We start from the raw sequence: 57177 nt of genomic DNA, 5'->3' as shown, positions 1-57177 counted from the left end.
GTCGAGGTAGTCGCGCAGGACCTGCGAGCGCGACGGGTGACGGAGCTTCGACATGGTCTTCGACTCGATCTGGCGGATCCGCTCCCGCGTCACGCCGTAGACCTTGCCGATCTCGTCCAGCGTCTTCGGCTGGCCGTCGGTGAGGCCGAAGCGCATGGAGACGACGCCCGCCTCACGCTCGGAGAGCGTGTCGAGAACGGAGTGCAGCTGCTCCTGGAGCAGCGTGAAGCTGACCGCGTCGGCCGGGACGACCGCCTCGGAGTCCTCGATGAGGTCGCCGAACTCGCTGTCGCCGTCCTCACCCAGCGGGGTGTGGAGGGAGATCGGCTCGCGGCCGTACTTCTGGACCTCGATGACCTTCTCGGGGGTCATGTCGAGCTCCTTGGCCAGCTCCTCCGGGGTGGGCTCACGGCCCAGGTCCTGGAGCATCTGGCGCTGCACGCGCGCGAGCTTGTTGATGACCTCGACCATGTGCACCGGGATACGGATGGTGCGGGCCTGGTCGGCCATGGCGCGGGTGATCGCCTGACGGATCCACCAGGTGGCGTACGTGGAGAACTTGTAGCCCTTGGTGTAGTCGAACTTCTCGACGGCGCGGATCAGACCCAGGTTGCCCTCCTGGATCAGGTCCAGGAAGAGCATGCCGCGGCCGGTGTAGCGCTTGGCCAGCGAGACCACCAGACGGAGGTTGGCCTCCAGGAGGTGGTTCTTGGCCCGGCGGCCGTCCTCGGCGATGATCTCCAGCTCACGCTTGAGCTTCGGGGCGAGCTTGTCGGAGTTCGCGAGCTTGTCCTCGGCGAACAGACCGGCCTCGATGCGCTTGGCGAGCTCGACCTCCTGCTCGGCGTTGAGCAGCGGGACCTTGCCGATCTGCTTGAGGTAGTCCTTGACCGGGTCGGCGGTGGCGCCGGCGACGGCGACCTGCTGCGCCGGAGCGTCGTCCTCGTCCTCGTCGGACAGGACGAAGCCCTTGCTCTCGCCCTCGGTCTCCTCTTCCTCGCCCTTGCCGGGCGCGACGTCCTCGAGGAGGTCCTCACCCTCGAGGAGCTCGTCGGCGTCCTTCTTGGACGTGGTCTTCTTGGCCGCCGTCTTCTTGGCGACGGTCTTCTTGGCGACCGTCTTCTTGGCGACGGCCTTCTTCGCGGCCGCCTTCCGGGCGGACGATCCGGCCTCGTCGTCCGGATCGGTGCCCTCGGCCGCGGCGGCCGTGGAGGCCGAGACGGTGGTCTTCGTCACGGTCGTCCTGGCAGTGACGGTCTTGGTGGCGGTGCGCTTGGCCGGGCTCTTCGCTGCGACGCTCTTGCGGGCGCGCTTCGGCGACTCCGCTGCACTGACCATCAGCGTCACACCCTCTTCCTCGAGGATCTGATTGAGGCTGCGCAGAACATTCTTCCACTGGGTTGGCGGAATCTGGTCGGCTTCGAAGGCCCGACGCACGTCATCGCCGGCGATCTGCCCATCAGCCTTTCCCCGCTCGATGAGCGCCATCACAGACTCGGACTCGGCGATCTCCGGCGGGAGCGTACGGGATGTGCTGGCCGACACGAACAACCTCTCGGAACGATGGAAACGGCTTCCGGCCCCACCCTGGATCGGGCTGGAGCCGACGACCGTCGACGGGGAATGTGCCGACGGCGCGGGCTGGACCGGGGAACTGCACAGCGCCTCCATCGGCTGCTGTATTCCTTCCTCGGCTGTCACCTCTTAGGTCATCGCACGGCTCGGAGGAGTGTTACGCCCAATCTTCGTGGCCCGAGTCACACCTCATTTGCGACGAAACGGCCAGAGCGGTCGATCACGCACATTCGCGCCGCCGGAACCCGGGCGTCACCCGGGGAGACCTTGCCGGTCCCCCGGATGGTGCTCGGCCCCGGCGGCACTCGGTGCGTGCGCCTCCGCGCTCCCGGCCACGGCCCGCGGGTCAGTGTTCGCGGGGGGCGGGGACGACGCGCTCCACCTCGGGGTGGACCGTGAGCAGCTGCCGCATGGCGTTCTCGGCGCCGTGGGCGTCCCCGGCGGCGAGCGCGTCCACGATGCGGGCGTGGTGCGCCAGGCAGGCCTCGCTCGGCCGGTCACAGCCGGTGGCGGGGCCGCCGGAGACCTGGAGCGCCGCGGCGACGATGCCGGAGAGGTGCTCCAGCATGCGGTTCCCGGCCAGCTGGATGAGGAGGGAGTGGAACTCCGTGTCGGCGCGGGAGAAGGTGATGCCGTCACCCTGGGCGAACGCGTGCCCCATGATCTCGACCATGTCGGCGAGGCGCTGCTGCACGTCCTCGCGGCCGTGCCCGGCGGCGAGGCGGGCGGCGAGGGGCTCGATCGTCCAGCGCAGCTCGTTGAGCTCGCGGCGCTGGTCGTCGCGCTGCGGGCCGAAGGCGCGCCACTCGATGATGTCGGGGTCGAGGAGGTTCCAGTCGCTGACGGGCCTGACCCGCGTACCGACGTTCGGGCGAGCGCTGACGAGCCCCTTCGCCTCCAGGACGCGCAGCGACTCGCGCACGACGGTGCGCGAGACCTCGAACCGCTGGCCGATCTCCTCGGGAACGAGCGGCCGGTCGGCGCCGAGGTCGCCGGAGACGATCATCTGGCCGAGCTGCTGGACGAGCTGCCCGTGCAGCCCGCGCCCCCGGTTGCCAGCGGTCCTGCGGCCGACGCGGCCCAGGTCGGTGTCCACCCCCTCCCAGGAGGGCGGGCCCACGCGGCCGGCGGCGGGCGCCTCCGCGTAGGGGTAGCGGTCGAGATCGCCCGGGGCGCCGAGGCCGGAGTCGACGGGGCGGGCGGCGGTCATCATGGTGTGCGCAAGGGTACTCACGCATCCTTTGTCGGCGTTGCCTCCGTGACCCTTGAGGTCTTTGGTGAAAAGCACACGAAAGGGTGATCGGCACCCCCTACACAATTGACGATTAATCGGGCATTTTCGGCGGTTTTCAAGGGAGTTGACGCGGATCCGGAACCTTTGAGTCCGTAAGTGGTCACCAACGAGCCTTGCGGCGAAGGCCGGTGAACACATAGGCGCAGAGCAGTCCGGTCAACGTCAGCGAGAGCGCCACCCCCGCGGGCTGGCCGACCACCCGCAGCGCCCCCGCGAGCCACCGGTCCACGGCCGGGGACCACTGCGGTCCCGCGAACTCGCGCAGTCTCGCCGGAAGTCCGGCCGCCGACCGCACCGACGGCCCGGTCAGCACCTTCTGCAGCAGCGGTACGAAGGCGACCGGCACCGCGAGCACCGCCGCCACTCCGGCCGCGGCGGCACGGAACACCCCGGCGCCCAGCACCCCCGCCCACCCGCAGCCGACACACAGACCGAGCCAACTCGCGCAGAGAGTCGGCCAGTTCCTCGGTACGGGGACCAACTCGCCGCCGTGGACGAACCGCAGGGCCGTCAGATCGACCGCCACGACGAGCGCTCCGATCACGAGGGCGACGACCGCGGCCACGGTGAGCTTCGCGAACAGCAGGCCCGGCCTGCGGGGCACGGCTCCGCGTCCCGTGGTGAGCGCCGGATAGCGGTACTCCTCGCCGAAGGAGAAGGCTCCGAGCAGCCCGGCGCCGAGGGCCGCCGGCGGCAGCGGGGAGATCGCCGGCCATCCGGCCAGGACGGCGGGCAGCTCGGCCCGGCCGCCGCGCCCGAGGAGCAGGGCGAGCGTCACGGAGACGAGCAGGACGCCGGCCACGACGAGCGGGGTGGAGGGGACGCCCAGGAGCCGGTGGATCTCGTACCGCAGCGGACGCAAGGGCGAGCGGTGGGGTCTCCGGGCGGCGCCCCTCTGCCCGGCCGGGGCCTCCCGCCCCGTGCCCCCGGAGGGCTGCCCGGTACCCGTCGGCGCGGCGGCAGGGCTCTCCGCCTTTCCGGCGTCCGCCGCTCCCGGAGCCCGCCCCGTCCGCCGGGTACCGGCTCCGTCGTCGCCTCCCCTCTCCTCGGCGAGCCGGTGGATCGGTACGCCGTGCCGGAAGGCGGTGTCCCCGACGGCCGCGCAGTCGCTGCCGTAGACGGACAGACGGCCGCCGTCCTCGGCGACCACCTCGACGGGACGGCGGGCGGCCCTGGCCTCCTGGGTCACGACCGCGGCCAGCCGAGCGGCGTGCGGGGTCCGGACGACGACCCGGGGACGCAGGCGCGTACGGGCGAACTCGACGGCCTCCTGGTCCGCGACGAGCCGGCCTCCGTCGAGGGTGACGACGCGGTCGGCGTTGCGGGCCGCGTCCCTGGGGTCCTCCGTGGTGTACAGCACGGTTCCCCCCTCGGCTGCGTGCGCACGCAGCAGCTCGTACAGCCGGCCGCTCTCGGGTACGGAGAGACCCGCGGTCGGCTCGTCGAGGAGCAGGGTGTGGGGGGCGCCCAACAAGGCGGAGGCGAGCCCGAGTCGACGGTCCGCGCCGATCGGAAGGGTGCCGATCCGGCGGCGCTCCAGGCCGGAGAGCCCCACGGCCCGCACCAGTTCGTCGGCCCGCGCGGCGGGGACCCCGGTGGCGGCGCAGAGCATCCGGAGCTGCCCCCGGAGGGTGCGGGAAGGGTGTCCGGGGACGTCGCCGAGGAGCACGCCGACCTCGCGCGGGGGGTGGGCGATGCGGTGCAGCGGTCTACCGCGGAAGTAGGTGATCCCACGGCCCGGCTCGAGTTCGAGCATGAGCCGGAGAGTGGTGGTCTTGCCGGATCCCCGGGGGCCGAGGAGCGCGGTCACGGTCCCCGGCCGGGCCTCGAAGGTCAGATCGTCCACGGCGGGCGGGCGATCGCGGCGGGGAGTGCTGGTCAGTCCGATTGCCTGGAGCATCGCTTCTCTCGCGGTAGGTGACACCGCTCCGCGGCAGGGCGGCGCTACCGCAGCAAGATAACGCTACATTTCGGACTTTCAGCGCATGTTTGACGCTCAGGGGTGCCGCACGCGCACGGCTCTCAGACCTCGGGACGCAGCATCGGCGGGTTGAGGAGAGTGGCCCCACCTGCCCGGAAGAGCTGTGCGGGGCGCCCTCCCTGACGGGTCGTGGTGCCTCCGGCCGGGACCAGGAAGCCGGGCGTGCCGGTCACCTTGCGATGGAAGTTGCGCGGGTCGAGGGACACGCCCCAGACCGCCTCGTAGACGCGCCGCAGCTCTCCGACCGTGAACTCCGGCGGACAGAAGGCCGTGGCCAGTGAGGAGTACTCGATCTTGGAGCGGGCGCGCTCCACCCCGTCCGCGAGGATCCGGGAGTGGTCGAAGGCGAGCGCCCCCGGCCCGCCGTCCTCGGCCACGGAGGTCTCGTCCTTGCCGAGGAGCTCCTCGACCGGGGCCCAGCGGGCGCTGTTCGCGTCGCCGCCGGCGCGCGGCGCGGGAAGGTCCGGCGCCAGCGCCAGGTGCGCGACGCTCACCACCCGCATGCGCGGGTCCCGCTCGGGGGCGCCGTACGTCGCCAGCTGCTCCAGGTGCGCGCCGTTGCTCGGCACGGGCGGCGGGGCGGCCGGGTCGTGCGCGCAGAGGCCGGTCTCCTCGACCAGCTCACGGGCCGCCGCGGCGCCGAGGTCCTCCTCGGCCCGTACGAAACCGCCGGGCAGCGCCCAACGCCCCTGGTACGGCTCCTCTCCTCGCCGTACGACCAGGGTGCACAGTGCATGGCGCCGCACGGTGAGCACGACCAGATCGACGGTCACGGCGAAGGGAGGGAAGGCCGAGGGGTCGTAGGGAGACATGCCGCGATCATAGTCGTCTTCCTGACGATAAACACGCCTCGCGGAAGCATCGGCCACGACTTCCTCACCGCGCCGCGAGGCTTCCCTCGTCTCCGTGCCCGGCATCCCGTCACACCCCCAGCTGAAGGCCCTCTGCGGCCTCCTCGACCATACCGAGGCCCAGCCTGCCGACCCGCACGGCGAAGGGTTCGCCGGCGACCACGAGCCCCGACAGCCGGATCGCGCCGAGCGGGGCCGAGGCCAGCGGGTGCACCGACACGGACCGGCCCGGCGCGTCGGGCCTGATGCCTGCGAGGGCGAGAAGCGCGTGGACCGCCCCGGCAGCCGCGACGGCCGCCGGCCGGCACGCCGCCGGGTGAGGCACCGGGCGCCCACCCGTCGTCCGCTGCTCTCCCGCGTACATCTCGGGGAGCCGGTGGGTGAAGGACTCCGCCGCGTCGAGCAGCCCCCGCAGCAGGGAGGCGGCCTCCTTCTCGTGACCGGAGGCGGCGAGACCCGCCACGGCGACCGCCGTCTCGTGCACGCGGACCGCGCCGGCACGGTGGCCGAAGGTGTTGTGGCCCGGCTCCTTGGTGCCCAGGCTGCGCAGTCCCCAGCCGCTGTCGAGCGCCGGGGTGCCGAGCAGCCTGGCCACCTGTTCGGTCTCCGTACGGTCCAGGAGGCCCGGTGCGTACCGGCCGCCGCCCAGCAGCCCGGTGTCGAGCAGGTGCGCGGCCCAGCCGCCCAGCTGGGGCCAGGTCCGGCCGTCGGAGGCGCGGGCGACGGCGGGGCGGCCCCCCGCCGGGTCGTCGAGCCAGAACTCGCGCCGGAACCGCTCGCGCAGAGACCGGGCCCCGTCCCGCAGGGCGTCTCCCCCGGGCCGTCCGCACTCGTCGAGGAGGTCGGCACCGAGCAGGGCCGCGCGGTGGGCGTGCGCCTGGGTCTCGGCCCGCCAGGGCCCGGCGGGCCCCGGGTCCGGCACGAACCCGTCGCGGCCGGCCGTACGCCGGAGCCAGTCGAGGCAGCGCTCCGCCACGGGAAGCAGCTCTTCCAGGTCCGCGGAGGGGAGGCCCCAGCGGCGGGCCTCGGCAAGCACGGCCGGAAAGGCGAGGGTGGCCTCGATGCCCGTGCAGCGGGGCGGGAGGTGCGGGCCCGCGTCCCTGAGCGGCCCCTGGAGGCGCCCGGACTCGGGTCCGCTGCCGGATAGTTGGGTGCGCCCGAGGGCGCGCAGGGTGGTGGTGGCGAGCCGGGTCCCGAGGGGCAGGGCCATGCGGGCCGCCCAGAGCGCCTCGGCGGTGACCGGTCCGCAGCGCCAGGGGACGCCGGCCGCGAAGTACACGTCCACGGGGTGGGCCGGGTCGCGCTGGAGCAGGGCCCGCAGGTCCTCGACTGAGGTGCGGAGCAGCTTGCCCGGTCGCGGGTCGTCCCCCTCGGCGCGGGCCTCGGCGAGGAGGTGGCCGCCGGGCCGTCCGGAGCCCGCACCCGAGGAGGCGGTGGGGCGGGCGGGCGACTCCCCGCGTACCCGCAGCCGGAGTGTGAACGCCGCTCCGGGCGCCAGCTCGGCTTCCCAGCGCAGTACTCCTGCCGCCGCCAGGGAGTCCATGGGCGGCGGGTCCGCCGTGACGGTGACGGACCGGCCGTCGCCGCCGGTCCATCGCAGTCCGGTGCCGTGGACGCTCGCGGTGAGTTCGGGACCGGTTCTCCCGGACGCCACCGAGCCCAGGTCCGCGAGATCCGTGCCCAGAGCGACTTCCACGGGGAGCCGGAGGGTCCGGGCCGCGGCGCTGCGCAGGGTGATCCGCTCGGTTCCGTCGGCGCCCCGCGTGCGTTCGACGGTGAGTGCCGGGTCGGGCCCGGCGTCGCCGGGGACGCGCAGGGCGGCGCGGAAGACCGCCCGGTCGGCTGCTGCCATGCGTCCCTGGAGCGCGACGGGTTCACGGCCCGCCACCCGCAGGACGCAGCGGGACAGGAGCCTCCTCCCCGCGTCGTACACCCCCTCGGGTCCTTCTCCCGTGAGCTGGCCGTGCTCGGCGCAGACGGTGAGGGCGGGCAGGGCCACGCAGAGGAGCGCACCGTGCACCGAGGGAAGTTCCGCGGGACGCGTCGCGCGCGGGAAGGCGACGCCGGCGCCGGACGTGTGCCCGGAGGCGTGGCCGGACGACTGGGTGCCCGGGTGTCCGGCGGGGCGGCCGGGGGCCGGGACGGGGCTGGGAGCCATGGCGGGTACGGGGTGCTCTCTGTGCGAACCGGGCGGCCGGCAGGGTGTCGGCGGGACGGTTCGTACGACTCCGCCAGAGAGCTGAACGCGCTTGCGGGCGGCCGGGTCACGGTCGTCATCGGTCGCTCCTGGAACCGCGGTGCCCGCCGTGCCGCGGAGTGCCGCCTCCCGGCCTCGTGGTGGCGGGTCCGCCGGGGCGGACTCCGGCGGTCGCCCGGCGCTCGATCCCACCGACCTGCCGGCCCGGCTTCCGGAGGGCCCGCGTGGTGCCCGGCCTGCGGGTGGACCGCGTCCGGACCCGGCGGGAGGCGGAGAGCGCCTCCTGCTCCGAGGCCGCCCGGGCGTCCCGCTCGCTCCTCAGGCAGGAGCGGAGCGACTCGGGGTCGAGACCTTCGTTGCATGCCTGGTGCAGCAGCCGGGCGAACACGTACTCGGGGTCGGCGTCGAGTGCGAGTCCGAGGGCGACCCGGGCGGTCGGCTCGTCGCCCAAGGACCAGGCCGTCCAGCCCGCGAGGGTGAGGGGTGCGGCGGCATGCTCCTGGTAGGGCGGGACACAGCGCCGGGCCAGGACGCGCCAGAGCCGTAGGGCGGCGGTCCCCTCCCAGCCCTCCATCCACTCGGCGACGCGGTCACGGGTGACCCGGTCCTGCAGGCCGAGGACCAGGGCGGCCGCCTCGTCGGTCGTGATCAGGGCGTCGTCGGCCGCGTCGTCCGCGGCCGCGGCGCCGGTCCGCAGGCCCGGTGCGGCCGGCCGTACCGGGCTCGCCGTGCTCAGCGCGCCCGCCGCACCGGCCCGGCCGTCGTGACTCCCCGGACTCTTCGCGCGGAGGGGGCTCCGGGGGCTCTTCGGGTCGACGAAGCGGCGAAGGATCTCGCGGGCGAGACGCAGCGTCGCTCCGCGCACCTCCTCCCGCCCCTGTCCTTCGGCGCCTTCGAGGATCCGGGGGACGATCGAGGCCGCCGCCGCGTCGAGGGCGGCTCGCTGTGCCTCGTCCCCCGGCCCGCCACTCGGCTTCAGTCGGGCCTGCATGTCCCGCAGGGAGCCCCGTACCTGCACTCCGGCGTACGCCGCGGCCGCCGCCATCACCGAGGTGCCGCTGAGCGCGAGCGGGGTGCCGTCCGGCGGGCAGCAGCGCTGGTCGGGGCAGCAGTACGAGAAGTACAGCCCGTCGGTGATGCAGAGGGCCTCGTAGACGGGGATGTCGAGGGCGCCGCAAGCGGTCCTGAGCCGCTGCGCGAAGGGCTTCAGCCGCTCCATGACCCTGCGGCCCGTCTCGCCGGGCGCGGGGTCCTGGCACAGGAAGACGACGATGCCGTCCGGCCGTGTGCCGGATCGGGCCCCGCCCTCCACGAGGCATTCGGCGAGGTGATCGGCGGTGGACGCCCACTCCTGGGGCGAGCGCGGGATTCCGAGCCTGACCCTGCCGCCGAAGCGGCCGTGCTCGCCGTGGAGGGCGACCAGGACGACGGAGTCGGTGGGGTGGAAGCCCAGCACGAACGGCAGGGCGTCGGCCAGCTCCGCCGGGCCGCGCAGGGTGATCTGCTGGGGACGGGAGGGTGCACTGGTTTCGTGGTGATTCGCGTTCATGGTCAGGACGGTCTCGCGATCTCCCGAAATCCGAAACCCCTGTGGATAACTCCTGGAACAGGGCATTCGCCGCTCAGGCGAGTTATCCACAGGTTCGCCGTCTCATTCGCGCGATGTCCGAGGCATCGGGTTGCATGGGGGCATGACCCAAGCAGCCCCGCTGGAAGACCGCGCCGCCCTCCGAGCCGCCGCCGACGCCGTGCTCGCCCGTCTCGTCTCCGACCCGACCGGCAGGGCCAGACTGCGCGAGGACCAGTGGCGGGCCATCGAGGCCCTGGTCGCCGATCGGCGCCGGGCCCTGGTGGTGCAGCGGACCGGCTGGGGCAAGTCGGCCGTGTACTTCGTGGCGACCTCGCTGCTCCGCGAGCGCGGCAGCGGCCCGACCGTGATCGTCTCCCCGCTGCTCGCGCTGATGCGCAACCAGGTGGAGGCCGCGGCCCGGGCGGGCATCCGCGCCCGGACGATCAACTCCTCGAACACCGAGGAGTGGGAGACGGTCCAGGAGGAGGTGGCCGCCGGCGAGGTGGACGTGCTCCTGGTGAGTCCGGAGCGGCTCAACAATCCCGACTTCCGCGACCAGGTACTGCCACGGCTGGCCGCCGCCACCGGGCTGCTCGTGGTCGACGAGGCGCACTGCATCTCGGACTGGGGCCACGACTTCCGGCCCGACTACCGCCGGCTGCGGACGATGCTGGCCGACCTGCCCTCCGGTGTTCCGGTGCTGGCCACCACGGCGACGGCGAACGCACGGGTGACGGCCGACGTGGCCGAGCAGCTCGGCACGGGGGCGGGCACGGACGCCCTCGTCCTGCGCGGCCCCCTCGACCGGGAGAGCCTGAGTCTGGGCGTGGTCAGACTGCCGGACGCCGCGCACCGGCTGGCCTGGCTCGCCGACCATCTCGGCGAGCTTCCCGGCTCCGGGATCATCTACACGCTGACGGTCGCCGCGGCCGACGAGGTCACCGCCTATCTGCGCCAGTGCGGGCACACCGTGTCCTCCTACACGGGCCGGACGGAGAACGCCGACCGGCAGCAGGCGGAGGACGACCTCCAGGCCAACCGGGTCAAGGCGCTCGTGGCGACTTCGGCGCTCGGCATGGGCTTCGACAAGCCGGACCTGGGTTTCGTGGTGCATCTCGGGTCGCCCTCCTCCCCCATCGCGTACTACCAGCAGGTCGGCCGGGCCGGGCGAGGGGTGGAGCACGCGGAGGTGCTTCTTCTGCCGGGCCAGGAGGACGAGGCGATCTGGCGCTACTTCGCCTCGGTGGCCTTCCCGCCGGAGGAGCAGGTGCGCCGCACGCTCGACGTGCTCGCGCAGGCGGGCCGGCCTTTGTCCCTGCCCGCCCTGGAGCCCTTGGTCGAACTGCGCAGGACCCGGCTGGAGACCATGCTCAAGGTCCTGGACGTGGACGGCGCGGTGCACCGGGTCAAGGGCGGCTGGGAGAGCACCGGTCGGCCCTGGGTGTACGACACCGAGCGGTACGCGTGGGTGGCGCGTCAGCGGTCGGCCGAGCAGCAGGCGATGCGCGACTACGCGGCGGCGACCGAGTGTCGGATGGAGTTCCTGCGGCGCCAGTTGGACGACGAGGAGGCCGCTCCGTGCGGTCGCTGCGACAACTGCGCGGGCGCCCGTTTCGACCCGAAGGTGTCGGTGGCGGCGCTGGACGCGGCCAAGGGCGAACTCGGGCGGCCCGGTGTGGAGGTCGAGCCCCGGAAGATGTGGCCCACCGGGCTCGCCGCGGTCGGGGTCGATCTGAAGGGTCGTATTCCGCCCGGGGAGCAGGCGTTCGGCGGCCGGGCCCTGGGGCGGCTCTCGGACATCGGCTGGGGCAACCGGCTGCGTCCGCTGCTTGCCGACGGCACGCCGGACGGACCTGTGCCGGACGATGTGGTGCAGGCGGTGGTGCACGTGCTGGCCGACTGGGCCAAGGGGCCCGGGGGATGGGCCTCCGGGGCGCCGGACGCGCCGGCCCGGCCCGCTGGTGTGGTCACGGTCGCCTCCCACCGCAAGCCGCGTCTGGTGGGCTCGCTCGGACAGCGGATCGCCGAGATCGGCAGGATGCCTTTCCTCGGCGTGGTGGAGTACGCGCCGGAGGCGGAAGAGCTGCGGCTCTCGCGGACCAACAGCGCCCAGCGGGTCGTCGGTCTGCAGCGGACTCTGACGGTCCCTCCGGACCTGGCCGGGCGGCTGGCGGGTGCCGGCGGGCCGGTTCTCCTCGTGGACGATTCCTCCGACACCGGTTGGACGTTGGCGGTGGCGGCGCGGCTGCTGCGGCGCGCCGGAGCGGAAGGGGTGTTCCCACTGGTACTCGCCGTCCAGGGGTGAAACAGGTGGGGAAACGGGGAGTGAACAATGGGCAACTGGGCAGGGATATGAGAGGCATACCGACTCATTCCCGTCAGCGGCCTCAATTGCTCGTTGCCGCTCGCGCACGGGCCAGCAAGAATTGGGAAACCGCCCCGCACGGCCCGTCAGCGGTCCGGAAGGACTGTGCCGTGGTGCGCCCTCACCCGACCTTGCCCGCACCCAGCGGGCGCGTATCCGAAGGGAGGACCGTGACCCTCGGATTCGCTCCGCCCACAGCCGCCTCGCTCAGATCGTCGTCCGAGTCCGCCAGCCGCCTCGCCCGGATACTCGAGCCCTCGGAGTGGGCCGCGGCTGGAATTCCCCTGCTGCGCAATCCTCGTGAGGTCGTCAGCGGACTGCACTCGCGCCATGCGCCCACGCCCTCGACGGCGGTCCTCGCCGTCCTGGACCACGAGGAGCGGCTGGCCGCCAGTGCCTCGTTCGTCCGCCGCCCCGTCGCGGCGGACGGCTGGGAGTTCCGCAATGCGCTCCTGGCGCATCTGCGGCGGGTCATACCGCACGACCTCCGCAGACGCGCGCCCGTGAGAACCGCGGTCCTGCTGTACTGCCGCGAGGGCGACGAGCGCTGGACGGAGGAGGACGGAGCCTGGATGTGGGGGCTCCGGGACGCCTGCACTCTGCACGGGCTCCGCTGCGGCGCGTACATCACGCTGACCGGCGGGGGCTGGCAGGTGCTCGGTGAGGGCCGCGGTGGACGTCGGCCGAGCTCCGACTCGCTTCCCCTGCCGCTGGGCGAGGGAACGGCCGAGTTCGACCGGCTCACGCCGAGGACCGCGAGCGGCGCGACCGAACCCCTGCGCCGGGCCGCCGCACGCTGACCGCTCGGGCGGCGCCAGACCTCCGCCGGGCCCTCCGCCGGTCCCCGGTCGGGGCCGGCGGAGGAACGGCCGGTCAGACGCCGGCGCCCGCTCCGAGGAGCGCCGTGACGCGCTGCGGGTCACCGCAGACGACGAGCAGGGCGCCCGCGCGGGTCATCGCCGCCGGAAGGGCCCGGGCGGCCGTCTCCTCGTCGCCGCCGTTGACGGCGACGATCACCACGGGGCGGGCGGCGGCCCGCTCCACGGCGGAGGCGCCGACGAAGAACACGTCGTCGCCGGTGTCCTGTTGGGCCCAGTAGGCGGCCTCACCGAAGGACAGCTCGTGAGCCGCCCACGGGTGCGGGTCGCCGGTGGTGAGCACCAGGATCTCGCCGGGCGCCCGCCCGCTCTCCAGGAGCAGGTCCAGGGCCTCCTCGGCGGCGTCGAGCGCGCCGTCGAGCGGAGCCGGAATCAGCTGGAGCTGCGGGGTGGCGCGCTGGTCGGAACGATTCTCCGGGCTCTTGGCCGGAGACTGCCCGGCACCGGGCTTCGACGCCGGTGCGGCGGGCTTGGGCGGACCGGGGTGTCCGGGACGCGGAGAGGCCGCGGAACGCGGGCCGGGTACGGGACGGGGGGTCGACGCGGGGCGGCCGGCGGCCGCGGTGGCGCGGGGACCCTGGGCGCTCTCGTGAATCTGAGGCTCCTCGGGGATGAGAGGCATGAATGGATGTCTATCAAACGCCGCTGCGCGGAGCACCGGCGGGTGGGCACACATGTGCACCCCGGCCATGCGGACGGCCCTTCGGCAGGGCTCCGTGACCGGAAGTTCAGAAGTCGAAGCCGAGTTGGCCCCCGCTTTCCAGCGCGGCCGCCTCGGCGGAGAGGCGGACCTTCTTGAGGTGGCGCCACTGGGGCAGCGCGTCCAGGTACGACCAGGAGAGTCGGTGGTACGGGGTGGGCCCCAGCTCTTCGAGCGCCGCCTTGTGGACCGGCGAAGGGTAGCCCGCGTTGGCTCCGAAGGCGTACGCCGCATACCGGCCGCCCTCGCCCTCCAGCTCCGCCATGAGAGTGTCACGCCGGACCTTCGCGATGACGGAGGCTGCCGCGACGGCAATGCAGGACTGGTCGCCCTTGATCACCGTACGGACGTGCCAGGGACTGCCGAGGTAGTCGTGCTTGCCGTCCAGGATCACCGCGTCGGGGCGCACGGGAAGGCCTTCGAGGGCCCGGACGGCCGCGAGCCGCAGCGCCGCGGTCATCCCGAGTTCGTCGATCTCCTGCGGGGAGGCGTCGCCGAGCGCGTACGCGGTGACCCATCCCTCCAGCTCCGCCGCCAGCGTGTTCCGGCGCTTGGGAGTGAGCAGCTTCGAGTCGGTGAGCCCTTCGGGGGGCCTGCGAAGGCCGGTGACGGCCGCGCACACCGTGACGGGGCCGGCCCACGCCCCGCGTCCGACCTCGTCGACCCCGGCGACGATCTTGGCGCCGGTGGTGGCTCGGAGCGACCGCTCGACGGTGTGGGTGGGAGGTTCGTACGGCATGGCGCCAGACAGGTTACGCCGCCTGGTGCCGCCCGCGATACCCGGATTCGCCTCGGGCGGCGCCGGAGGGCCGTCCCACGACACCCGTGGCCGCGTCTCGGACGCTCCCGTCCCTGCTCAGGGGCGCAGCAGCGACGCCACGGCCAGCCGATCAATCCGGCGATCCCGCCGTCCGGCCATTCGCGTCCGCATACCTTGGAGCGGTACATCATCACGGCGGGGATGGCATCCGGCACAAGATCCTCGACGGCGTCGGGCCGCCCCCCCCATCCCTGCGAGATTCCTCGCTGCGGCACGTCTCGGAAGAGGTGCTTCGAGGAGTTCCCGACCACACCCGCCTCGATCAGTCCGTGAAAGCGCGCGGCGGACTCGGCATCGCATTCGTGAAGCACGACCCGCAGGGCGGAGCTGTGGCAACTGCTCGCCGCACGGGCCTTGCGGAGCGTGGGCGGCGCGATCCGCCTCGCCCACCTCGCTCGCGCCGATCACCACGACGTTCCCGAAGGACCGGAGCGCAACCGGGCGTTCGGCGTGTTCGCCGTGGTCTCCACCGGCGGTGGCACGTTCGGCCTCCCCATCGGCCTGACCACGCGCGCGTACCTGGAACCGCCCCGGGCCCGTACACGCCGGTGTCCCCCGGATCCCTGAGCGGGATCCCGGGGGACGCCGTGCCGTCTCAGGCCGCCTCGTCCGGAACCCATCCCGGAAGGGCCTCGGTCTGCCGGAGCCAGTCCGCCGGGGGTGTACCGGTCGTGGCGGAGGCGACCACTCCGCCGGCGATGGCGCAGGTCGTGTCGACGTCGCCGCCGACCTGCGCGGTCGTCCAGAACACCCGCTCGAAGTCGCCGAGCCCGCGCGCGGCCGACCAGAGCGCGAAGGGGACCGTGTCGTGGGCGCTCGTCCGACGACCGCTGCCGAGGACCGCGGCGACCGTGTTCGCGTCGCCGTAGTCGAGCATGTCGCGGGCCCTGCGCAGGCCCGCCCCGACCGCGCTGCGCGGCACGAGGGCGATGACCCCGTCGAGCAGCGCCTCGGGCGTGGGAGGCCCGGCCGGGTCGGCGGCGATCGCGGCCGCGGCGGCGACGGCCATGGCACCCACCACGGCCTCCCGGTGCTGGTGGGTGGTGTACGCGGAGATCTCGGCCTGGTGGGTCGCCTGCTCCGGGTCGTCGGCGTACCAGGCTCCCAGCGGGGCGATCCGCATCGCGGCGCCGTTGCCCCAGGATCCCTGCCCGTTGAAGAGCGCGGCGGCCAGCTCCCGCCAGTCGCCACCCTCCCGGATGAGCCGGAGCATCCGGTTGACCGCCGGGCCGTAGCCCCGGTCGAAGTCGTGGTGCTCCGCGAAGGACAGGGCCAGGGCGTCCTGGTCGATCCGGCCGTGGTGGACGAGGACGGCCAGGACAGAGCAGGCCATCTCGGTGTCGTCGGTCCACTGCCAGGGGCCGGCGGGCAGCTCGCGCCGCTTCAGCAGGGGGTAGTGGGCGGGTACGAAGAACTGGGAGCCCAGGGCGTCTCCCACGGCCAGCCCGCGCAGGCTGGCCAGGGCGCGGTCGAAGCGCCGGTCGGGTGAGGAGTCAGCGGTCATCGGTCTGCCACTCTATCCGGTGGGGCCGTACGGTTCCGGGGTACGCCAGCGTTCGAACGGCCTGTCCAGGCGGTATCTGCCGTCCTCGCCGAGGAGGAGCGTGCGGGTCTCGGCGTTGCCGGGGTTGGACAGCGACTCGAAGTCGGCGACCGTCCAGTGGAACCAGCGCATGCAGAACAGCCGCATGGTCAGCCCGTGGGTGACCAGCAGGACGTTGGGCGGATGGTCGGGCGCCTCGAAGCTGCGGTACAGGCTCTCCAGGAAGGCGCCGACGCGGTCGTAGACATCGGCGCCGGACTCGCCCTGGGCGAAGCGGTAAAAGAAGTGCCCGTACGCGTCCCGGTAGGCCTTCTGCAGGCGTACGTCCTCCCGCTCCTGCCAGTTGCCCCAGTCCTGCTCCCGCAGCCTCGGCTCCTCCCGCACCCGGACTTGCTCCGCGGGGAGCCGGAAGGCCCGGAGGGTCTCGTGGGTGCGGCGGTACGGCGAGACGTACACGCTGACCGGTTCCTCCCCGAAGAGCTCCCGCAGCCGTTCCCCCGTCTCCTCCGCCTGCCGCCACCCGGTTTCGGTCAGCCTCAGGGCGTGGTCGGGCTCCCGTTCGTACACCGTGTCATCGACATTGCCCTCGGACTCTCCGTGCCGTACGAGAACGATGCGCCGCGGTCTTGCCATACCTCGACCCTAGATCGCCGCTCTCCGGCAGGCTCAGCCGAGGTGGTGCCCGAAGTCCATCCGGGGGAGATCGGCGGGCTCAGACGGTCCAGGACGGTTCGAGCTGCACCACGTCCCCGTTCAGGGCCGCCACGTCGGCAGCGGTACGGGCCCGCAGCCCGAGCCGTTCCACGCGTTCGACCCGGTACTTTCCGTGCTCGGCGGCGGACTGCCACATCGAGAGCACCAGGAACTCGCTGCCGGGCGCCTCGCCGAACAGGCCCCGCAGCATTCCGGGAGACCCGGCCATGGCCGGGTTCCACACCTTCTCCTGCATGAGCGCGAAGTGCTCGGCCCGGTCCTCGTGGACCCGGCAGTGCGCCACCCGTGCCACGTCGGCGTCGGCGAACCGCGGCTCGAAGCCGGTCTTCACGTCGAAGCGGTGGTCGAAGAGCTTGACCTGGATGTCCTTGAACGTGCCCACCTGCGCGGCCGCGAGACGGTCGTGCGACCGCGCCATGAACGAGTCGTAGAAGGCCCGGCTCTCCCAGAACGCGAAGATGTGGGCGACGTCCGGGCGACCCCGGCTCCACCCGCCGCCCTGTCCCCGGAATCCCGGCTCACCGAGCAGCCCCGCCCATTTCCGCTGTCCCCGCTCGAACCCTCGACGGTCGACCACGGTGCAGCGAATCCACTTGACCAGCACCGCGCCATCGTACGGGGCCGGAGGGCGCCCCGGCAGACCCCGTCAGGCTCCCGCCGCCTGCAGTCGCTCCAGACCCGCGCGCTCCTCTGCGTCCAGTTCGATGCCGAACTCGGCCTCCAGAGTCGCGGTCAACCCGTCGGCCGTCACGATCCGTTCCTCGACGGATCCGTCCGCGCTCACGAGTGAGAGGGTCTCGCGCAGCAGCGATCTCCGCACGTCCGCGCCCGGTCTCTGGGCCACGACCTGGCCGAGGAAACGTGACTGCGGATGGCTGGAGCTGTAGTGGTTCAGGACGGTGAAGTCACCGGGCTGGTACTCCTGCGGCGAGAACGCGTACACGTCCATCCAGCCCGTCGACCGCAACGAGCGCAGCACATGGGTGCCGTCGTCCTCGATACCGATGCCGAACGTCCAGCCGTCCTGCTCCACGCGCACGCCGTCCCGGAGCGGCACGGGCTCCAGCGGCCCCTGCCAGCCGAACCCGACGTCGGCGAGCCACTGTTCGCCCTCGACCGTCACCGCGAGGAGCGCGTGGGTGACCGGCGGCAGCGTCGCGCCCCGCGAACGGTTGCGCGCGCCGCGGCCCTCCACGTGGAAGCCGATCTGTTCGAGGGCCGCCGCCAGGAGGGAGTTCTGCTCGTAGCAGTAACCTCCCCGACGCCGCTCGACGAGCTTGACCTGAAGGCTCTTCAGGTCCAGGGGTATCTGCCGCCCCAGGGCGACGTCGAGATTCTCGAAGGGGATGGCCGAGGCATGGGCCCGATGAAGGGCCGTCAAGGTCCGCAGATCAGGGGCAAGTTCCCCGTCCCGCCCGGTGTCGTATCCGATTCTGGCCAGATATGCGTCGAGATCCAGCTCGTCACCGCTCCACAAACCGCTCTCCCCCTCAAGCGTCGGGTCCTCTGTCGTAGGCACATGACACCATGAGTAATCGGCCCACGACCACGGGCTTTTGAGCGGTCGACGGTACGAGGCTAGGCGTGCGCGGGGGCCCGCGCGGAGAGGGGAAGCATCATGAGCGGACTCAACAAAGGGGTGGGGCGCGTCGAGGTCACGCTCAAGTGGGACCCCGCCCCGGCCGGTGCGCCGGCCCACGACCTGGATCTCGTCGCCGGGGTCTTCACCGCCGGCGACCCGCACGGCGCGCCGGCCCATCTGGTGCACTTCGGGAGCCGCTCCCCCGACGGCACGATCACGCTTCACCGCGACAGCCGCACGGGCCAGGGCTTCGGCTACGACGAGGCCATGACGCTGGAGCTGGACCGGCTGGACCCGCGGTACACGCGCGTGGTGGTGGGCGTGGCCATACAGCAGGGCGGTGGGCCGCTGACCTTCGGCGACATAACGAACACGGGCATACGGGTCCGCGAGGGCTACACCGACCTGCTGACCCACGACTTCGCGGACGTCCCCGGGGCCCGCTCGGCGACGGTCGTCGAGTTCACCCGCGACGGAGCGGACGGCTGGTCCTACCGCGCGATCAGCCGCGGCTTCGACGCCGACCCGCAGGCCTTCGGCACGCTCCTGGGCTCGGCCGCGTCCTGAGGTCCCCGGCGCACGTGGTTGCCCGGAAGCCCCCGGCGTACGCGGAAGGGGCGCCGACCTGTGGTCGACGCCCCTCACGGGCGATCGGAGAGCCGATCCGGTGCGCTCAGCGGCTCCCGCCGTTCAGCGCACCGGCCGCCGTCAGCTGCAGCCGCTGGTCGAGCCGCAGCCCTCGCAGATGTAGCAGGAGCCGGCCCGCTGCATCTTCGTGCCGCAGGAGAAGCAGAGCGGGGCGTCGGCGCTGATGCCGAGCTGCATCTCGACGAGCTCCGCGGAGGTGTGGGCCTGCTTCGGGGCCGGGACCTCGGCCTTCGGGGCCGGGACCGGGGCCGCGACGGCCTTCAGCTCCTGGGTGCGGGGCGCGGACTGGGCCAGGGCCTCGACGTCGACGTCCTCGTCCTCGGGCTGCTCGTACGAGCCGGTGTCCAGGTGACGCTGGCGCTCCTCGGCCGAGTGGATGCCGAGGGCGGAGCGGGTCTCGAAGGGCAGGAAGTCCAGCGCCAGGCGGCGGAAGATGTAGTCGACGATCGACTGCGCCATCCGCACGTCCGGGTCGTCCGTCATGCCGGCCGGCTCGAAGCGCATGTTGGTGAACTTCGAGACGTAGGTCTCGAGCGGGACGCCGTACTGCAGGCCGACGGAGACGGCGATGGAGAAGGCGTCCATCATGCCGGCGAGGGTGGAGCCCTGCTTGGACATCTTCAGGAAGACCTCGCCGAGACCGTCGTCCGGGTAGGAGTTGGCGGTCATGTAGCCCTCGGCGCCACCGACGGTGAAGGAGGTGGTGATCCCCGGACGGCCCTTGGGGAGGCGCTTGCGGACCGGGCGGTACTCGACGACCTTCTCGACGGCCTCGCGGATCGTCGCCTCGGACTTCGCGGTGACCTCGGCCTTCTCGTCCTCCTTCTTCTTGGCGGAGAGCGGCTGGCCGACCTTGCAGTTGTCGCGGTAGATCGCGAGCGCCTTGACACCCATCTTCCAGGCCTCGAAGTAGACCTCCTCGACGTCCTCGACCGTGGCCGTCTCCGGCAGGTTCACGGTCTTGGAAAGGGCGCCCGAGATCCACGGCTGGATGGCGGCCATCATGCGGACGTGGCCCATCGCGGAGATGGAGCGCTCGCCCATGGCGCAGTCGAAGACCTCGTAGTGCTCGGTCTTCAGGGCCGGGGCGTCGACCACGTTGCCGTGCTCAGCGATGTGGGCGACGATCGCCTCGATCTGCTCCTCCTGGTAACCCAGGCGGCGCAGGGCCTGCGGGACGGTGCCGTTGACGATCTGCATCGAGCCGCCGCCGACGAGCTTCTTGAACTTGACCAGGGCGAGGTCGGGCTCGAGGCCGGTGGTGTCGCAGGACATCGCGAGACCGATGGTGCCGGTGGGGGCGATGACCGAGGCCTGGGCGTTGCGGAAGCCGTTCTTGGCGCCGAGGCGGACGACGTCCTGCCAGGCCTCCGTGGCGGCGGCCCAGATCGGCGAGTCGAGGTCGTCGAAGCGGACGGCCTTGGTGTTCTCGTCGGCGTGCTGCTGCATGACGCGCTGGTGCGGCTCGGCGTTGAGGGCGTAGCCGTCGTACGCGCCGACGACCGCGGCGAGTTCGGCGGAGCGTTTGTACGAGGTGCCGGTCATCAGGGAGGTGATGGCGCCGGCCAGGGCGCGGCCGCCGTCGGAGTCGTACGCGTGGCCGGTCGCCATCAGGAGGGCGCCGAGGTTGGCGTAGCCGATGCCGAGCTGGCGGAAGGCGCGGGTGTTCTCGCCGATCTTCTGGGTGGGGAAGTCGGCGAAGCAGATGGAGATGTCCATCGCGGTGATGACGAGCTCGACGACCTTGGCGAAGCGCTCGACGTCGAAGGACTGGTTGCCCTTGCCATCGTCCTTGAGGAACTTCATCAGGTTCAGCGAGGCGAGGTTGCAGGACGTGTTGTCCAGGTGCATGTACTCGCTGCACGGGTTCGAGCCGTTGATGCGGCCGGACTCGGGGCAGGTGTGCCAGTGGTTGATCGTGTCGTCGTACTGGATGCCCGGGTCGGCACAGGCCCACGCCGCCTCGGCCATCTTGCGGAAGAGCGCCTTGGCGTCGACCTCCTCGATGACCTCGCCGGTCATGCGGGCGCGCAGGCCGAACTTGCCGCCGGACTCGACGGCCTTCATGAACTCGTCGTTCACGCGGACGGAGTTGTTGGCGTTCTGGTACTGGACGGACGTGATGTCGTCGCCGCCCAGGTCCATGTCGAAGCCCGCGTCACGGAGGGCGCGGATCTTCTCCTCCTCCTTGACCTTGGTCTCGATGAAGTCCTCGATGTCGGGGTGGTCGACGTCGAGGATGACCATCTTGGCCGCGCGGCGGGTGGCGCCGCCCGACTTGATCGTTCCCGCGGAGGCGTCGGCGCCGCGCATGAAGGAGACCGGGCCGGAGGCGTTGCCGCCGGAGGAGAGCAGCTCCTTGGAGGAGCGGATGCGGGAGAGGTTCAGGCCGGCGCCGGAGCCGCCCTTGAAGATCATGCCCTCTTCCTTGTACCAGTCGAGGATCGACTCCATGGAGTCGTCGACGGACAGGATGAAGCAGGCGGAGACCTGCTGGGGCTGCGGCGTGCCGACGTTGAACCAGACCGGCGAGTTGAAGCTGAAGATCTGGTGCAGGAGGGCGTAGGCCAGCTCGTGCTCGAAGATCTCGGCGTCGGCGGGCGAGGCGAAGTAGCCGTAGTCCTCGCCGGCCTTCGTGTACGTCTTCACGATCCGGTCGATGAGCTGCTTCAGACCGGTCTCGCGCTGCGGGGTGCCGACCGCACCGCGGAAGTACTTGCTGGTGACGATGTTGACCGCGTTCACCGACCAGAAGTCGGGGAACTCGACGCCACGCTGCTCGAAGTTGATCGAGCCGTCGCGCCAGTTGGTCATGACGACGTCACGGCGCTCCCAGGCCACCTCGTCGTACGGATGCACGCCGGGGGTGGTGTGGATGCGCTCGATGCGCAGGCCCTTGCTCGCCGACTTGGCTCCCTTGGTACGGGAACCACGTGCCGGGCCGCTCGCCGTCTCTGTCATGCCGCCTCCCATATACGGGCAAAACACACTTTGGCGCCCAGAAAGTCCCAGGGCACCGTCTTCTGTACGTCTTTCTGTACTGCTGCCACAGGGACCGCAGGGGTCACCCGGGGCACGTCTACCAGGCCGCACGGCGGCCGGTCGCCGGGCCGACGGACGGCCCGGACCGCCGATCAGTCGGCGGCGGTGGCGGGAACGGGGACCTCAGGGGTCGCACCGGTCCCGCGGTTCTCAGCGGGAGGCCGCACGCGGAGCTCCGCGATGGCGGCCTCGAAGTCTTCGAGGCTGTCGAAAGCCTTGTACACGGACGCGAAGCGCAGGTACGCGACGAGGTCGAGCTCCTGCAAGGGGCCGAGAATGGCCAGACCCACGTCATGGGTGGTCAGCTCGGCGCTTCCGGTGGCGCGCACCGCCTCCTCGACCCGCTGGCCGAGCTTGGCGAGGGCGTCCTCGGTGACCGGTCGCCCCTGGCACGCCTTGCGAACGCCGGAGATGACCTTGGTACGGCTGAAGGGCTCGGTGACGCCGGAGCGCTTCACCACCATGAGCGAGCACGTCTCCACCGTCGTGAAACGACGGGAGCAGTCGGGGCACTGGCGGCGGCGGCGGATCGACGTCCCGTCGTCGGTGGTGCGACTGTCGACGACGCGGCTGTCGGGGTGCCTGCAGAAGGGGCAGTGCATGGTTTCCGACCCTCCTCAAGGCACGACTGACGAGCCTCACGCGGCCCGTCAAGGCCCTGCGAGGCGACCACCAGCATAGGCGATCCGAGCACCCCCGGCAGACCGGGACCACTACCCCTGGGCGGTTGATGCCATCCAACCACTAGATCTAGGGTTGAGGCGGTTTCGGGCCCCCGCGTGTCGCGGCGCGGGCGCTACCGCGGATCCGGGCCTCCGGGTGCGACACTGGGACTGCGCGCCGACTGCGCGCGGCCCAGCGGCGAAGGCTACCTTAACGACCGATTTGGGACGGCGCCGTGAGCGCGCTCATACACCCCCGCACATACACGCGTAAGGCAATCCGCGAATTTTCACTCGAACGTGTGTTTGGCGCAACCTTTCGAAAGCTACTACCGTTGTGCCAGCCAGGGAGACCATTCGAGAGGGGCCGACGACGTGACCACCACCGCAGACAGTGCCACCATCACCGCCCAGGACCGCTCCCAGGGCCGACTCGAGCCGGTGCATGCCATGAATGACGCAAGCATGAACGGTGAGGAGCCCGGGCGGCCCGCCCGCGCCCTCCCCGGGCGACCTCCAGGCATCCGCGCCGACAGCTCCGGACTCACCGACCGGCAGCGCAGGGTCATCGAGGTCATCCGCGACTCGGTCCAGCGGCGCGGCTACCCGCCGTCGATGCGGGAGATCGGCCAGGCCGTCGGCCTCTCCAGCACCTCCTCCGTGGCCCACCAGCTCATGGCGCTGGAGCGCAAGGGCTTCCTCCGTCGTGACCCGCACCGGCCCCGTGCGTACGAGGTCCGCGGCTCCGACCAGCCGAGCACCCAGCCGACGGACACCACCGGCAAGCCGGCCGCGTCGTACGTCCCGCTGGTCGGCCGGATCGCGGCAGGTGGTCCGATCCTGGCCGAGGAGTCCGTCGAGGACGTCTTCCCCCTCCCCCGCCAGCTGGTCGGCGACGGCGAACTGTTCGTCCTGAAGGTCGTCGGCGACTCGATGATCGAGGCCGCCATCTGTGACGGCGACTGGGTCACCGTCCGCCGCCAGCCCGTCGCGGAAAACGGCGACATCGTCGCCGCGATGCTCGACGGCGAGGCCACCGTCAAGCGCTTCAAGCGCGAGGACGGCCACGTCTGGCTGCTCCCGCACAACGCGGCGTACCAGCCCATCCCCGGCGACGAGGCCACCATCCTCGGCAAGGTCGTGGCGGTGCTGCGGCGGGTGTGACATCCCGCCGGCTCTGACCGGGCCCCGGGACCCCTGCGCCGGTCCCGGGGCCCTGCCGTGTCCTGGCACGACGGATCTCCGTCGTGCCAGGCCCCTTCCAGGCGTCCGCCGTCTAGGCGTCCGTCGTCTTCGAGGCGGTGTCGATGGCCGCGAGCGACTTCCGTACCTGGTTGCGGTCCGTGGTGTACCAGAAGTCGGGCAGCGAGGCCTTCAGGTAGCTGCCGTAGCGGGCCGTGGCCAGCCGGGGATCGAGGATCGCCACGACCCCCCGGTCACCGGTGGCCCGCACCAGCCGGCCGGCGCCCTGGGCCATCAGCAGGGCCGCGTGGGTCGCCGCGACCGCCATGAAGCCGTTGCCGCCGGCCTCCTCGACGGCCTTCTGCCGGGCACTCATCAGCGGGTCGTCCGGACGCGGGAACGGGATCTTGTCCATGACGACCAGCTGGCAGCTGGGCCCCGGGACGTCCACGCCCTGCCAGAGCGAGAGCGTGCCGAAGAGGCAGGTCTTCGGATCGGCCGCGAAGTTCTTGATCAGCTCGCCCAGCGTGTCCTCGCCCTGGAGCAGGATCGGCAGCTCCGGGATCCGGGTCCGCAGCTCCTCCGCCGCCTGCTGCGCGGCGCGCATGGAGGAGAAGAGACCGAGGGTCCGCCCGCCGGCGGCCTGCATCAGTTCGGTGAGCTCGTCGAGCATGTCGCCCCGCTGCCCGTCGCGCGCGGGCTTCGAGAGGTGCTTGGCGACGTACAGGATGCCCTGCTTCGGGTAGTCGAACGGGGAGCCGACGTCGATGCCCTTCCAGACGGGCAGGTCGTCGCCCGTGGTGCCCTCGGGGGCCAGCCCGAGGGAGGCCCCGACCCCGTTGAAGTCGCCGCCGAGCTTGAGCGTGGCCGAGGCGAGCACCACGGACCGCTCCGTGAACAGCTTCTCCCGCAGCAGCCCCGAGACGGTCAGCGGCGCGACCCGCAGCGAGGCCCCGAACCGGTCGTGACGCTCGTACCAGACGACGTCGTACTCGGAACCGTGGGTGATCCGCTCCGCGACACCGTGCACGGTCTCCACGGACGCCATGGCCTGCTTACGGACCGCGTCCTCGTCCTGCACGGCCCGGTCCCGGGTGTTGCCCAGGGCCGTGATCACGGCGCGGGCCGCGTCCCGCAGAGCCATCAACGCGTACGCGAGGTCCTCCGGGATCTCCTCCAGACGGCCCGGCAGCGCCAGCTCCATGACGCGCTCGAAGCCCTCCGCCGCCGTCTGCAGCTGATCGGCCGTCTTCTCGTCCACGAGCTTCGCGGCCCGGCGCACGGCGCGGTTGACCTGGCCCGGCGTGAGCTCGCCGGTGGCGACGCCCGTGACGCGGGAGACCAGCTCGTGGGCCTCGTCGACGATCAGCACCTCGTGCTGCGGGAGCACCGGGGCGCCCTCGATGGCGTCGATGGCGAGCAGGGCGTGGTTGGTCACGACGACGTCCGCGAGCTTGGCGCGCTCGCGGGCCGCCTCGGCGAAGCACTCCGGCCCGTACGCGCACTTGCTCGCGCCGAGGCACTCCCGGGAGGAGACCGAGACCTGGGCCCAGGCCTTGTCGGAGACGCCCGGCGTCAGGTCGTCCCGGTCGCCGGTCTCCGTCTCGTCCGACCAGTCCCGCAGCCGCAGCAGGTCCTGGCCCAGCTTGCTCGTGGGCGCGGCCGCCTCGAAGGGATCGAAGAGGCCGTCCTCCTCGTCCTGCGGGACGCCTTCGTGGAGCCGGTGCAGGCAGAGGTAGTTCGACCGGCCCTTGAGCATGGCGAACTGCGGCCGGCGGCGCAGCTGCGGATGCAGCGCGTCGACCGTCCGGGGAAGATCACGCTCGACGAGCTGGCGCTGGAGCGCCAGGGTGGCCGTGGCCACCACCACCCGCTCGCCCTGGGCCAGCGCCGGCACGAGATAGCCGAGCGACTTGCCCGTGCCGGTGCCGGCCTGGACGAGGAGGTGGGAGTTGTCGTCGATGGCCTCGGCCACGGCCTCGGCCATGGTGACCTGGCCGGGCCGCTCCGTGCCGCCGACGGCGGTGACGGCGGCGTGGAGGAGGTCGGGGAGGGATGGCTTCGTCATAGCCCTTCCAGCCTACGGGGCGGCACTGACAGCCGGGTCACGCGCACACCTCATGCGAGCGGGTTGGGGACGGTGCCGTGGACGGCCGCGTGCGGACGCTCGGGCCGGTCCCGGTAGCCGTCCAGGTGCAGACGGTTGCGGTTGAGACAGAGCCGCTCGATCCGCGGGGTCAGGAGGTCGAAGAGCTCGAACCGTTCCTTCAGCTCGGGGAAGCGCGCCTGGTGCCGCAGGATCTCCGCCCGGACGAGGCTCCAGAACTCCTCCTCGGGCACACCGAGTTGTTCCTCGCACAGCGGCGCCAGGTAGCGGAAGACCCCGACGAAGAGCCCCGAATGGATGAACTGGATCAGGAAACCGGGCTCCTCCGTCAACAGGACGGCGCGGACATCATCCGGGAGGGTGGCGTGTTCGGGGAGGGGCTGGGCACAGATGTTCACATCGTCGACGAAGTCCTTGATCGCCAGACGCACGGGGACGTCGTCGCCGTCGTACACGACGATGGCGTTCTCGCCGTGGGGGGAGAAGACGGTGCCGTATCGGTAGAGGAAGTGCAGCAGCGGGGGGAGCAGTGCGGTGAAGAGGTGCTGGAGCCAGACGGCCGGGGCGAGCCCGGAGCGCTCGACGAGCTCGGCGACGAACGCCCGTCCTTCGGGGTCGGTGTGGAGGAGGGAGGCAAGGGTGCGGGCGCGCTCGCCAGGGGGCAGGCGCAGCGGTTCGCGCCAGATCGCGCCGAGCAGCTCCTTGTACTGGTACGGGACTTCGGGCAGCCGGTCGTACAGGGGGTGCTCGACCGTGACGGAGGCGACCTCGCCGAGGAGGATCACTCCGCACTCGTCCCGCAGGAACGGGTCGTCCTCGCGCAGGCCCTGGACCCAGGCGGTCACGGCGGGCGCGGCGAGGGTCCGCTCGGTGGGCAGTCCGCGCCAGACGAGGGTGTTGAGCACCGACAGCGGCAGCTTGACGGTGTGCCGGTCGGGGCGGCTGGTGTTGAGGAAGGTACGGACGGACTGCTGCGGCAGACGCAGATCCCCGTCGGCGGGGAGCGGGACGACGGTCCCGGCGGCGATGGCCGGGGCGTAGAGCGGCAGCAGGACCTCGTCCCACTGCCAGGGGTGGACGGGCAGCAGGAGATAGCCGTCGGGTTCGTGGCCGCGGGCGGTCAGCGCCGCGCGGAAGGCGGCATGCGTCTCGGGGTCGAGTTCCCGGGCGTACAGCAGGTCGGGGGTGTCGAGGCCGGACACCCCCCGGTAGGCGGCGAGGCGGTTGCTGACGGCGATCCACGGCAGTCGGGTCGCGCGGCGGGCCTCGGGTGCCCAGCGGGCGGCGTCGGTGGCGGAGAAGCCGATGCGGCCTTTGTTGAGGACGAGCCAGGGGTGGCCGGTCTGGTGGCCTTCGAGTTCCGCGTAGGAGAGCTCGGCCAGGCGGGCGGCGGTGAGGGCCGTGTGGTCGAGGCGGGTGTCCGCGGCGAGCGTCGTCGAGAGCTCGCGGATCAGATGGCCGAGGGTGGCGCCGTCGAGTCGGAGGAGGCGGCGGGCGCGGAGGAGGAATTCGAAAGGGTCGGTGAGGGGCCGGCCTTCGTGGGTGATCGAGTCGGCGGTGACCCGCCAGCTGCCGTAGGCGCCGCGGCGGGCACGGAAGGTGAGCGTGGTGCCGTCGTCGAGCCGGAGTGCGTGACGGTCGGGCTCTCCTTCCCCCATGGGAACGGGTTCGACGATCTCCTCGTAGGCGAACTCGGAGAGGGCCTTGGCGAGGAGACGGGAAGACGCCCGCGTCCAGGCGGTGGCGTTCAGCTCGGGGGGCGCGAACAGTTCGGGTGCCTGCACGGGGCCGGGGGTGGGAGCCGGGGTGGCAGGGACGGGTCGTGCGGAGTCGTGAGGTGCAGGGGATGTCGACACGAGGACTCCTCGGAGTGGGAACCGCTGTGGGACGAGCGGAGTTGGTCAGACAGAGGGTGTTCACAGAACGTGACGCAGGGCCCGGTCACGGATCATGAGCGCGGCTCTTTTGTCGGGAAGGTCGACTTCCGCCGCGAAGCGGAAGCCGCCGCTGAGGAACGCGGAGACGGAGGGGGTGTTACGGATGTCGGGTTCGGCGAGGACGCGGGTGCAGCGGGGACGGTGGTCGAGGACCAGATCGGCGACGGCACGCAGCAGCGTGGTGCCGACGCCGCGCCCCCGGTCGGTGACGCCTCCGATCAGCAGGTGGATACCCGTGTCGTGGAGAAGCGCCGGGTAGTACCGGGCGAGCGGGTCGAGATCGGCGCGGTAGATCTCGAAGTAGCTCATGGGTGTGCCGTCGAGGACGCCGAGGCAGGGGACGCTCCGGCCGTCGCCCTCCAGTTGGGCGCGGACGTGTTCGGCGGTGACGGTGTCGGGTCCGGCGAGCTCCCAGAAGGCGGCGACCGCGGGGTCGTTCATCCATCGGGCGAGCAGCGGCAGGTCCCGTTCGAGTCGTACGGGTACGAGCTGGAAGGAGCCCGCGGTGGTGGCGGCGGGTCCCCAGGCGGCGACGGAGTCCAGCAGATCGCCGTCGAGGAGGGCGACGAGGTCGTCGACCCTCAGGTCCAGGGTGTCGTCCCCGGGCGGGTCGGCCGGTGGGCGGGTGGGTGACACGGTGTCGCTCTCCTCTCGGAGGTGCGGTCGGGGCGTGGGCGCCGCCGGCGGTTTCAGGTACGGAGGGGGTTGGTGACGGTGACGTACACGGACTGGGTGTCGACGGGTCCGACGAGCTCGTCCAGGCCGTGCAGGCGGGTGAGGAGATTGGCCTTGGTGCGCAGGGTCGCGGCTTCCAGGAGCCGGTGCGGAAGGGGTGAGCCCAGGCTGGTGGAGGAGGTGAGGAAGCTGCGGAAGGCGGCGAGCAGGACGCGTTCGTCGGCGAGGTGCTGGGCGCCGAAGGCGCCGATCAGACCGAGGACGTTGTTGATGCCGAGGTAGTAGGCGAAGCGCTCGTCGGTGACCTGGTCGGAGACGAAGGTGTCGCTGTCGGCGCCGATGCCGGGGAGGCGGCTCTCCAGCTCGCCCCGGTGGGACTCGCGGAAGTAGTAGCCCTGGTTGTCGCGGTAGCGACCGCCGATCGGCCAGCCGTCCGGGTCCAGGAGCACCAGGGTGTTCTGCTGGTGGGCCTCCAGGGCGATGCCGGCGTGGCCGTCGAGCCAGAGGACGGGGCGGATGACCTGGTCGAGGTAGCGGAGGAACCACTCGGCGGCGACGGCGGTCGTGGGGCGGCCGGTGCGGGCGGAGAGCCGGCCGATGATGTCGGCGAGCCGGGAGCGCATGGTGGTGGCTCCGGGCCAGGGGCGGGGTGCCGTGAGGGAGGCGATGCAGACGGCGTCGTCGCCGGGCCCGAAGGGGTTGTGGCGGACCATGACGTCGAGGCCGGGGACGGGGGTGCCGTCGGGGGCGTCGACGGCGAGCCAGGCGGGGTCGCGGACGATGTCGAAGCCCGGGTGGGCGGCCTGCCACTCGTCGACGAGGCCGGTGCGGAGCAGCCGGTGGACCTCGACGCCGCGGTGGAGTTCCTTGCGGAGGTTCTCTCGGCGGGAGTTGGTGATGCGCAGGCCGAGGGAGAGCTTGAGCATGGCCCGGGCGCCCGGGCGGTGCACGGTGCGGACGGAGGAGGTGGGGTGCCAGGGGCTGCCGTGGAGGCCGAGGTCGTGGAGGAGGCCGGTGTCGAGGAGGGCCCGGACGTCGGGGCGGTGCAGGAGTTCGCGGGCCTGCCAGGGGTGCAGGGGCAGCGGTGCGGTGCCGGCGGGGAGCGCGAGTCCTTCGGCGAGACCCGAGGCGAGTTGTTCGGCGGTGACGGGCCGGCCCTGTTCGGTCCAGGCGGAGTCGGTGGCGAGGAGGGTGCGGTCGACGGCGAACCAGTGGAGGGGGAAGGAGCCGTGGAGTTCGGGTGAGTAGATCCGCCCCTCGGCCTCGGAGAGTCCTTCGCGGCTCTTGGGAGTGGGGTGGAGCGGGTGCCCGAGCAGCAGGGACTGCTCGGCGGCGAGGAAGAGGTCGGCGTCCGGGTGCGGCTGGGGCCTGCGGCGGCGCTCGGTCAGGAAGTCGGCGGTGCGGCGGGCGGAGTCGGCGACCCGGCCGACGAGCTCGATGCCCTCGGGGCGGCCGGTCTCCCGGCTGATCAGGGCGGCCACCGTGACGGCGTCGGCGGCCGGCGCCGAGGCCGGGAGTCCTTCGAGGGCGGGGGCGCCGAAGCGGTGCCAGCCGGTGGACGACCAGTAGCGGACGGGGACGAGGAGGGCGGTGCCGCTGGCGTCGAGGGGGATGCGCAGGGTGGTGGAGCCGGGGGCCGGGAGGTTCTTCTCCCGGACCCAGCAGCGAAGGAGGTTCTCGACGGCGGCCGCGTCGGCGGCCCGCTGCGGGTCGGGGTCGTCCAGCGGGTCGGGGGTGCCGGCCGGCCCCGGACGGGGGGCCCGGGGCTCGTACGGCCCGGCGTGCTGGCGCGGGACGGTGGGCTCTGCGGCAACACGTGCCCCCGGGCCGAGCGGATCGGGGCCGAGCCTGCTGAGCCGGTCGGGGCCGAGCGGATCAGGGCCGAGTGGATCCGGGCCGAGTGGATCCGGGCTGAACGCCTCGGCGCCGAACGCATCCGAGCCGAGTGCCTCGGAGTCGAGCGGATCCGGGCCGAACGCCTTGGAACCGAACACGTCCGAGTCGAGTGCCTCGGGGCCGAGGGGGTCAGGGCCGAGCGTCTCAGAGGCGAGTGGATCCGGGCCGAGCCGCTCGGGGGTGAGTGAGTCGGGGGCGAAGGGCTTGGAGGTGAGGGGGGTCGAGCCGGGGGCCTCAGGGCTGTGGGGGGTGGGGGCCGGGGAGGTGGGGGTGGCGTTCACGGGGCTTCCTTGGGGGTGGGGCGGGGGCGGGCCGGGGCGGCGGCGGGCCGGGGGGCCGGGGCCGGGTGGGGGGTGTGGGCCCGTTCGGCCGCGGCGAGGGCGTCGGCGAAGCGGTCGAGGACGGCGGTGGCCTGCTCGTCGGTGAGGGTGAGCGGGGGCAGGAGCCGGACCACCGCCGAGTGGCGGCCGCCGAGTTCGACGATGAGTCCGCGGGCGAGGCACTCCTGCTGGACGGCGAGGGCCAGGGCGGGGGCGGGGGGCGGTGCGGTGTCGTGCGGTCCGGCGGCGTCGGGATCGACGAGTTCGACGCCGATCATCAGGCCCCGGCCGCGGACGTCGCCGACGCAGGGGTGGTCGGTGGCGAGGCCGCGGAGCCGGTCGAGGATGTGGGCGCCGAGGGTGCCGGCCCGTTCGGCGAGCTTGTTCTCGCGGACGTACGCGAGGGTGGCGGTGCCGGCGGCCATGGCGAGTTGGTTGCCTCGGAAGGTGCCGGCGTGGGCGCCGGGTTCCCAGGCGTCGAGCGCCGACCTGTAGACGATGACCGCGAGGGGGAGGGAGCCGCCGATGGCTTTGGAGAGGACCATGACGTCGGGCACGACGCCGCTGTGCTCGACGGCCCAGAAGGTGCCGGTGCGGCCGACCCCGGTCTGGACCTCGTCGACGATCAGGGGGATGGAGCGGTCGGCGGTGACGCGGCGCATCCGGCGCATCCAGTCGTCGGGGGCGGGGATGACGCCGCCTTCGCCCTGGACGGCCTCGACGATCATTCCGGCGGGGGTGGTGACGCCGCTCTTGGGGTCGTCGAGGAGGTTCTCGGTCCAGTGGGCGGCCAGTTCGGCGCCGCGCTCGCCGCCCACGCCGAAGGGGCAGCGGTACTGCTGGGGGTAGGGCAGCCGGGTCACGCGGACGTCGGTCGCTCCTCCCGAGGCGTCGAGGGCTCCGGCCGTCATGCCGTGGTAGGCGCCGGTGAAGGCGAGGAGCCCGCTCCGGCCGGTGGCCGTCCGGACGAGCTTGAGGGCCGCCTCGACGGCGTCGGTGCCCGCCGGTCCGCAGAACTGGATGCGGGCGTCGTCGGCGAGTTCGCCGGGGAGGGTGGCGAACAGTTCGGAGGTGAAGGCGTCCTTGACGGGGGTGGCGAGGTCGAGGACGTGGAGGGGCGCCCCCGAGTCGAGGACCTTCCTGATGGCTTCCAGGACCACGGGGTGGTTGTGGCCGAGGGCGAGTGTCCCGGCGCCGGACAGGCAGTCCAGGTAGCGGCGGCCGTCGGCGCCCTCGATGGTCAGCCCCCGGGCCCGCACGGGGACGATCGGCAGGGACCGGGCGTAGGTGCGTGCGGCGGACTCGCGCTGGGACTGGCGGCGCAGGATGCCCTCGTACTCGCCCCCTTGGCTCTGGTCCGTCGGCCGGGTCTGCGTGCGCGCGGCCGGTGAAACGGCCGGAGCTGGTTCGGTCACGGCCACGGCTCGGTGTCCTCCCGCGGTAACAGTTGTGTTGCACATCGGGGCGTCGTGGAGCCGCCGCAAGGGCCGTTCCGAACGCCACCGTTGTGTCCCCCGTACGTACCAACGACGGGAACTGCCGGGGATCACGGGCCGGGAGGCAGGAACTTGGCGTGTCCCGGATCACGGCACGGCAACGGTCGAACGGTGTCCGGAACCGTGGACGGGGCTCGTACCGTCCCCTCCGGCACCGGCATAGTGGGGGCCGTCGGCCGTGTCCGCGAGGACCGGCCGCCGTTCGCCCATGCACACGTTGACGTAGTCCCAGGGGGATCACCAGATGCGATCGATTCGTCCGCTGCTGATGGCGGCTTCCGCCGTCGCGGCGCTGACGCTCACCGTCACCGCCTGCGGTCCGAGCGAGGAGAACGCGGGGGGAGACAAGCCCGTCGCGCCCGTGAGCCTGGACCCGAACAAGATCAAGATTCCGGAGGACCTGAAGGAGCGCCTGAAGGAGCACGGGATCGACCTCGACAAGTGGCGGAACGGCGAATGGAAGAACTGGGACCGCGACAAGTGGCTGCGTGAGGCCAAGGACTTCGTCAACCCGATCATCGAGGACCTCTGGGACCCGGACCGGATGCGTGAGGCCGAGCGTCCCGACAAGCCGGTCGAGGAGGAGGACATCTCGGGCGACAAGGGTGTCACCGACCCGACTCCGGACCCGGTGAAGGCGAAGGCGGTGGCGGCGAAGTACCACGCCAACGCCGCCGAGTCCGGCAAGGTCTTCTTCGACAGCCCCGAGGGCTCGATGGTCTGCTCGGCCACGGTCGTGCAGGACCCCGCGCACCCGGGCAAGTCCAACCTGGTCTGGACGGCCGGGCACTGCGTGCACAAGGGCAAGCAGGGCGGCTGGTACCGCAACATCGCGTTCGTGCCCTCGTACAACGACTCGGCGATGGAGACCTCCGCGCTGGAGAAGGCGAAGCGGGAGCAGATCGCCCCGTACGGCGTGTGGTGGGCGGACTGGGTCAAGACCTCCGACCAGTGGATCGCCGAGGGCGCTTCCACCGGCGGCGCCGGCGCTCCGTACGACTTCGCGGTCATCAAGGTGACCCCGGAGAAGGGTGCCTCGGGCAAGTCGCTGGAGGAGACGGTCGGTTCGGCGCTCCCGGTGAACTTCAACGCCCCCGCGGTGCCGAAGATCGCGAGCATGACGGCGACCGGTTACCCGGCGGCGCCGCCGTTCGACGGCCAGAAGGCGTTCCAGTGCACGGACAAGCCGGGCCGGCTGTCCCTGAAGGCCGAGCAGCCGACGATGTACCGGATCGGCTGCACGATGACCGGCGGTTCGTCCGGCGGCGGCTGGGTCGCCGAGGGTGCCGACGGCAAGCCGGCGCTGGTGTCGAACACCTCGATCGGCCCGTCGACGGCGGGTTGGCTCGCGGGTCCGCGCTTCGGCCCGGAGGCCAAGGCCGTCTACGACGAGGTCAGCAAGAAGTACGCCGGGCAGTAGGCACGGTGTGACACGGAGGCGGGACCGTCGGGTCCCGCCTCCACCCGTGTCCGGCCCAAAGGGCATACTGTGCACCGCTCATGACACGTCCATGGCAATACCAACGGGGAATGTCTTCATGCGTTCTGTACGGCTCATACCCGCCGCCCTCGGCCTGGTCACCGCGCTCGCGCTGACCGCCACGGCCTGCGGCCCCACCGAGACCCCGGCCGACGGCAAGCCGTCCGCCGCGGCGAGCAGCACCGCACCCGCCGCCGACAGCGGCGGCGGCGACGCCGGCTCCGACCTGACCAAGGACCTCGCCGACAAGCTCAAGAAGCACGGCGTCGACCTGGACAAGTGGAAGAACGGCGAGTGGAAGAACTGGGACCAGGACACCTGGCTCCGTGAGGCCCAGGACTTCGTCAACCCGGTCATCGAAGGACTCTGGGACCCGGCGCGCATGCAGTCGGCGAAGAGCCCGGACCAGACGATCACCGCGCAGGCCGGCACCGGTGGCACCGACCCGACGCCCAGGCCCGTCAAGGCGCAGCGCGAGAAGACGCCGTACCACAACTACGCGGCCCCGGTCGGCAAGATCTTCTTCGACTCGCCCGAGGGCTCCATGGTCTGCTCCGGCACCATCGTGAAGGACCCGCGCCGGCCCGGGAAGTCCAACCTGGTCTGGACGGCCGGCCACTGCGTCCACGCGGGCCAGAAGGGCGGCTGGTACCGCAACATCGCCTTCGTCCCTGCCTTCAACGACCTGGGCAAGTCCCCCGCCGCGCTCCAGAACGCGCAGCCGCAGGAGGTGTACCCGTACGGCCAGTTCTGGGCCGACTGGGCCGTGACCTCGGGCGAGTGGATCAACGCGGGCGGCACCAACCAGGCCTGGCCGTACGACTACGCCGTGCTGCACGTGCAGCCGGAGCGCGGCGGGAAGTCCCTGGAGGAGACCGTCGGCGCCGCCCTGCCCGTCGACTTCTCCGCGCCGACGGCCGCGCAGTCCGGGACGATGGGCGCCTGGGGCTACCCGGCGGCGCCTCCGTACAACGGCATGATCATGCACAAGTGCCTCGACCGGCCGACGCGGCTCACCACGGCCCCGGCCACGCCGACGATGTACCGGATCGGCTGCACGATGACCGGCGGTTCGTCGGGCGGCGGCTGGTTCCGCGTGCTGCCGAACGGCAAGACGGCGCTCGTGTCGAACACGTCGATCGGCCCGGCCGGCAGCAACGGCTGGCTCGCCGGACCGCAGCTGGGTCGCGGCGCCAAGGCGGTCCACGAGATGGTCAGCAAGAAGTTCGCCCGCTGACCCGGTGCCATGACGAAGGGCGCTGCCCCCTCCCTGATCGGGAGGGGGCAGCGCCCTTCGTCGTACTGCCGTGGATCAGTGCGCGGCGGGGACGTACGGCGCGAGCAGCGCCGCCAGTTCCTCGTGCACCCGGGCCTTGAGCAGGGTGCCCTCCGGGGTGTGCTCCTCGGACTGCACCTCGCCCTCGGCGTGCACCCGCGAGACCAGACCGCCCTGCGTGTACGGCACGAGGACCTCCAGCTCGACCTCCGGGCGCGGCAGCTCGGAGTCGATGAGCGCGAGGAGCTCGTCGATGCCCTGGCCCGAGCGGGCCGAGACCACGATGGAGTGCTTCTCCATCCGCAGCAGACGCTGGAGGACCAGCGGGTCGGCCGCGTCGGCCTTGTTGATGATGACGATCTCCGGCACGTCCACCGCGCCGACGTCGCGGAAGACCTCGCGCACGGCGGCCAGCTGCTCCTCCGGGGCGGGGTGCGAGCCGTCCACGACGTGCAGGATGAGGTCGGACTCGGCGACCTCCTCCATCGTGGAGCGGAACGCCTCGACCAGGTGGTGCGGCAGGTGCCGGACGAAGCCGACGGTGTCGGCCAGGGTGTAGACCCGGCCGGTGGGCGTCTCGGCCCGGCGGACGGTCGGGTCGAGGGTGGCGAACAGCGCGTTCTCCACGAGCACGCCGGCGCCCGTCAGGCGGTTGAGCAGGGAGGACTTGCCGGCGTTGGTGTATCCGGCGATGGCGACCGACGGCACCTTGTTGCGACGCCGCTCCTGCCGCTTGATGTCGCGGCCGGTCTTCATCTCCGCGATCTCCCGGCGCATCTTCGCCATCTTCTCGCGGATGCGGCGCCGGTCGGTCTCGATCTTGGTCTCACCGGGACCGCGGGTGGCCATGCCGCCACCGCCGCCGCCACCCATCTGACGGGAGAGCGACTGGCCCCAGCCGCGCAGTCGCGGCAGCATGTACTGCATCTGCGCGAGCGCGACCTGCGCCTTGCCCTCTCGGGACTTGGCGTGCTGGGCGAAGATGTCGAGGATGAGGGCGGTCCGGTCGACCACCTTCACCTTGACGACGTCTTCGAGGGCGATGAGCTGGCCGGGGCTGAGCTCGCCGTCGCAGACGACGGTGTCGGCACCGGTCTCGAGCACGATGTCGCGCAGCTCGCGCGCCTTGCCCGAGCCGATGAAGGTGGCCGGGTCCGGCTTGTCGCGGCGCTGGATCACGCCGTCGAGCACGAGGGCGCCGGCCGTCTCGGCGAGGGCGGCGAGCTCCGCGAGGGAGTTCTCCGCGTCCTGCACCGTCCCGGAGGTCCAGACACCGACCAGCACGACGCGCTCCAGGCGCAGCTGGCGGTACTCGACCTCGGTGACGTCCTCGAGCTCGGTGGAGAGGCCCGCGACGCGGCGCAGGGCCGCGCGCTCGGAGCGGTCGAACTGGTCGCCGTCCCGCTCTCCGTCGATCTCGTGGCTCCAGGCGACGTCCTCTTCCATCAGGGCATCGGCCCGAAGGCTCTCGGTACGGCTCGTCTCCGCGAAGCTCTGCTCGTCCTGGGAAGGGGAAGAAGAGGAGGTCATTGGGTCCTAACGTCGATGAGGAGATGTGTGTCTGTGCCGGTCACAACGCCTGCGGGCGCCGGAAGATTCCCGTCCGCGGCCGCGTCGCCGACCTGAAGATGGTGACACGGCCGCGCCGGGGGCGTCACCCGGGTTTCGGTACGGTCCCCGCCGGGGTCTCACCGGGGTTTCGGTGCGGTCCTCGTGGTCTCGGCGGGGCGGCTGCGCCAGTCCGGGTGGCCGGGCATCGGCGGGGTCTTCGCCTCGTACAGCCAGGCGTGGAGGAAGGCGGTGAGGTCCCGTCCCGCGACCTCGCCGGCGAGGCGGACGAAGTCGGCGGTGGTGGCGGTGCCGTCCCGGTGCTCGGCGACCCAGCGGCGCTCCAGGCGCTGGAAGGCCTCGGTGCCGATCTCCTGGCGGAGCGCGTAGAGGACGAGGGCGCTGCCGTCGTAGACCACGGGCCGGAAGAGGCTGATCTTGTGGTCGGGCGAGGGGGGCTCGGGGGCGGCCGGCGGGCCCCCGTCGGCGCGCCAGCCGTCGGAGGAGGCGTACGCGGCCTTCATGCGCCGCTCCAGGGACTTGCCGGCGGTCTCCTCGGCGTACAGCGCCTCGTACCAGCTGGCGTGTCCCTCGTTGAGCCACAGGTCTGACCAGGCGCGGGGCGAGACGCTGTCGCCGAACCACTGGTGGGCCAGCTCGTGGACCATGACGGAGTCGACGTACCACTCCGGGAAGACGGGCTCGGTGAAGAGGCCGCGTTCGAAGAGCGAGAGGGTCTGGGTCTCCAGCTCGAAGCCGGTGTCCGCGTCGGCGATGAGCACCCCGTACGTCTCGAAGGGGTACGGGCCGACCTGCTTCTCCATCCACTCCAGGTGGCCGGGGGTACGGCGCAGCCAGGGCTCCATGAGCTGCCGGTCGGCGGTGGCGACCACGTCCCGTACGGGCAGCCCGTGGGGGCCGGCGCGGTGGACGACGGTGGAGCGGCCGATGGAGACCTGGGCGAGCTCCGTGGCCATGGGGTGCCGGGTGCGGTACGTCCAGGTGGTGGTGGCGCCGTGGTCGACGCGGCCCTCGGGGAGGCCGTTGGCGACGACGGTGAGCTCGCTGGGGGCGGTGACGCGGAAGGTGAAGTACGCCTTGTCCGAGGGGTGGTCGTTGGAGGGGAAGACCCGGTGGCCGGCGTCGGCCTGGTTGGCCATGGCGAGACCGTCGCCGGTGCGGACCCAGCCGCCGGTTTCGGCGGGGCCGGTGGGGTCGCTGGTGTGGGTGACGGCGATCTCGACCTCCTCCCCCGCGTCGATCGGGACGAGGGGGGTGACGACCAGGTCCTCGCCGCTGCCGGTGTACCGGGCGGGCAGGCCGTCGACGGTGACGGCGGAGACCGTGCCGTGGGTGAAGTCGAGGTTGAGCCGCTCCAGGTCCTCGGTGGCGCGCGCGTCGATGCGGGTGACGGCGGCGAGCGGCTTGGTGTTCACCCCGGGGTAGGTGAGGTCGAGGGTGTACGCGAGGACGTCGTAGCCGGGGTTGCCGAGGTGCGGGAAGAGCGGGTCCCCGATGCCGAGCGGCGCGGGGGCGGGCAGCGCGGCGGCGACGAGCCCCGCCGAGGCGGCGACCAAGACGGCGGAGCGGAGCCACCGCGCGCGGGGCAGGGGGGTTCGGACGAGCGGCATGGGCCAGGGCCTTTCCGGAGGATTGGCCCTACGGCTACCAGGACCGCCGCGACACGCCGGGGCGGCGCGCGGCCCGGCCACCCGAAGGGGGTCGTCGGCTCGGTCCACGCGCGTGACGGGCACGGGGGGGCCGCCGCCCGGGGTGATCGCTTGAGGGCGCTGGTCGGCTCGGGCCGCGCATGCAGTGGTCGACCGGAACGGCGGCGCCGGCTCGGGGCGCGCGTGACGGGGCCGGAAGGCGATCGCCCGAGGGCGGTCACCCGGGGCGGTCGTCGGCTCGGGTCCCGCTCGCGGCCTGCGGCGACCGGAACTGCGGCGTCGGTCCAGGCCGCGCGTGGCGGGCACCGGGAGGCGGTCGCCCGGGGGGGCTCTCGTCCGAGGGCGGTCACCCGGGGTGGTCGTCGGCTCGGGTCCCGCGCGTGGGCGGCGACCGGAGCGGCGCGTCGGATCAGGCCGCGCGTGGCGGGCACAGGGAGGCGGTCGCCCGGGGGCGCTCTCGTCCGAGGGCGGTCACCCGGGGTGGTCGTCGGCTCGGGTCCCGCGCGTGGCCGGTGGCCGGGGTCGCAGGGTCAGTTCAGGCCGCCCGTGTGGCGGGCGCGGGTGACGTCGTAGACGCCGGGGACGTCGCGCATGGCCTTCATGAGGGCGGTGAGGCCGGAGGCGTCGGGGAGGTGGAGGGTGTAGGTGTGGCGGACTCGCTGTTCGCTGGGGGGCTCGACGTTCGCGGAGACGACGGCGGCGCCGGAGGCGGCGATGGCCTCGGTGAGGTCGGCGAGGAGGCCGGGCCGTCCGAAGGACTCGGCGAGGAGGGTGACGCGGCCCTGGGGGGTGTCGCCCCAGCGGACGGTGACGGGCTCGCGGCCGAGGCGGCGCATGGCGTCGACGGCGGAGCAGCGGGCGCGGTGGACGGTGACCGATCCGCCGCGCACCCGGAAGCCGGTGATCTCGTCGGGCGGTACGGGGGTGCAGCAGCCCGCCGGGCGGACGGCGGCGGGCGGCTCGCCGTCGAGGTCGGCGTGGAGTTCGGCGCCGGGGCGGCGGTCGGCGGGGACGCTGGGCTGCGGCCGGGGGTCGGTGGGGGCGGCGGGCGGTGCGGCGCTCTCGGGGTGGGCCTGGAGCCAGCCGGTGATCGCGATCCGGGCGGCGGGCGTGCGGGCGTGGTCCAGCCACTCCGGGGAGGGCCCGGAGACGGTGTCCTGGGCGAGGAGCAGCTGGACGGTGTCGCCGTCGCCGAGGACGGTGCTCAGCGGCGCGAGGCGGCCGTTGACGCGGGCGCCGAGGCAGCCGTGGGCGGCCTCGCCGTGCTGCGCGTAGGCGGCGTCGATACAGCTGGCGCCGGCGGGCAGGCTGATCGTGCCGGGGGCGCTGCCGTCGGCGCGGAAGACGGTGATCTCGTCGTCCTCGGCGAGGTCGGCGCGGAGCGAGGTCCAGAAGGTGTCGGGGTCGGGGGCCGACTGCTGCCAGTCGAGGAGGCGGGAGAGCCAGCCGGGGCGGGTGGGGTCGATGCGCTCGCCGTCTTCGGTCTGGACGCCGGGGCCGTCCGACTCCTGGCCCACGTGGGGGTTGCCGAGGGCGACGACTCCGGCCTCGGCGACCTTGTGCATCCGGTGGGTGCGGATGAGGACCTCGGCGACGGCACCGTCGGGGGCCGCGATCGCGGTGTGCAGGGACTGGTAGAGGTTGAACTTGGGGGCCGCGATGAAGTCCTTGAACTCGGAGATCACCGGGGTGAAACAGGTGTGGAGCTCGCCGAGGACCCCGTAGCAGTCGGCGTCCTCGGCGACGAGGACGAGGAGCCGCCCGAAGTCGCAGCCGCGCAGCTCGCCGCGCTTGAGGCGGACGCGGTGGACGGAGACGAAGTGCCGGGGGCGGACGAGGACCTCGGCGCCGATGCCGGCCTCGCGCAGGACGGCGGTGACCTGTTCGGCGACGGCGCCGAGCTCGTCGGCGGCGCCGGGGTGGCCGGCGATGAGCGCGCGGGTGGTCTCGTACTCCTCGGGGTGGAGGATCGCGAAGACGAGGTCCTCCAGCTCGGTCTTGAGGGCCTGGACGCCGAGCCGCTCGGCGAGCGGGATGAGGACGTCGCGGGTGACCTTGGCGATCCGGGCCTGTTTCTCGGGGCGCATCACGCCGAGGGTGCGCATGTTGTGGAGGCGGTCGGCGAGTTTGATCGACATGACGCGGACGTCGCTGCCGGTGGCGACGAGCATCTTGCGGAAGGTCTCGGGCTCGGCGGCGGCGCCGTAGTCGATCTTCTCGACCTTGGTGACGCCGTCGACGAGGTAGGCGACCTCGTCGCCGAACTCGCGGCGCACCTGGTCGAGCGTCACCTCGGTGTCCTCGACGGTGTCGTGGAGGAGGGAGGCGGTCAGGGTGGTGGTCTCCGCGCCGAGTTCGGCGAGGATGAGGGTGACGGCGAGCGGGTGGGTGATGTACGGCTCGCCGCTCTTGCGGAACTGGCCGCGGTGCGATGACTCGGCGAGGGCGTACGCCCGGCCGAGCACCGTCAGGTCGGCCTCGGGGTGGTGGGCGCGGTGCGCCTCCGCCACGTGGCTGATGGCGTCGGGCAGCCGGTCACGGGGCGCCGGTCCGGCGGTGGCGTTCAGCAGGGCGGCGCGGCCGAGGCGGCGCAGATCGATCCGGGCGCGTCCGCGCCTGCGGACGGTCACGTCGGTGGGGGCGGCCTCGGGGTTGGTGGCCTCTGCGCTCATGGGGCACCTCCGGCGGAATCGACCGGCGGTGGGCGGGCCAGGCGTGCCCGGGGGGCCGGTGCTTGATGCTACCGACCCCACCACGTGGCGCAGTCACGCTCTCGCTCAGCGTGAATCGGATCACCCATTCGAGCGACAAATCAGTCGTTGACAGTTTCGATTCCGCCGCGCGCGATCACGCGTCGGGCGTCAGCCGGCCGTCAGCCACTCCGGGTCGACGGTGCCCTCGGCGACGATGACGGCAGGGCCCGTCATGTCGATGCGGCCGTCGGGGTGCTCGGTGATGACCAGGGTCCCGCCGAGCACGTCCACGGTGTACGTGACGGGGGTGCCGCTCTCGGCGGGGTCGAGGCCGTCCCGGCGGGCGGTGGCGACGGCGACGGCGCAGGCGCCGGTGCCGCAGGAGCGGGTCTCGGAGGCGCCGCGCTCGTGGACGCGCATGGCGACGTGGCGGGGGCCCCGGTCGGCGACGAACTCGATGTTCACCCCGTCCGGGTAGACCGCGGCGGGCTCGTACGGCGGCTCGTCGTACAGGTTCCCGGCGTGGGCGAGGTCCTCGACGAAGGCGACCGCGTGCGGGTTGCCCATGTTCACGTTGCGCGCGGGCCAGCTGCGGCCGTCGACGGTGACGGTGACGCCGGCCTCGGGGAGGACGGCGCGGCCCATGGCGACGGTGACGGAGCCGTCCTTGTCCAGGTGGACGTGCTTGACGCCGCCGCGGGTGGCGACGGCGACCTCGCCGGCGGTGACGTGTCCCGCGTGCTCCAGGTAGCGGGCGAAGACCCGGACGCCGTTCCCGCACATCTCGGCGACCGAGCCGTCGGCGTTGCGGTAGTCCATGAACCACTCGGCCTCGTCGGCCAGGTGGCGCGCGTCGGGGTGGGCGGCGCTGCGCACGACGTGCAGCAGCCCGTCGCCCCCGATGCCGGCCCGGCGGTCGCAGAGCCGCGCCACGACGGCGGCGGGCAGGTCGACCGCGTTCTCCGCGTCGGGGACGATCACGAAGTCGTTCTCGGTGCCGTGGCCCTTGAGGAAGGGGATTGCTGAGGTCTGCGTGCTGGTCACGCGATCAACTGTACGGGGCCGGCCCGCCCGGGACCCGCCCTGTCCACAGGCCGGTCCCACCACCCCGGGCCCGCTCCGGCCTCATCCGCCCCTGGCCCCTCTCCGCCCGGGCCCGCGCCGAGCCCAGCACGAGGCGAGCGGCACCGCACGGGCGCGGGCCCGTCATGGGGACCGGGGTGAGCCGGGCTCCGTACGGGCGGAGGACCCCGTGGCGCGGGCCCGTCATGGGGACCGGGTCGAGCCGGGCTTCGCCACGGGCGAGGACCCCGTAACGCGCGGGCCCGTCATGGGCACCGGATCGACCCAGGCTCCCTGCGGGCGGAGGCCCCGTAGCGCGTGGGGGCCGGAGCATCCGGAACGCCTCCCGGACCGTGCGGGGGGGGGAGGCCCCCGTAGCGCGTGGGCCCCGGGCCCGCGGGTCGTTCAGCGGAGGCGGGCGACGCGCCAGACGGCGAGGGTCACGAGGGCGGCGATGGTCGACAGGTACAGGGCGAGAACGCGCCAGTCGGGGCGCTCGCCCGAGCCGCGCGGGGGGAGTCCCGGCCAGGTGTAGCCGACCTTGCGGGCGGCCATCATGCCCCAGCCCGCCGCGCAGGAGCTGATGAGGAGGCCGAGCATGGCGACGACGGCGCCGCCGTCCCCCGAGCCGAAGGCGAGCGGGAACGCGAACATCAGCGAGCCGACGGCGGCCAGGCCCACGATCGGGGCGAGCTGCCAGATCCGCAGCCGACGCTGGGGGCGGAGCTCGACCTCGACCTCGTCGGCGTCGACATCGACGGTGGTGCCCACGGCGTCGTCGGGACCGTCCGGGGTCAGCCCCGGGGCCCCGAGGGGGGCGTCGTCCGTCGGGTGCGGGTGGCCCGGCGTGTCGCCCGACGGATCCGCCGTCGGGTCACCCAGGGCCGCCTCGTGCTGTTCTCTGTCGCGAGGGCCGGCCTCCATCGCCACGCGCCCTCCCCACTCGGACTTCACTTGGTCGATCGATGCTCGATGATGGCACGCTCATGACCGCCGAAATGACGGGCAGTGCGTCCCGATGCCATCACGTGATCAGGCTGTAACCGCTCGTTCGACCAACGACAGCGCCTCCCGCGGGAGTTCCCCGCGGTGATCGGCGGCTCCGCTGAGCCAGTGCACGCGCGGGTCGCGGCGGAACCACGAGTCCTGGCGGCGGGCGAAGCGCTTCGTGGCCCGCACGGTCTCGGCGCGCGCCTCGTCCTCGGTGCACTCCCCCGCGAGCACCGCGAGCACCTGCTGGTAGCCGAGGGCGCGGGCCGCCGTGCGGCCCTCGCGCAGCCCTTGCGCCTCCAGGGCGCGCACCTCGTCGACGAGGCCGGCCTCCCACATCCGGTCCACGCGCGTGGTGATCCGCTCGTCGAGCTCGGGGCGGGCCACGTCGACGCCGATCTGGACGGTGTCGTAGACGGAGTCGGGACCCGGCAGGTTGGCGGTGAAGGGCTTGCCGGTGATCTCGATCACCTCCAGGGCCCGGACGATGCGGCGTCCGTTGCTGGGCAGGATCGCGCGGGCCGCCTCGGGGTCGGCCTCGGTGAGCCGGGCGTGCAGGACGCCGGAGCCGCGCTCCTCCAGTTCGGCCTCCAGGCGGGCCCGGACGGCGGGGTCGGTGCCGGGGAACTCCAGGGCGTCGACGGCCCCCCGTACGTAGAGCCCGGAACCGCCGACGAGGACCGGGGTGCGGCCGGCGGCGAGCAGCCGGTCGATCTCGGCGCGGGCGAGCCGCTGGTACTCGGCGACGCTGGCGGCCTCGGTGACGTCCCAGATGTCGAGGAGGTGGTGCGGGACGCCGCCGCGCTCCTCCAGCGTCAGCTTGGCGGTCCCGATGTCCATCCCCCGGTAGAGCTGCATCGAGTCGGCGTTGACGACCTCGCCGCCGAGCTGCTGGGCCAGGAATACACCCAGATCGGACTTTCCGGCTGCCGTGGGGCCGACGACGGCGATGACCCGCGGGGCGGGAGCTGCGCTTCTCACCGCCCCAGTCTCGCAAACCTCCCGCCCTGCCCGTCGCCCGCGACGGGGTTCCGGCCGCTGCCCACCACGGAGCCGCTTCGTCCGAGTACGCTATGGAGTGGATATGGGCGTTTCGCAACGTTTCGCCGTCAGTGGCGGGACACGGAACACGGGCTCCCGGCCCGTGGAGGGAAGGTGCCCCATGGGTCTCCTGGATTCGCTGAAGGCCAAGCTCGCCCCGGCCAAGGACAAGGTCGCCGACCTCGCGCAGCAGCACGGGGAGAAGATCGACCACGGCCTGGACAAGGCCGCGAAGATGGTCGACACGAAGACCAAGGGCAAGTACAGCGACAAGATCCAGTCCGGTACGGGGAAGGCCAAGGAGGCCATCGACCGGATCGGTCACAAGGACGACGGCACGCCCGGGAGCGGTGGCGCGACACCGCCGCCGGCCGCCTGACGCCCGTCGTCCCCGGTCCTCAGGACTCGGGCCTCAGGTACTCGGGCCTCAGGACTAGGGCCTCAGGTACTCGGGCCTCAGGCCCTTAGGACTCAGGACCAGGCCGCCACGAAGTAGCCCACGCCGTACGGGGCGTCCTCGAAGAGCAGGCGGCCGTCGAGCCCCGCGCCCTCGGCGGCGCCCGCGAGGACCTGCCAGGGGGCGCGGCCGGCCGCCTGCAGCTCCTCGGCCAGCCCGGCGTCCAGCGCGAGCAGCGCGGCGGCGTCGGCCGTGCCGAGCGCCCGGGCGGCCTCCGCGTCGAAGCCGGCGGCCCGCTCGTCCAGGTAGCCCGGGGCCTTCACGGTCCGGCGGGCGCTGCCGTCGCCCATCACCAGGAGGGCGACGCGTTCGGCCGAGGCGGCGAGCCGGCGGCCGGTGGCGGCGCAGTCGTCGGCCGGCGCCGACCCGGCCACGGCCAGGCCCTCGATCGGCGCGTCGGCCCATCGGGCGCGGTCGAGGAGCCAGGCGCCCACGGCGAGGGAGGCGGGGAGGGGGCGGGCGTCGCCGTCGGCCTGCCCCTCCCCCAGCCGTACGGAGAGGTCGACGCCGAATCCGGCGAAGGAGCCCTTCGCGCCGGCCGGGTAGACGCCGTGCGCGCCCTCGCCGGCGGACCCGACGACGTACAGCCGGTCGGGGCGGGCCGCGGCGAGCAGCCCGACGGCGTCCGCGCAGGCCGTCCGCGCGGCGTCGAGCTCGGGGGCGGCGCCGGTCGCGACCTCGGGGAGGAGGAGGGGCGGGGAGGGGCAGACGGCTGCGGCGACAAGCATGATCGGCAGCCTACTGTGCGGGGCGGTGGCTTTCTCGTCGTGAGCGAAGCGCACCGCCCGCGCGGGTTCCGGTCAGTGGGTGCCGCAGGCCGGGGTCTCGGCCGGGGGCAGGGGGGCCGGGGCGCCGATCTTCGGGAGGCCGAGGAGGACGCCGGTGGGCTTGGGGGCGGCGGTGCGCTTCTCCCAGGCGTCGCCGGCGCGGGTGCGGCGGACCGAGGAGACCTCGCCCTCGGCGAGGAGGTGGTGCGGGGCCGCGTAGGTGATCTCGACGGTCACGACGTCGCCGGGGCGGACGTCCTCCGCCGGCTTGGTGAAGTGGACGAGCCGGTTGTCGGGGGCGCGGCCCGAGAGGCGGTGGGTCTCGCCGTCCTTGCGGCCCTCGCCCTCGGCGACCATGACCTCCAGGACGCGACCGACCTGCTTCTTGTTCTCCTCCCAGGAGATCTCCTCCTGGAGGGCGACCAGGCGCTCGTACCGCGCCTGCACGACCTCCTTCGGGATCTGGCCCTCCATGGTCGCGGCCGGGGTGCCGGGGCGCTTGGAGTACTGGAAGGTGAAGGCGTTCGCGAAGCGGGCCTCGCGGACGGTGTGCATGGTCTGCTCGAAGTCCTCCTCGGTCTCGCCGGGGAAGCCCACGATGATGTCGGTGGAGATGGCCGCATGCGGGATGGACGCGCGGACCTTCTCGAGGATGCCGAGGAAACGCTCCTGCCGGTAGGAGCGGCGCATGGCCTTGAGGATCGAGTCCGAGCCGGACTGGAGCGGCATGTGCAGCTGCGGCATGACGTTCGGCGTCTCGGCCATGGCCGCGATGACGTCGTCGGTGAAGTCGCGGGGGTGCGGGGAGGTGAAGCGGACGCGCTCCAGGCCCTCGATCTGGCCGCAGGCGCGCAGCAGCTTGGAGAAGGCCTCGCGGTCGCCCAGGTCGGAGCCGTACGCGTTGACGTTCTGGCCGAGCAGGGTGATCTCGGAGACGCCCTCGGCGACGAGCGCCTCGATCTCGGCGAGGATGTCGCCGGGACGGCGGTCCTCCTCCTTGCCGCGCAGGGCGGGGACGATGCAGAAGGTGCAGGTGTTGTTGCAGCCGACGGAGATCGAGACCCAGGCGGCGTAGGCGGACTCGCGGCGGGTCGGCAGCGTGGAGGGGAAGGCCTCCAGGGACTCGGCGATCTCGATCTGCGCCTCCTCCTGGACGCGGGCGCGCTCCAGGAGGACCGGCAGCTTGCCGATGTTGTGCGTGCCGAAGACCACGTCGACCCAGGGGGCCTTCTTGACGATGGTGTCGCGGTCCTTCTGGGCGAGACAGCCGCCGACGGCGATCTGCATGCCGGGGCGCGTGGTCTTCATGGGGGCGAGCCGGCCGAGGTTGCCGTAGAGCTTGTTGTCGGCGTTCTCGCGGACCGCGCAGGTGTTGAAGACGACGACGTCGGCGTCGCCGTCCGCGCCCTTGGGGGCCCTGACGTAACCCGCCTCTTCCAGCAGACCGGAGAGCCGCTCGGAGTCGTGGACGTTCATCTGGCACCCGTAGGTGCGGATCTCGTAGGTCTTGGTGCCGTCAACGCTCACTGCGGTGCTCCGGTCGCTGCTGCTCGTCATGCGTCCAAGGGTAGGCGGTCCGCAGGCGCCCCCCGTCCCGCGCGGGAGCCCGGCCCGCCCCTGCGGTTTTCCGCAGGGAGGGCGGGTGGGAAGCCTCGTACCGGGGATGAGGTGGGATTTCTAGCGTGGACGGTGCCGGGGCGGAGGGCCCCGGGAAGCCGATCGTCGTCCTGGAGATCCGCCGTGCCGATCATCTCGCTCGTCTCCCACTCCGCCCTGGCCCTGGACGGGGAGCCCGCCGGCGGGTTCGCCGGATGGGCCGCGGGGCTCGTCGACACGCTGGGCGGGCCCGGTGCCGGGCTCGCCATCGCGCTGGAGAACCTGTTCCCGCCGCTGCCCAGCGAGGTGATCCTGCCCCTGACGGGCTTCGCCGCCGGGCAGGGGGTGCTGAGCCTCGCCTCGGCGCTGTTCTGGACGACGCTGGGTTCGGTGGTCGGGGCGGTGGCCCTCTACTGGATCGGCGCGCTCTTCGGGCAGCGGCGGATGCATGCGCTCTGGGCCCGGCTGCCGCTGGTGAAGGTCTCCGATCTGGAGCGCACCGAGCGGTGGTTCGCCCGGCACGGCACCAAGGCGGTGTTCCTGGGGAGGATGGTGCCCATCTTCCGGAGTCTGATCTCCGTCCCCGCCGGGGTCGAGCGGATGCCGATGCACGTGTTCGTGACGCTGACGACCGCCGGCAGTCTGATCTGGAACAGCATCCTCGTCATGGCCGGTTACTGGCTCGGGGACCGCTGGGACCTGGTCGAGGGGTACGTGGGCGTGCTGTCCAAGGCCGTCCTGGTGCTGGTCCTCGTGGCCGTGGCCGCGTTCCTCGCCGTACGGCTCCGGGGGCGCGGGCGGGCCCGGCACCGCCGTGCCTCGTGACCGGGGAGCGGGCACCCGTACCGTACGAAGTAGGCTCCGGGACCATGCGAGGGGGCGAGGGGGAGGCTTCGGCGGGCCGGCGGTTCGTCGGCGTGCTGCTCGGCTGCCTCAGTTCCCTCCTCCTCCTGGTCTCCGGTGCCGTCCTCGGACCCTTCCTGCTGTGGCCCCGCGCCCGGCCCGTCCTGATGGGCGGGGCCCGGTGGCTCGCCGGCCTGGAGCGCGGCCGCCGCTCGGTCTTCTTCGGCGACCGGTTCCCCGGCCCGTACGAGGTCCCCGAGCGGCGGCTCCTCCGCTACCTCGCGGCCCGCGTGGGCGCCGGTCTGGTGACCGGGATCGTCCTCGGGCTCCTCGTCTTCGGCGAGGTCCTGGCCGTCCTGCTCGTCCGGGGCCTGGTCCGCGGCTCGCTCGGCTGGGCCGAACTCCTCGGTCAGCTGCTCCTCGGCGGCGTCCTGCTCTTCCTCGACGTCCAGGGGCTGTACGCGCTGACCGCGCTCGACGCCCGCCTCGCGCGCGCGTGCTTCGGGCCGTCCGAGCAGGAGCTGCTGCGGCGGCGCATCGACGAGCTCGCCCTCAGCCGGGCCGCCGTGGTCCAGGCCGTGGACACCGAGCGCCGGCGCATCGAGCGCGACCTCCACGACGGCGTCCAGCAGCGGCTCGTGGCCCTGGCCATGCTGCTCGGCCGGGCGCGGCGGGGCCGGGAGCGCGACCCGGAGCAGGCCGACGCCCTGCTGCGGCAGGCACACCGGGAGGCCCAGGACGTGCTGGCGGAGCTGCGGGACGTGGCCTGGCGGGTGTATCCCGCGGCCCTCGACAGCCTGGGGCTCGAAGAGGCGCTCGGCGGGGTGGCGCAGCGCTGCGGGATCCCGCTGCGCGTCCGCTTCGAGGCGGGGGACGCGCCGCTGCCCCCGGCGGTCGAGACCGCCGCGTACTTCGTGGTCTCGGAAGCCGTCACGAACGCCGCCAAGCACTCCGCCGCCTCCGCCGTCTCCGTCCACGTGGCGCGCGTCGGCCCGCTGCTGTCGGTGCGGGTCGAGGACGACGGCCGGGGCGGCGCGGACCCGGCGGGCAGCGGGCTCACCGGGCTGCGCAGCCGGGTCGCCGCGCTGGACGGGACCCTGTACGTCGACAGCCCCCTCGGGGGACCCACCACTCTTGTCGCGGAGCTGCCGTGCGCGTGATCCTGGCCGAGGACTCGACCCTGCTGCGGGAGGGCCTGGTGCGGCTGCTCGTCGAGGAGGGCCACGAGGTGCTCGCCGCGTTCGGCGACGCCGGGACCCTCGTCGCCGAGGTGGAGGCGCGGCGCCCGGACGTCGTGGTCGCCGACATCCGGATGCCGCCCACCCACACCGACGAGGGGCTGCGGGCCGCCGTGGAGATCCGCGAGCGGCTGCCGGAGACGGGGGTGCTCGTGCTCTCCCAGTACGTCGAGCGCAGCTACGCGGCCCGGCTGCTCGCCGCCGGCGCGGAGCGGGTCGGCTACCTCCTCAAGGACCGGGTGGCGCAGGTCGAGGAGTTCCTCGACGCGCTGGAGCGGATCCACGCGGGCGGGGCGGCGATCGACCCGGAGGTCGTGCACCAGCTCGTCGTGCGCAGCGCCCACGCCGATCCGCTGGCCCGGCTCACCCCGCGCGAGCGGGAGGTCCTGGAGGTGCTGGCCCAGGGCTACACGAACGCGGCCATCGCGCGGCAGCTGCACCTGTCGCTGAGCGCGGTGGAGAAGTACCTCAACGCGGTCTTCGACAAGCTGGAGCTGCACCGGACCGACGGCTACAGCCGCCGGATCCTGGCGGTGCTGCGCTACCTGGAGGCCTGAGCCCGGCGGATCCCGGCCGGGCCGCGCTACCTGGAGGCCTGAGACCACTCCGCGATGACCTCGTCCGTGTGCTCGCCGGGGAGCGGGGCGCGGCCCGGGGTGTCGGACGGGGTGCGGTCGAAGCGGGAGGCGGGGGCGGGCTGGAGGGTGCCGCCGATCTCCACGAAGGCGCCGCGCGCGGCCAGCTGGTGGTGCCGGGCGGCTTCCTCGGCGGTCAGGACGGGGGCCACGCCCGCGTCCACGGCGTCGAAGGCCTTGACCCAGTGCGCGCGGTCCTCGGTGGCGAAGCGGGCGGCGAGAAGGGCGCGCAGCTCGGGCCAGGCGGCCGGGTCGGCTCGGTCGGGGAGCCCGTCCGCCTCCGCCAGGCCCAGCTGCTCCAGGAGGTTCTGGTAGAGGCGGGGTTCGATGGCGGCGACGGCGAGGTGGAGGCCGTCGGCGGCGGCGTAAAAGGTGTAGTGCGGGGCGTCGGTGACGGTGTGGTTGCCGGGGACCGCGCGCCACTGGTGGACGAGGGTGGCGATCAGGGCGGCGCCGTCCGCGAGGGCGGTGTCGACGACCTGGCCCCGGCCCGAGCGCTCCCGCTCGTGGAGGGCGGCGAGCAGCCCGTGCACATGGGCGTTGGCTCCGCCGGCGAAGCTGGAGAGGTACGCGGTGGGGGGCGGCACCGGCGCCCCGGTCGCGGGGTCGGTGTCGAGGGCGCCGGTCAGGGCCAGGACCGCGAGGTCGTGGGCGGCGCGTCCGGCCCACTCGCCCTCGCCGCCCCAGCCGCTGAGCCGCCCGTACACCAGGCGCGGGTTGCGGGCGAGGGCCGCCTCGGGGCCGATGCCGAGGCGGTCGGCGACGCCGGGGCGGAAGCCCTCGACGAGGAGGTCGGCGTGCTCGGCGAGTCGGAGCGCCCGCTCGACCCCTTCGGGGCTCTTGAGGTCGAGGGCGACGGAGCGGCGGCCCCGGGAGAGCGGGTTCTCCGGGGGGCGTTCGGCGTCGTGGGCGAGCGGGGCGGCGGGCGCCCTGTCGACGCGTACGACGTCGGCGCCGAGACCGGACAGGACGGTGCCGACGAACGCGGTGGGCGCCGAGCCCGCGAATTCCAGTACGCGTACTCCGGTCAGCGGTCCCGCCATGGCCAACTCCCTCGAATTCATTGGTCGGTGATTCCTCCACGCTATTCGGCTGCGCTCCGGAAAGGACTGCGGAGGTCCGTAGCGCCGGGAATTCGGCGGCGCCGGAGACTGGGGGAATTCCCCCTTCTCCGCTGTCGAAAGGCATGAAGAATGGCCGTCGTCTACACCGCCGAGGTCACCTCCACCGGGGACGGGCGCAACGGCGCCGTGCGCTCCTCCGACGGGCTCCTCGACCTGCCGCTGTCGAGCCCCAAGGCCGTCGGCGGCTCCGGCACCGCGACCAACCCCGAGCAGCTCTTCGCCGCCGGCTACGCCGCCTGCTTCCACAGCGCGCTCCGGGTCTCCGCGCGCGAGTCCCGCACCGCGCTCACGGACGACACCGTGACCGCCGAGGTGGCACTGCACAAGGAGGACGACGGCTTCCACCTGTCGGTGGTCCTCACCGTCGAACTGCCCGGTCTCGACGCCGCCGAGGCGCGGCGGCTCGCCGACGCCGCCCACGGGCGCTGCCCGTACTCGAAGGCGGTCCGGGGGAACGTCGAAGTCCGCGTGAACCTCGCCGGCTGATTCTCCGGACCGCGCAGGAAAAGCCCCCGTGGATCCCACGGGGGCTTTTCCCTGCGTGCGGTTCAGCGCTTCGCCGCCGCCGCTGCCGCCGCGGCCGCCGGGAGCGCCTCGACCACCCGGCTCACGGCCCGGTCGTCGTGCGAGGCCGAGACGAACCAGGCCTCGAAGGGCGAGGGCGGCAGATAGACGCCCTGTCGCAGCAGCTCGTGGAAGAACGGGGTGTAGCGGTACGCCTCGGTGGCGCGGACCCCGTCGAAGTCCACCACCGCGTCCTCGCCGAAGAAGACCGAGAACATGGTGCCGGAGTACTGCACCCGGTGCGCGACGCCCTCCTTGGTGAGGGCGGCGGAGACCTCGGCGCCGATCGTGGCGGAGACCTGGTCGAGCCGCTCGTACACCTCGGGGGTGCTGTGCCGGAGGGTGGCGAGGCCGGCGGCGGTGGCGACCGGGTTCCCGGAGAGGGTGCCCGCCTGGTAGACGGGTCCGGCCGGGGCGAGGTGGCCCATGACGTCGGCGCGGCCGCCGAAGGCCGCCGCCGGGAAGCCGCCGCCCATGACCTTGCCGAAGGTGAGGAGGTCGGGGGCGACGCCGTCCCGGCCGTACCAGCCGGAGCGGCTGGCCCGGAAGCCGGTCATGACCTCGTCGGAGACGAAGAGCGCGCCGTGGCGGGCGGTGATCTCCTTGAGGCCGGCGTTGAAGCCGGGCAGCGGGGGGACGGCGCCCATGTTGCCGGGGGCCGCCTCGGTGATGACGGCGGCGATCTCGTCTCCGATCTCGGCGAAGACCTTCTCGACGGCCGGCAGGTCGTTGTACGGCAGGACGATCGTGTCGCTCGCCTGGGCGCCGGTGACGCCCGGGGTGTCGGGCAGCGCGAAGGTCGCGAGGCCGGAGCCGGCGGAGGCGAGGAGGGCGTCCACGTGGCCGTGGTAGCAGCCCGCGAACTTCACGATCTTGCTGCGGCCGGTGAAGCCGCGCGCGAGGCGGATCGCGGACATCGTGGCCTCGGTGCCGGAGCTGACCAGGCGGACCTGCTCGACCGGGGCGACCCGGTCGACGATCTCCTCGGCGAGTTCGACCTCTCCGGCGGAGGGCGCCCCGAAGGAGGTGCCGCGCTCCACGGCCCGGGTGACCGCCTCGACGACGGCCGGGTGGCGGTGGCCGAGGATCATCGGGCCCCAGGAGCAGATGAGGTCGACGTACTCGTTGCCGTCGCTGTCGGTGAGGTACGGGCCCTCGGCGGAGGCGATGAAGCGGGGGGTGCCGCCGACGGCGCCGAAGGCGCGGACCGGGGAGTTGACGCCGCCGGGGGTGACCCGGCGGGCGCGGTCGAAGAGGGCCTTGCTGTTGGTCTGCGCGCTGCTCATCGGGCCGCCTCCTGCACGCTCAGCGCGGCGTCCAGGACGACCGCGCCCTTCTGGAGGACCCGCACCGGGTTGAGGTCGAGGGCGAAGCCCGCCGGCCAGTCCTGGACGAGTTCGCCGACCTTGTGGAGGAGTGCGGCGGCGGCCTCGACGTCCGCGGCGGCCCGGCCGCGCGTGCCGGCGAGTATCTTCGCGCCGCGCAGTCCGGCGAGGAGCTCGGCGCCCTCGCCGGGGGCGAGCGGCAGGAGGCGGTGGCCGACGTCGTCGAGGACCTCGGTGAAGATGCCGCCGAGACCGGCGGTGAGCACCGGGCCCAGGTCGGTGGTGTGGACTCCGACGATCAACTCGACTCCCTCGCCGACGAGTTCCTCGACGAGGACCTGGCCGCCGAGCGCGGCGAGCCGCTCGTACGCCTCGGGCGCGGTGGCGGCGGTGACGCCGATCTCCACTCCCCCGGCCTCCGTCTTGTGGAGCAGGCCGGGGACGACGGCCTTGAGCACCGCCGTACCGCCGACCTCGGTGACGGCCGCGGCCGCGTCCTCGGCGTTCGCGGCGATCCGGCCCTTCGGCACGGCGATCCCGGCCTCGGAGAGGAGGGCCTTCAGCTGCGGCTCCGTGGCCTCGGCGCCGGGGCCGGGCACGGTCCCGGGGCGCGGGGCCCCGGGGAGCGTACGGGGGCGGCTGACCTCCCAGAGGGCGGCGGCGGCGCGCAGGGCGCGGGCCGGGGTCGGGTACTCGGGGAGGCCGGCCTCGCGCAGGTCGCGGGGGGCGTCGGGGGCGAGGAAGTCGGCGCCGGTGCGGGCGACGAGGATCGGCTTTCCGCCCTTCACGGCGGCGCGGGAGAGGGCGTTGACGGCCTTCTCGACGTCGGGTCCGGCCATGACGCAGAAGGCGGCGACGATGATGTCGACGGTCTCGTCGGCGATCAGGACGTCGAGGGAGCGGTCGAAGAGGGACGGGTCGCTGAGGACGGTGGCCGTGATGTCGACCGGGTTGTCGATGGCCCCGAAGGCGGGGACGATCTCGGCGAGCGCCTCCTTGCTGCGCGGCTCCAGGGTGCTGAGCTCCAGGCCGTGGGCCTCGACGGCGTCGGCGGCGAGGATGCCGGAGCCGCCGGAGGTGGTGACGACGGCGACGCGGTTCCCGGCGGGGCGGCGCTCGGACTCGAAGACCCGCGCCACGTCGAGGAGTTCGTCGATGTCGTCGACGCGGACGATGCCGAGGCCGCGCAGGGCGGCGTCCAGGACCCGGTCGTCGGTGGCGAGGGCGCCGGTGTGGGAGGCGGCGGCGCGGCCGCCCGCCTCCGTGCGGCCGGACTTGAGGAGGGCGACGGGCTTGCCGGAGCCGGCCAGTTCGCGGAGGGTGCCGATGTCCGGGGTGTCCTCCAGGTAGCCGAGGAGGCCGGTGACCTCGGGGACGGTCGCGAGTTCGCGGAGGACTTCGAGGGCGGTGACGTCGGCGTCGTTGCCGGTGGACACCACCCAGCCGGGGCGCAGGCCCCGCTCCAGGGCGAGGCTGGCGGCGCCGAAGCCGAGGGCGCCGGACTGGCTGACGAAGGCGAGGGTGCCGGGCTCGAAGGGCACGGACTCGGCGCCGAAGAGCGGGCTGAAGGTGGCGAGGACGCGGTTCTCGTAGCCGACGGCCCCGATGCAGTTGGGGCCGATGATCCGCAGGCCTCCGGCGCGGGCCCTGGCGACGACCTCCGCCTGGAGGCGGGCGCCCTCCTCGCCGGTCTCGGCGAAGCCGGAGGAGGCGATGACGGCGAGCTTGACCCCGGCGGCGACGCAGTCGTCGACGGCGCCGGGGACCCGCTCGGCGGAGACCATGATCAGGGCCAGGTCGACGGGTCCGGGGGCGTCCTTGACGCTGGGGTACGCGGGGACGCCGAGGATCTCCGGGGAGCGCGGGTTGACCGGCAGGATGCGGCCCTTGTAGCCGTACCGGAGGAGGTAGTCGAGCGGCTTGCGGCCCAGGGCTCCGGGGCGCTCGCTGGCCCCGATGACGGCGATGGATTCGGCTTCCCAGAGGGCCGAGATGTCACTCATGCGATGGCCTCGATCTTCTTCTCGTTCGGGTCGTTCGTGTCGCTGTCACGGGGTGTTTCCGCCGCGGCGAAGAGGCGGGTGAAGGCGGCGATGTGCCGGGCGCCGTCCGGGTCGGCCGCGAGCTCGCGCACGAGGACGGTGGGCTGGTGCAGGGCCTTGTCGACGATGCGGCGGACGCTGCGGCCGATCTCCTGGCGCGCCGCGCCGTCGAGGCCGTCCAACCGGCGTGCGAGCCGGTCGAGTTCGGCCTCGGCGGCCTCGGTGGCGGCGGTGCGCAGGGCGGTGAGGACGGGTTTGGCTCCGGCGAGCCGGAGGCCGGTGCGGAACTGCTCGACCTCGGCGTCGATCAGCTCGTGCGCGGCCTGGACGCTGGCGGCGGAGATCTCGTCCTCCTGGCCCTCCTCCGCGATCCGGCGCAGGTCGACGAAGGTGACGCCGGGCAGTTCGGCGGCCGCGGGCGCGATGTTGTGCGGCAGCGACAGGTCGAGCAGGAACAGCTCGCGGCCGTCCCGGGCGGCGAGGGCCTCCTCGACGTCCCGGGCGGTGACGAGGTGGCCGGTGGCGGCGGTGGCGCCGACGACGACGTCCACCTCGGTGAGGAGCCGGGGCAGGTCCGTGAGGTCGTAGCCCGCTCCCCCGGTGGTCTCGGCGAGCCGCTGGGCCTTCTCCGGGGTGCGGTTGGCGACGTGGACCCGGTCGAGGCCGGAGCGGCGCAGCGCGGCGACGACGACGCCGGCGAAGGCGCCCGCGCCGATGACGAGGGCGGTCTTGCCGTGCAGGGAGCCGACGCGGCGCTCGAAGAAGCCGAGTCCGGCGGTGGCGAGGGAGCGGCCGGCCTCGTTGAGCCCGGTCTCGTTGCGGGCCCGCTTGCCGACGCGCAGGGCGGTCTGGACGGCCTTGGCGAGGACGCGGCCGGTGCGGTCGAGGCGCTGGGAGCGTTCGAGGCCCAGTTTCACCTGGCCGAGGATCTGGTCCTCGCCGACCACGACGGATTCGAGTCCGGAGGCCACGGCGAAGAGGTGGCGTACGGCTCCGTCGGCGTGGTGGCTGTAGAGGTGCGGGGCGATCTCCTCGTGGTCGACGCCGGTGTGCTGGGCGAACAGCTCGCCGAGGCCGCCGAGTTCGGGGGTGGCCGCGCGGGTCTCGGCGTAGATCTCCAGGCGGTTGCAGGTGGAGACGACGACGGCGGCGTCGATGCCGTCGACGGAGGTGACGTCGGAGACGAGCTCCTCGGCGGGCCGGTCGGTGCCGGCGAGTCTCTCCAGGAGGTCGAGCGGGGCGCTGGCATGGCTGATGCCGAGGACCAGCATGGTGGAGGACGAGGTCACCGGGTCACCGGTCCAGGCTCTGGGCGAACTCGGAGGCCCAGTAGGTGATGATCTGGGTGGCGCCCGCGCGGTGGATGGAGGCGAGGCTCTCGCGGACGACCTGGTCGCGGTCGATCCAGCCCTTGGCGGCGGCCGCCTCGACCATGGAGTACTCGCCGGAGACCTGGTAGGCGGCGACGGGGACCTGCACGTGGTCGGCGATGAGCCGGACGATGTCGAGGTAGGCGAGGGCGGGCTTGACCATGACGAGGTCGGCGCCCTCGGCGACGTCGAGCGAGACCTCCAGGAGGGATTCGCGGATGTTGCCGGGGAACTGCTGGTAGCCCTTGCGGTCGCCGCGCAGGGTGGACTCGACGGCGTCGCGGAAGGGGCCGTAGAAGTGCGAGGCGTACTTGGCGGAGTAGCCGAGGATGGCGACGGACTGGTGCCCGGCCTGGTCGAGGGCCTCGCGGATGCGGCGGACCTGGCCGTCCATCATGCCGCTGGGGGCGACGATCTGGGCGCCGGCGTCGGCCTGGACGACGGCGGCCTGCGCGTACAGCTCGATGCTGGCGTCGTTGTCGACGTCGCCGTTGGCGTCGAGGACTCCGGTGTGGCCGTGGTCGGTGTACTCGTCGAGGTTGATGTCGCCGATGATCACGGTGGAGTCGCCGACCTCGGCGGTGACGTCGCGCAGGGCGACCTGGAGGATGCCGTCCGGGTCGACGGCGCCGGTGCCGGTGGGGTCCTTGTGCTCGGGGATGCCGAAGAGGATGAGTCCGCCGACCCCGTTGGCGACGGCCTCGGCGGCGGCCTTGCGGAGGGTGTCGCGGGTGTGCTGGAAGACGCCCGGCATGGAGGGGATCTCACGCGGTTCGGTGAGGCCCTCGCGGAGGAAGAGGGGCTGGACGAGGTTGGCGGGGCCGACGCGGGTCTCGGCGGCGAAGCGGCGCAGCGCGGGGGTGCGGCGCAGGCGGCGCGGGCGGTAGTAGGGGGCGGCGGGGTCGGTGGCCGCGGTGTTGCGGCCGTAGGCGTCGTACGTCATGGGCGTGACTCCTTGAGGGGCGTGGCGGCGAGCGGTCGGGGACGTGGGTGGTGCGGGACCTCGGACACGGCATCTCCTAGAGCGCCGAGCCCAGGAAGACCTGCTCCAGGTGCTTGGCGACGGGCTCGTCGGGGCGGCTGAACCAGTAGCCGTGGCCGCTGCGCTGGAAGAGCTTCAGTTCGCCGAGCTGGACGAGGGTCTCCGCGAGCTTCACGGCGAGTCCGGCGGGGTCGATCACGGGCAGGCCGTGGAGTTCGTGGATGCCGAGGTGCCAGAGGATCTCGTTGGGGATGCCCTCGGCGGGGATGATGACCTCGGCCCCGGCCTTGGCGGCGCGCAGGGCGGCCGCCGAGTACACCTCGACGAACTCGTCGAAGTCGCCCTCCAGGGAGCGGTGCACGGAGTCCCAGCCGCCGGGCACGACCTCGTAGGAGCTGAGCGAGGACTCCAGGCGGTACTGGCGGATGTTGGCCCTGAT

General features: G+C 72.9%; 44 protein-coding genes and 1 pseudogene (2 of these 45 cut by a window edge). 12 read left to right on the top strand and 33 right to left on the bottom strand.

The features are described from left to right. The 6 genes from ACH4TP_RS34280 to ACH4TP_RS34255 form a co-directional block, all read right to left on the bottom strand. On the bottom strand, positions 1-1545 hold the 5' portion of the coding sequence (locus ACH4TP_RS34280) for an RNA polymerase sigma factor (RefSeq protein WP_389236695.1). 3 nt of this gene lie to the left of the window's left edge; only the first 1545 of its 1548 coding nucleotides appear in the window; the start codon lies at positions 1543-1545; the stop codon falls past the left edge of the window. A gap of 376 nt (positions 1546-1921) precedes the next feature. Then, the gene (locus ACH4TP_RS34275) at positions 1922-2809 is read right to left on the bottom strand and encodes a FadR/GntR family transcriptional regulator (protein WP_389236693.1); all 888 of its coding nucleotides are present in this window, start codon (positions 2807-2809) and stop codon (positions 1922-1924) included. Positions 2810-2969: 160 nt separating this feature from the next. Beyond that, on the bottom strand, positions 2970-4769 hold the full coding sequence (locus ACH4TP_RS34270) for an ATP-binding cassette domain-containing protein (protein ID WP_398440132.1): 1800 nt from the start codon (positions 4767-4769) through the stop codon (positions 2970-2972). 122 nt (positions 4770-4891) lie between these two features. Beyond that, entirely contained in the window at positions 4892-5662 is a 771-nt protein-coding gene (locus ACH4TP_RS34265; protein WP_398440131.1) for an NUDIX domain-containing protein, read from the bottom strand. A gap of 109 nt (positions 5663-5771) precedes the next feature. Next, positions 5772-7859, bottom strand: coding sequence for a glycogen debranching N-terminal domain-containing protein (locus ACH4TP_RS34260; RefSeq protein WP_398440130.1), 2088 nt, complete (start codon positions 7857-7859; stop codon positions 5772-5774). Between the two features lie 115 nt (positions 7860-7974). After that, positions 7975-9447: a DUF4192 domain-containing protein gene (locus ACH4TP_RS34255; RefSeq protein WP_398440129.1), complete on the bottom strand. Its 1473-nt coding sequence runs from the start codon at positions 9445-9447 to the stop codon at positions 7975-7977. A 142-nt stretch (positions 9448-9589) separates the two neighbouring features. On the opposite strand from ACH4TP_RS34255, the gene ACH4TP_RS34250 reads away from it, so the two are divergent. Together ACH4TP_RS34250 and ACH4TP_RS34245 are read left to right on the top strand one after the other, a co-directional pair. Then, on the top strand, positions 9590-11773 hold the full coding sequence (locus tag ACH4TP_RS34250; RefSeq protein WP_398440128.1) for a RecQ family ATP-dependent DNA helicase: 2184 nt from the start codon (positions 9590-9592) through the stop codon (positions 11771-11773). Positions 11774-12003: 230 nt separating this feature from the next. After that, positions 12004-12633 (top strand): hypothetical protein, encoded by a 630-nt coding sequence (locus tag ACH4TP_RS34245; protein WP_398190825.1) that lies wholly within the window; start codon positions 12004-12006, stop codon positions 12631-12633. A gap of 73 nt (positions 12634-12706) precedes the next feature. Here ACH4TP_RS34245 and ACH4TP_RS34240 read toward each other — a convergent pair whose 3' ends face one another. Beyond that, entirely contained in the window at positions 12707-13333 is a 627-nt protein-coding gene (locus ACH4TP_RS34240) for a hypothetical protein (RefSeq protein WP_398440127.1), read from the bottom strand. Positions 13334-13439: 106 nt separating this feature from the next. After that, entirely contained in the window at positions 13440-14150 is a 711-nt protein-coding gene (locus ACH4TP_RS34235; protein WP_398440126.1) for a ribonuclease HII, read from the bottom strand. Positions 14151-14555: 405 nt separating this feature from the next. Here ACH4TP_RS34235 and ACH4TP_RS34230 point away from each other — a divergent pair. Next, positions 14556-14732 (top strand): annotated as a pseudogene (locus ACH4TP_RS34230) (MFS transporter); the annotation flags it as partial. 94 nt (positions 14733-14826) lie between these two features. On the opposite strand, the gene ACH4TP_RS34225 reads toward ACH4TP_RS34230, so the two are convergent. From ACH4TP_RS34225 to ACH4TP_RS34210, 4 genes are all read right to left on the bottom strand, one after another. Beyond that, the gene (locus ACH4TP_RS34225; RefSeq protein ID WP_398440125.1) at positions 14827-15735 is read right to left on the bottom strand and encodes an ADP-ribosylglycohydrolase family protein; all 909 of its coding nucleotides are present in this window, start codon (positions 15733-15735) and stop codon (positions 14827-14829) included. Between the two features lie 12 nt (positions 15736-15747). Further along, positions 15748-16407 (bottom strand): histidine phosphatase family protein, encoded by a 660-nt coding sequence (locus ACH4TP_RS34220; RefSeq protein WP_398440124.1) that lies wholly within the window; start codon positions 16405-16407, stop codon positions 15748-15750. Between the two features lie 79 nt (positions 16408-16486). Beyond that, positions 16487-17092 (bottom strand): YdbC family protein, encoded by a 606-nt coding sequence (locus ACH4TP_RS34215; RefSeq protein WP_389236671.1) that lies wholly within the window; start codon positions 17090-17092, stop codon positions 16487-16489. Between the two features lie 42 nt (positions 17093-17134). Continuing rightward, on the bottom strand, positions 17135-17869 hold the full coding sequence (locus ACH4TP_RS34210; protein ID WP_398440123.1) for an arylamine N-acetyltransferase: 735 nt from the start codon (positions 17867-17869) through the stop codon (positions 17135-17137). Between the two features lie 237 nt (positions 17870-18106). Here ACH4TP_RS34210 and ACH4TP_RS34205 point away from each other — a divergent pair, with 237 nt between their 5' ends. Continuing rightward, positions 18107-18637, top strand: coding sequence for a TerD family protein (locus ACH4TP_RS34205; protein WP_398440122.1), 531 nt, complete (start codon positions 18107-18109; stop codon positions 18635-18637). Positions 18638-18778: 141 nt separating this feature from the next. Here the strand turns inward: ACH4TP_RS34205 and ACH4TP_RS34200 are convergent, their stop codons facing one another. Next, on the bottom strand, positions 18779-21679 hold the full coding sequence (locus ACH4TP_RS34200) for a vitamin B12-dependent ribonucleotide reductase (RefSeq protein ID WP_398440121.1): 2901 nt from the start codon (positions 21677-21679) through the stop codon (positions 18779-18781). Between the two features lie 173 nt (positions 21680-21852). Further along, complete coding sequence (gene nrdR, locus ACH4TP_RS34195; protein WP_030325324.1) at positions 21853-22362, bottom strand: transcriptional regulator NrdR; 510 nt, start codon at positions 22360-22362, stop codon at positions 21853-21855. 435 nt (positions 22363-22797) lie between these two features. Between nrdR and lexA the strand changes: the two genes are divergently transcribed. Beyond that, positions 22798-23586: a transcriptional repressor LexA gene (gene lexA, locus ACH4TP_RS34190; RefSeq protein WP_015036661.1), complete on the top strand. Its 789-nt coding sequence runs from the start codon at positions 22798-22800 to the stop codon at positions 23584-23586. A gap of 112 nt (positions 23587-23698) precedes the next feature. Here lexA and ACH4TP_RS34185 read toward each other — a convergent pair whose 3' ends face one another. From ACH4TP_RS34185 to ACH4TP_RS34165, 5 genes are read right to left on the bottom strand one after another with little or no spacing between them, the layout of a single operon-like run. Then, entirely contained in the window at positions 23699-25672 is a 1974-nt protein-coding gene (locus tag ACH4TP_RS34185) for an ATP-dependent DNA helicase (RefSeq protein WP_398440120.1), read from the bottom strand. 50 nt (positions 25673-25722) lie between these two features. Further along, the gene (locus ACH4TP_RS34180) at positions 25723-27567 is read right to left on the bottom strand and encodes an IucA/IucC family protein (RefSeq protein ID WP_398440119.1); all 1845 of its coding nucleotides are present in this window, start codon (positions 27565-27567) and stop codon (positions 25723-25725) included. A 60-nt stretch (positions 27568-27627) separates the two neighbouring features. Further along, the gene (locus tag ACH4TP_RS34175; RefSeq protein ID WP_389236660.1) at positions 27628-28284 is read right to left on the bottom strand and encodes a GNAT family N-acetyltransferase; all 657 of its coding nucleotides are present in this window, start codon (positions 28282-28284) and stop codon (positions 27628-27630) included. Positions 28285-28337: 53 nt separating this feature from the next. After that, a complete protein-coding gene (locus ACH4TP_RS34170) occupies positions 28338-30500 on the bottom strand; it encodes an IucA/IucC family protein (protein WP_398440118.1) in 2163 nt (720 codons plus the stop codon). Continuing rightward, on the bottom strand, positions 30497-31960 hold the full coding sequence (locus ACH4TP_RS34165; protein ID WP_398440117.1) for a diaminobutyrate--2-oxoglutarate transaminase: 1464 nt from the start codon (positions 31958-31960) through the stop codon (positions 30497-30499). Before ACH4TP_RS34165 ends, ACH4TP_RS34170 begins: the two co-directional genes overlap by 4 nt. A gap of 319 nt (positions 31961-32279) precedes the next feature. Between ACH4TP_RS34165 and ACH4TP_RS34160 the strand changes: the two genes are divergently transcribed. Both ACH4TP_RS34160 and ACH4TP_RS34155 read left to right on the top strand, forming a co-directional pair. Further along, positions 32280-33455 (top strand): trypsin-like serine peptidase, encoded by a 1176-nt coding sequence (locus ACH4TP_RS34160; protein ID WP_389236654.1) that lies wholly within the window; start codon positions 32280-32282, stop codon positions 33453-33455. Positions 33456-33573: 118 nt separating this feature from the next. Then, a complete protein-coding gene (locus ACH4TP_RS34155) occupies positions 33574-34752 on the top strand; it encodes a trypsin-like serine peptidase (RefSeq protein ID WP_389236652.1) in 1179 nt (392 codons plus the stop codon). Between the two features lie 75 nt (positions 34753-34827). On the opposite strand, the gene hflX is transcribed toward ACH4TP_RS34155, so the two are convergent. From hflX to miaA, 6 genes are all read right to left on the bottom strand, one after another. Further along, complete coding sequence (hflX, locus tag ACH4TP_RS34150) at positions 34828-36321, bottom strand: GTPase HflX (RefSeq protein ID WP_389236650.1); 1494 nt, start codon at positions 36319-36321, stop codon at positions 34828-34830. A 158-nt stretch (positions 36322-36479) separates the two neighbouring features. Further along, positions 36480-37970, bottom strand: a complete 1491-nt coding sequence (locus ACH4TP_RS34145; RefSeq protein ID WP_398190857.1) for a M1 family metallopeptidase — start codon at positions 37968-37970, stop codon at positions 36480-36482. Between the two features lie 569 nt (positions 37971-38539). Beyond that, complete coding sequence (locus tag ACH4TP_RS34140) at positions 38540-40681, bottom strand: RelA/SpoT family protein (protein ID WP_398440116.1); 2142 nt, start codon at positions 40679-40681, stop codon at positions 38540-38542. 189 nt (positions 40682-40870) lie between these two features. Beyond that, positions 40871-41746, bottom strand: a complete 876-nt coding sequence (gene dapF, locus ACH4TP_RS34135; RefSeq protein ID WP_389236644.1) for a diaminopimelate epimerase — start codon at positions 41744-41746, stop codon at positions 40871-40873. A 423-nt stretch (positions 41747-42169) separates the two neighbouring features. Next, positions 42170-42688 carry a hypothetical protein gene (locus ACH4TP_RS34130; protein WP_398440144.1) on the bottom strand — a complete coding sequence of 173 codons (519 nt, stop codon included), beginning with the start codon at positions 42686-42688 and terminating at the stop codon, positions 42170-42172. Between the two features lie 108 nt (positions 42689-42796). After that, positions 42797-43735: a tRNA (adenosine(37)-N6)-dimethylallyltransferase MiaA gene (gene miaA / locus ACH4TP_RS34125; protein WP_398440115.1), complete on the bottom strand. Its 939-nt coding sequence runs from the start codon at positions 43733-43735 to the stop codon at positions 42797-42799. Positions 43736-43916: 181 nt separating this feature from the next. On the opposite strand from miaA, the gene ACH4TP_RS34120 reads away from it, so the two are divergent. Beyond that, positions 43917-44174, top strand: coding sequence for an antitoxin (locus ACH4TP_RS34120; RefSeq protein ID WP_389236640.1), 258 nt, complete (start codon positions 43917-43919; stop codon positions 44172-44174). Positions 44175-44266: 92 nt separating this feature from the next. Here the strand turns inward: ACH4TP_RS34120 and ACH4TP_RS34115 are convergent, their stop codons facing one another. Further along, positions 44267-44980 carry a class III extradiol dioxygenase subunit B-like domain-containing protein gene (locus tag ACH4TP_RS34115; protein WP_389236638.1) on the bottom strand — a complete coding sequence of 238 codons (714 nt, stop codon included), beginning with the start codon at positions 44978-44980 and terminating at the stop codon, positions 44267-44269. Positions 44981-45052: 72 nt separating this feature from the next. Further along, positions 45053-46576, bottom strand: coding sequence for a tRNA (N6-isopentenyl adenosine(37)-C2)-methylthiotransferase MiaB (gene miaB, locus ACH4TP_RS34110; RefSeq protein WP_389236636.1), 1524 nt, complete (start codon positions 46574-46576; stop codon positions 45053-45055). A 183-nt stretch (positions 46577-46759) separates the two neighbouring features. On the opposite strand from miaB, the gene ACH4TP_RS34105 reads away from it, so the two are divergent. The 3 genes from ACH4TP_RS34105 to ACH4TP_RS34095 are packed head-to-tail and all read left to right on the top strand — an operon-like array spanning position 46760 to position 49253. Then, positions 46760-47440 (top strand): DedA family protein, encoded by a 681-nt coding sequence (locus ACH4TP_RS34105; protein WP_389236634.1) that lies wholly within the window; start codon positions 46760-46762, stop codon positions 47438-47440. A 44-nt stretch (positions 47441-47484) separates the two neighbouring features. Beyond that, positions 47485-48618 carry a sensor histidine kinase gene (locus ACH4TP_RS34100; protein ID WP_398190871.1) on the top strand — a complete coding sequence of 378 codons (1134 nt, stop codon included), beginning with the start codon at positions 47485-47487 and terminating at the stop codon, positions 48616-48618. Then, positions 48609-49253 (top strand): response regulator, encoded by a 645-nt coding sequence (locus ACH4TP_RS34095; RefSeq protein WP_398190874.1) that lies wholly within the window; start codon positions 48609-48611, stop codon positions 49251-49253. Before ACH4TP_RS34100 ends, ACH4TP_RS34095 begins: the two co-directional genes overlap by 10 nt. 26 nt (positions 49254-49279) lie before the next feature. Here the strand turns inward: ACH4TP_RS34095 and ACH4TP_RS34090 are convergent, their stop codons facing one another. Next, positions 49280-50374, bottom strand: coding sequence for a CaiB/BaiF CoA transferase family protein (locus tag ACH4TP_RS34090; protein ID WP_398440114.1), 1095 nt, complete (start codon positions 50372-50374; stop codon positions 49280-49282). Positions 50375-50524: 150 nt separating this feature from the next. Here ACH4TP_RS34090 and ACH4TP_RS34085 point away from each other — a divergent pair, with 150 nt between their 5' ends. Next, complete coding sequence (locus ACH4TP_RS34085; protein WP_398190880.1) at positions 50525-50941, top strand: organic hydroperoxide resistance protein; 417 nt, start codon at positions 50525-50527, stop codon at positions 50939-50941. Between the two features lie 62 nt (positions 50942-51003). On the opposite strand, the gene hemL is transcribed toward ACH4TP_RS34085, so the two are convergent. The 5 genes from hemL to ACH4TP_RS34060 all read right to left on the bottom strand — a co-directional run. Then, the gene (hemL, locus tag ACH4TP_RS34080; RefSeq protein ID WP_389236624.1) at positions 51004-52305 is read right to left on the bottom strand and encodes a glutamate-1-semialdehyde 2,1-aminomutase; all 1302 of its coding nucleotides are present in this window, start codon (positions 52303-52305) and stop codon (positions 51004-51006) included. Next, the gene (locus ACH4TP_RS34075) at positions 52302-54347 is read right to left on the bottom strand and encodes an acetate--CoA ligase family protein (RefSeq protein ID WP_398440113.1); all 2046 of its coding nucleotides are present in this window, start codon (positions 54345-54347) and stop codon (positions 52302-52304) included. The genes hemL and ACH4TP_RS34075 overlap by 4 nt, the downstream gene beginning before the upstream one ends. Further along, positions 54344-55675, bottom strand: a complete 1332-nt coding sequence (gene hemA / locus ACH4TP_RS34070) for a glutamyl-tRNA reductase (protein WP_398440112.1) — start codon at positions 55673-55675, stop codon at positions 54344-54346. Before hemA ends, ACH4TP_RS34075 begins: the two co-directional genes overlap by 4 nt. 4 nt (positions 55676-55679) lie before the next feature. After that, the gene (gene hemB / locus ACH4TP_RS34065; RefSeq protein WP_389236618.1) at positions 55680-56699 is read right to left on the bottom strand and encodes a porphobilinogen synthase; all 1020 of its coding nucleotides are present in this window, start codon (positions 56697-56699) and stop codon (positions 55680-55682) included. A gap of 76 nt (positions 56700-56775) precedes the next feature. Further along, on the bottom strand, positions 56776-57177 hold the 3' portion of the coding sequence (locus tag ACH4TP_RS34060) for an aspartate/glutamate racemase family protein (RefSeq protein ID WP_030692337.1). 399 nt of this gene lie beyond the right edge of the window; only the last 402 of its 801 coding nucleotides appear in the window; its start codon lies beyond the right edge, outside the window; its stop codon occupies positions 56776-56778.

It is taken from the genome of Streptomyces sp. NPDC021012 (assembly GCF_044333355.1).
GTDB lineage: Bacteria > Actinomycetota > Actinomycetes > Streptomycetales > Streptomycetaceae > Streptomyces.
This window is presented reverse-complemented; position numbering and strand designations above follow the sequence as displayed.

What these genes read in the sequence shown, in the direction of transcription:
- ACH4TP_RS34270 (WP_398440132.1), bottom strand. Translation starts at nt 4,769, where the DNA reads ATGCTCCAGGCAATCGGACTGACCAGCACTCCCCGCCGCGATCGCCCG.
- ACH4TP_RS34265 (WP_398440131.1), bottom strand. Translation starts at nt 5,662, where the DNA reads ATGTCTCCCTACGACCCCTCGGCCTTCCCTCCCTTCGCCGTGACCGTC.
- ACH4TP_RS34260 (WP_398440130.1), bottom strand. Translation starts at nt 7,859, where the DNA reads ATGGCTCCCAGCCCCGTCCCGGCCCCCGGCCGCCCCGCCGGACACCCG.
- ACH4TP_RS34255 (WP_398440129.1), bottom strand. Translation starts at nt 9,447, where the DNA reads ATGAACGCGAATCACCACGAAACCAGTGCACCCTCCCGTCCCCAGCAG.
- ACH4TP_RS34250 (WP_398440128.1), top strand. Translation starts at nt 9,590, where the DNA reads ATGACCCAAGCAGCCCCGCTGGAAGACCGCGCCGCCCTCCGAGCCGCC.
- ACH4TP_RS34240 (WP_398440127.1), bottom strand. Translation starts at nt 13,333, where the DNA reads ATGCCTCTCATCCCCGAGGAGCCTCAGATTCACGAGAGCGCCCAGGGT.
- ACH4TP_RS34235 (WP_398440126.1), bottom strand. Translation starts at nt 14,150, where the DNA reads ATGCCGTACGAACCTCCCACCCACACCGTCGAGCGGTCGCTCCGAGCC.
- ACH4TP_RS34225 (WP_398440125.1), bottom strand. Translation starts at nt 15,735, where the DNA reads ATGACCGCTGACTCCTCACCCGACCGGCGCTTCGACCGCGCCCTGGCC.
- ACH4TP_RS34220 (WP_398440124.1), bottom strand. Translation starts at nt 16,407, where the DNA reads ATGGCAAGACCGCGGCGCATCGTTCTCGTACGGCACGGAGAGTCCGAG.
- ACH4TP_RS34205 (WP_398440122.1), top strand. Translation starts at nt 18,107, where the DNA reads ATGAGCGGACTCAACAAAGGGGTGGGGCGCGTCGAGGTCACGCTCAAG.
- ACH4TP_RS34200 (WP_398440121.1), bottom strand. Translation starts at nt 21,679, where the DNA reads ATGACAGAGACGGCGAGCGGCCCGGCACGTGGTTCCCGTACCAAGGGA.
- nrdR (WP_030325324.1), bottom strand. Translation starts at nt 22,362, where the DNA reads ATGCACTGCCCCTTCTGCAGGCACCCCGACAGCCGCGTCGTCGACAGT.
- ACH4TP_RS34185 (WP_398440120.1), bottom strand. Translation starts at nt 25,672, where the DNA reads ATGACGAAGCCATCCCTCCCCGACCTCCTCCACGCCGCCGTCACCGCC.
- ACH4TP_RS34160 (WP_389236654.1), top strand. Translation starts at nt 32,280, where the DNA reads ATGCGATCGATTCGTCCGCTGCTGATGGCGGCTTCCGCCGTCGCGGCG.
- ACH4TP_RS34155 (WP_389236652.1), top strand. Translation starts at nt 33,574, where the DNA reads ATGCGTTCTGTACGGCTCATACCCGCCGCCCTCGGCCTGGTCACCGCG.
- hflX (WP_389236650.1), bottom strand. Translation starts at nt 36,321, where the DNA reads ATGACCTCCTCTTCTTCCCCTTCCCAGGACGAGCAGAGCTTCGCGGAG.
- ACH4TP_RS34145 (WP_398190857.1), bottom strand. Translation starts at nt 37,970, where the DNA reads ATGCCGCTCGTCCGAACCCCCCTGCCCCGCGCGCGGTGGCTCCGCTCC.
- ACH4TP_RS34140 (WP_398440116.1), bottom strand. Translation starts at nt 40,681, where the DNA reads ATGAGCGCAGAGGCCACCAACCCCGAGGCCGCCCCCACCGACGTGACC.
- ACH4TP_RS34130 (WP_398440144.1), bottom strand. Translation starts at nt 42,688, where the DNA reads ATGGAGGCCGGCCCTCGCGACAGAGAACAGCACGAGGCGGCCCTGGGT.
- ACH4TP_RS34120 (WP_389236640.1), top strand. Translation starts at nt 43,917, where the DNA reads ATGGGTCTCCTGGATTCGCTGAAGGCCAAGCTCGCCCCGGCCAAGGAC.
- ACH4TP_RS34115 (WP_389236638.1), bottom strand. Translation starts at nt 44,980, where the DNA reads ATGCTTGTCGCCGCAGCCGTCTGCCCCTCCCCGCCCCTCCTCCTCCCC.
- miaB (WP_389236636.1), bottom strand. Translation starts at nt 46,576, where the DNA reads ATGACGAGCAGCAGCGACCGGAGCACCGCAGTGAGCGTTGACGGCACC.
- ACH4TP_RS34100 (WP_398190871.1), top strand. Translation starts at nt 47,485, where the DNA reads ATGCGAGGGGGCGAGGGGGAGGCTTCGGCGGGCCGGCGGTTCGTCGGC.
- ACH4TP_RS34090 (WP_398440114.1), bottom strand. Translation starts at nt 50,374, where the DNA reads ATGGCGGGACCGCTGACCGGAGTACGCGTACTGGAATTCGCGGGCTCG.
- ACH4TP_RS34085 (WP_398190880.1), top strand. Translation starts at nt 50,525, where the DNA reads ATGGCCGTCGTCTACACCGCCGAGGTCACCTCCACCGGGGACGGGCGC.
- hemL (WP_389236624.1), bottom strand. Translation starts at nt 52,305, where the DNA reads ATGAGCAGCGCGCAGACCAACAGCAAGGCCCTCTTCGACCGCGCCCGC.
- ACH4TP_RS34075 (WP_398440113.1), bottom strand. Translation starts at nt 54,347, where the DNA reads ATGAGTGACATCTCGGCCCTCTGGGAAGCCGAATCCATCGCCGTCATC.
- hemB (WP_389236618.1), bottom strand. Translation starts at nt 56,699, where the DNA reads ATGACGTACGACGCCTACGGCCGCAACACCGCGGCCACCGACCCCGCC.